At 45.1% G+C, this 56,914-nt stretch carries 58 protein-coding genes, 2 pseudogenes and 1 riboswitch (1 of these 61 cut by a window edge); of the genes and pseudogenes, 31 read left to right on the top strand and 29 right to left on the bottom strand.

The features are described from left to right. A protein-coding gene (locus F8L24_RS04300; RefSeq protein WP_294952229.1) for a helicase-related protein crosses the window boundary here: on the top strand, nt 1-2,140 show its 3' portion. The gene continues 671 nt to the left of window position 1, outside the view; only the last 2,140 of its 2,811 coding nucleotides appear in the window; its start codon lies off the left edge, out of view; it ends in the stop codon at nt 2,138-2,140. Nucleotides 2,141-2,188: 48 nt separating this feature from the next. Next, entirely contained in the window at nt 2,189-3,412 is a 1,224-nt protein-coding gene (locus F8L24_RS04295) for a hypothetical protein (protein WP_294952228.1), read from the top strand. Nucleotides 3,413-3,422: 10 nt separating this feature from the next. Here F8L24_RS04295 and bioV read toward each other — a convergent pair whose 3' ends face one another. The 5 genes from bioV to aroB are packed head-to-tail and all read right to left on the bottom strand — an operon-like array spanning nt 3,423 to nt 9,598. Beyond that, a complete protein-coding gene (gene bioV / locus F8L24_RS04290) occupies nt 3,423-3,956 on the bottom strand; it encodes a pimelyl-ACP methyl ester esterase BioV (protein WP_294952227.1) in 534 nt (177 codons plus the stop codon). Nucleotides 3,957-3,959: 3 nt separating this feature from the next. Beyond that, entirely contained in the window at nt 3,960-5,633 is a 1,674-nt protein-coding gene (locus F8L24_RS04285) for an ATP-dependent metallopeptidase FtsH/Yme1/Tma family protein (RefSeq protein WP_294952225.1), read from the bottom strand. Next, nucleotides 5,608-6,861: a tRNA (N(6)-L-threonylcarbamoyladenosine(37)-C(2))-methylthiotransferase MtaB gene (gene mtaB / locus F8L24_RS04280; RefSeq protein WP_294952224.1), complete on the bottom strand. Its 1,254-nt coding sequence runs from the start codon at nt 6,859-6,861 to the stop codon at nt 5,608-5,610. The genes F8L24_RS04285 and mtaB overlap by 26 nt, the downstream gene beginning before the upstream one ends. Further along, a complete protein-coding gene (locus tag F8L24_RS04275) occupies nt 6,858-8,549 on the bottom strand; it encodes a mechanosensitive ion channel domain-containing protein (RefSeq protein ID WP_294952221.1) in 1,692 nt (563 codons plus the stop codon). Before F8L24_RS04275 ends, mtaB begins: the two co-directional genes overlap by 4 nt. Next, nucleotides 8,546-9,598 carry a 3-dehydroquinate synthase gene (gene aroB / locus F8L24_RS04270; protein ID WP_294952219.1) on the bottom strand — a complete coding sequence of 351 codons (1,053 nt, stop codon included), beginning with the start codon at nt 9,596-9,598 and terminating at the stop codon, nt 8,546-8,548. The genes F8L24_RS04275 and aroB overlap by 4 nt, the downstream gene beginning before the upstream one ends. Before the next feature lie 1,119 nt (nt 9,599-10,717). On the opposite strand from aroB, the gene F8L24_RS04265 reads away from it, so the two are divergent. Then, a complete protein-coding gene (locus F8L24_RS04265) occupies nt 10,718-11,251 on the top strand; it encodes a hypothetical protein (RefSeq protein WP_294952216.1) in 534 nt (177 codons plus the stop codon). A gap of 8 nt (nt 11,252-11,259) precedes the next feature. Here the strand turns inward: F8L24_RS04265 and F8L24_RS04260 are convergent, their stop codons facing one another. Continuing rightward, entirely contained in the window at nt 11,260-12,693 is a 1,434-nt protein-coding gene (locus F8L24_RS04260) for a hypothetical protein (RefSeq protein ID WP_294952214.1), read from the bottom strand. Nucleotides 12,694-12,747: 54 nt separating this feature from the next. On the opposite strand from F8L24_RS04260, the gene tgt reads away from it, so the two are divergent. Beyond that, nucleotides 12,748-13,869: a tRNA guanosine(34) transglycosylase Tgt gene (tgt, locus tag F8L24_RS04255; RefSeq protein ID WP_294952211.1), complete on the top strand. Its 1,122-nt coding sequence runs from the start codon at nt 12,748-12,750 to the stop codon at nt 13,867-13,869. A gap of 49 nt (nt 13,870-13,918) precedes the next feature. On the opposite strand, the gene F8L24_RS04250 is transcribed toward tgt, so the two are convergent. The 3 genes from F8L24_RS04250 to F8L24_RS04240 all read right to left on the bottom strand — a co-directional run bounded on the left by F8L24_RS04250 (nt 13,919) and on the right by F8L24_RS04240 (nt 17,715). After that, nucleotides 13,919-15,838, bottom strand: a complete 1,920-nt coding sequence (locus F8L24_RS04250) for a hypothetical protein (RefSeq protein WP_294952208.1) — start codon at nt 15,836-15,838, stop codon at nt 13,919-13,921. A gap of 182 nt (nt 15,839-16,020) precedes the next feature. Further along, a complete protein-coding gene (locus F8L24_RS04245; RefSeq protein WP_294952206.1) occupies nt 16,021-16,614 on the bottom strand; it encodes a transglycosylase SLT domain-containing protein in 594 nt (197 codons plus the stop codon). 210 nt (nt 16,615-16,824) lie between these two features. Continuing rightward, nucleotides 16,825-17,715: a 5'-nucleotidase gene (locus F8L24_RS04240; RefSeq protein WP_294952204.1), complete on the bottom strand. Its 891-nt coding sequence runs from the start codon at nt 17,713-17,715 to the stop codon at nt 16,825-16,827. A 118-nt stretch (nt 17,716-17,833) separates the two neighbouring features. Between F8L24_RS04240 and F8L24_RS04235 the strand changes: the two genes are divergently transcribed. Beyond that, nucleotides 17,834-18,397, top strand: coding sequence for a LemA family protein (locus F8L24_RS04235; RefSeq protein WP_294952201.1), 564 nt, complete (start codon nt 17,834-17,836; stop codon nt 18,395-18,397). A gap of 11 nt (nt 18,398-18,408) precedes the next feature. Then, a complete protein-coding gene (locus tag F8L24_RS04230) occupies nt 18,409-20,280 on the top strand; it encodes a DUF2207 domain-containing protein (RefSeq protein ID WP_294952199.1) in 1,872 nt (623 codons plus the stop codon). Nucleotides 20,281-20,367: 87 nt separating this feature from the next. Here F8L24_RS04230 and F8L24_RS04225 read toward each other — a convergent pair whose 3' ends face one another. After that, nucleotides 20,368-21,309 (bottom strand): class I SAM-dependent methyltransferase, encoded by a 942-nt coding sequence (locus tag F8L24_RS04225; RefSeq protein WP_294952197.1) that lies wholly within the window; start codon nt 21,307-21,309, stop codon nt 20,368-20,370. 173 nt (nt 21,310-21,482) lie between these two features. Between F8L24_RS04225 and F8L24_RS04220 the strand changes: the two genes are divergently transcribed. Continuing rightward, on the top strand, nt 21,483-22,745 hold the full coding sequence (locus F8L24_RS04220) for an NAD(P)/FAD-dependent oxidoreductase (RefSeq protein ID WP_294952194.1): 1,263 nt from the start codon (nt 21,483-21,485) through the stop codon (nt 22,743-22,745). On the opposite strand, the gene F8L24_RS04215 is transcribed toward F8L24_RS04220, so the two are convergent. Beyond that, a complete protein-coding gene (locus F8L24_RS04215) occupies nt 22,739-23,002 on the bottom strand; it encodes a hypothetical protein (protein ID WP_294952191.1) in 264 nt (87 codons plus the stop codon). The genes F8L24_RS04220 and F8L24_RS04215 overlap by 7 nt on opposite strands. Before the next feature lie 146 nt (nt 23,003-23,148). On the opposite strand from F8L24_RS04215, the gene F8L24_RS04210 reads away from it, so the two are divergent. The 7 genes and pseudogenes from F8L24_RS04210 to F8L24_RS04180 all read left to right on the top strand — a co-directional run bounded on the left by F8L24_RS04210 (nt 23,149) and on the right by F8L24_RS04180 (nt 29,265). Continuing rightward, the gene (locus F8L24_RS04210) at nt 23,149-23,457 is read left to right on the top strand and encodes a metalloregulator ArsR/SmtB family transcription factor (protein ID WP_294952187.1); all 309 of its coding nucleotides are present in this window, start codon (nt 23,149-23,151) and stop codon (nt 23,455-23,457) included. Continuing rightward, nucleotides 23,445-24,446: pseudogene (locus tag F8L24_RS04205) on the top strand (SO_0444 family Cu/Zn efflux transporter); the annotation flags it as partial. The gene F8L24_RS04210 and the pseudogene F8L24_RS04205, both read left to right, overlap by 13 nt. A gap of 171 nt (nt 24,447-24,617) precedes the next feature. Beyond that, nucleotides 24,618-25,001 (top strand): annotated as a pseudogene (locus F8L24_RS04200) (arsenate reductase ArsC); the annotation flags it as partial. Between the two features lie 18 nt (nt 25,002-25,019). Next, a complete protein-coding gene (locus F8L24_RS04195; RefSeq protein ID WP_294952294.1) occupies nt 25,020-25,499 on the top strand; it encodes a (2Fe-2S)-binding protein in 480 nt (159 codons plus the stop codon). Next, nucleotides 25,496-26,758 carry an arsenic transporter gene (locus F8L24_RS04190; RefSeq protein WP_294952184.1) on the top strand — a complete coding sequence of 421 codons (1,263 nt, stop codon included), beginning with the start codon at nt 25,496-25,498 and terminating at the stop codon, nt 26,756-26,758. The genes F8L24_RS04195 and F8L24_RS04190 overlap by 4 nt, the downstream gene beginning before the upstream one ends. A gap of 146 nt (nt 26,759-26,904) precedes the next feature. After that, the gene (locus F8L24_RS04185) at nt 26,905-28,488 is read left to right on the top strand and encodes a SulP family inorganic anion transporter (RefSeq protein ID WP_294952181.1); all 1,584 of its coding nucleotides are present in this window, start codon (nt 26,905-26,907) and stop codon (nt 28,486-28,488) included. A gap of 93 nt (nt 28,489-28,581) precedes the next feature. Further along, on the top strand, nt 28,582-29,265 hold the full coding sequence (locus F8L24_RS04180) for a rhodanese-like domain-containing protein (protein ID WP_294952178.1): 684 nt from the start codon (nt 28,582-28,584) through the stop codon (nt 29,263-29,265). A gap of 19 nt (nt 29,266-29,284) precedes the next feature. On the opposite strand, the gene F8L24_RS04175 is transcribed toward F8L24_RS04180, so the two are convergent. The 5 genes from F8L24_RS04175 to F8L24_RS04155 form a co-directional block, all read right to left on the bottom strand. Beyond that, nucleotides 29,285-30,034, bottom strand: a complete 750-nt coding sequence (locus tag F8L24_RS04175) for a carbonic anhydrase family protein (RefSeq protein ID WP_294952175.1) — start codon at nt 30,032-30,034, stop codon at nt 29,285-29,287. Between the two features lie 147 nt (nt 30,035-30,181). Beyond that, nucleotides 30,182-30,397, bottom strand: coding sequence for a hypothetical protein (locus F8L24_RS04170; protein ID WP_294952172.1), 216 nt, complete (start codon nt 30,395-30,397; stop codon nt 30,182-30,184). Then, nucleotides 30,394-30,603: a hypothetical protein gene (locus tag F8L24_RS04165; protein WP_294952169.1), complete on the bottom strand. Its 210-nt coding sequence runs from the start codon at nt 30,601-30,603 to the stop codon at nt 30,394-30,396. The genes F8L24_RS04170 and F8L24_RS04165 overlap by 4 nt, the downstream gene beginning before the upstream one ends. A gap of 12 nt (nt 30,604-30,615) precedes the next feature. Further along, nucleotides 30,616-31,149, bottom strand: coding sequence for a molybdopterin adenylyltransferase (mog, locus tag F8L24_RS04160; RefSeq protein WP_294952166.1), 534 nt, complete (start codon nt 31,147-31,149; stop codon nt 30,616-30,618). Nucleotides 31,150-31,259: 110 nt separating this feature from the next. Next, entirely contained in the window at nt 31,260-32,075 is an 816-nt protein-coding gene (locus F8L24_RS04155; protein WP_294952163.1) for an SDR family NAD(P)-dependent oxidoreductase, read from the bottom strand. Between the two features lie 119 nt (nt 32,076-32,194). Here F8L24_RS04155 and F8L24_RS04150 point away from each other — a divergent pair, with 119 nt between their 5' ends. The 3 genes from F8L24_RS04150 to F8L24_RS04140 are packed head-to-tail and all read left to right on the top strand — an operon-like array spanning nt 32,195 to nt 34,590. Beyond that, the gene (locus F8L24_RS04150) at nt 32,195-32,977 is read left to right on the top strand and encodes a patatin-like phospholipase family protein (protein ID WP_294952161.1); all 783 of its coding nucleotides are present in this window, start codon (nt 32,195-32,197) and stop codon (nt 32,975-32,977) included. Next, nucleotides 32,974-33,411, top strand: coding sequence for an isoprenylcysteine carboxylmethyltransferase family protein (locus tag F8L24_RS04145; RefSeq protein WP_294952158.1), 438 nt, complete (start codon nt 32,974-32,976; stop codon nt 33,409-33,411). Before F8L24_RS04150 ends, F8L24_RS04145 begins: the two co-directional genes overlap by 4 nt. Before the next feature lie 15 nt (nt 33,412-33,426). Next, nucleotides 33,427-34,590, top strand: a complete 1,164-nt coding sequence (locus tag F8L24_RS04140; protein WP_294952155.1) for a DUF819 family protein — start codon at nt 33,427-33,429, stop codon at nt 34,588-34,590. Between the two features lie 14 nt (nt 34,591-34,604). Here the strand turns inward: F8L24_RS04140 and F8L24_RS04135 are convergent, their stop codons facing one another. Then, on the bottom strand, nt 34,605-34,970 hold the full coding sequence (locus F8L24_RS04135) for an STAS/SEC14 domain-containing protein (protein WP_294952154.1): 366 nt from the start codon (nt 34,968-34,970) through the stop codon (nt 34,605-34,607). A 184-nt stretch (nt 34,971-35,154) separates the two neighbouring features. Here F8L24_RS04135 and F8L24_RS04130 point away from each other — a divergent pair, with 184 nt between their 5' ends. The 7 genes from F8L24_RS04130 (at nt 35,155) to F8L24_RS04100 (ending at nt 41,336) form a co-directional block, all read left to right on the top strand. After that, nucleotides 35,155-35,688, top strand: a complete 534-nt coding sequence (locus F8L24_RS04130) for a hypothetical protein (RefSeq protein WP_294952151.1) — start codon at nt 35,155-35,157, stop codon at nt 35,686-35,688. 98 nt (nt 35,689-35,786) lie between these two features. Next, entirely contained in the window at nt 35,787-36,887 is a 1,101-nt protein-coding gene (locus tag F8L24_RS04125; RefSeq protein WP_294952149.1) for a dipeptide epimerase, read from the top strand. A 70-nt stretch (nt 36,888-36,957) separates the two neighbouring features. Then, entirely contained in the window at nt 36,958-38,028 is a 1,071-nt protein-coding gene (locus F8L24_RS04120) for a GGDEF domain-containing protein (protein WP_294952146.1), read from the top strand. A gap of 108 nt (nt 38,029-38,136) precedes the next feature. Continuing rightward, on the top strand, nt 38,137-39,474 hold the full coding sequence (locus F8L24_RS04115) for an SH3 domain-containing C40 family peptidase (RefSeq protein WP_294952144.1): 1,338 nt from the start codon (nt 38,137-38,139) through the stop codon (nt 39,472-39,474). A 46-nt stretch (nt 39,475-39,520) separates the two neighbouring features. After that, nucleotides 39,521-40,132, top strand: a complete 612-nt coding sequence (rsmD, locus tag F8L24_RS04110) for a 16S rRNA (guanine(966)-N(2))-methyltransferase RsmD (protein WP_294952141.1) — start codon at nt 39,521-39,523, stop codon at nt 40,130-40,132. After that, on the top strand, nt 40,129-40,875 hold the full coding sequence (locus F8L24_RS04105) for an NYN domain-containing protein (protein WP_294952139.1): 747 nt from the start codon (nt 40,129-40,131) through the stop codon (nt 40,873-40,875). Before rsmD ends, F8L24_RS04105 begins: the two co-directional genes overlap by 4 nt. After that, a complete protein-coding gene (locus F8L24_RS04100) occupies nt 40,875-41,336 on the top strand; it encodes a nucleoside deaminase (protein ID WP_294952136.1) in 462 nt (153 codons plus the stop codon). The genes F8L24_RS04105 and F8L24_RS04100 overlap by 1 nt, the downstream gene beginning before the upstream one ends. 33 nt (nt 41,337-41,369) lie before the next feature. Here the strand turns inward: F8L24_RS04100 and F8L24_RS04095 are convergent, their stop codons facing one another. From F8L24_RS04095 to F8L24_RS04080, 4 genes are all read right to left on the bottom strand, one after another. After that, nucleotides 41,370-41,642 (bottom strand): hypothetical protein, encoded by a 273-nt coding sequence (locus tag F8L24_RS04095; RefSeq protein WP_294952134.1) that lies wholly within the window; start codon nt 41,640-41,642, stop codon nt 41,370-41,372. A gap of 80 nt (nt 41,643-41,722) precedes the next feature. After that, the gene (locus tag F8L24_RS04090) at nt 41,723-43,795 is read right to left on the bottom strand and encodes an ATP-dependent helicase (RefSeq protein WP_294952132.1); all 2,073 of its coding nucleotides are present in this window, start codon (nt 43,793-43,795) and stop codon (nt 41,723-41,725) included. Beyond that, a complete protein-coding gene (locus tag F8L24_RS04085) occupies nt 43,796-44,134 on the bottom strand; it encodes a hypothetical protein (RefSeq protein WP_294952129.1) in 339 nt (112 codons plus the stop codon). Between the two features lie 93 nt (nt 44,135-44,227). Continuing rightward, nucleotides 44,228-44,806 (bottom strand): hypothetical protein, encoded by a 579-nt coding sequence (locus tag F8L24_RS04080; RefSeq protein WP_294952127.1) that lies wholly within the window; start codon nt 44,804-44,806, stop codon nt 44,228-44,230. A 24-nt stretch (nt 44,807-44,830) separates the two neighbouring features. After that, a riboswitch (cyclic di-GMP riboswitch) is annotated at nt 44,831-44,910 on the bottom strand. Nucleotides 44,911-45,123: 213 nt separating this feature from the next. Here F8L24_RS04080 and murA point away from each other — a divergent pair. Together murA and F8L24_RS04070 are read left to right on the top strand one after the other, a co-directional pair. Next, on the top strand, nt 45,124-46,392 hold the full coding sequence (gene murA, locus F8L24_RS04075; protein ID WP_294952124.1) for a UDP-N-acetylglucosamine 1-carboxyvinyltransferase: 1,269 nt from the start codon (nt 45,124-45,126) through the stop codon (nt 46,390-46,392). Between the two features lie 7 nt (nt 46,393-46,399). Then, a complete protein-coding gene (locus F8L24_RS04070) occupies nt 46,400-46,870 on the top strand; it encodes a CYTH domain-containing protein (RefSeq protein ID WP_294952121.1) in 471 nt (156 codons plus the stop codon). A 10-nt stretch (nt 46,871-46,880) separates the two neighbouring features. On the opposite strand, the gene F8L24_RS04065 is transcribed toward F8L24_RS04070, so the two are convergent. Genes F8L24_RS04065 through F8L24_RS04045 form a run of 5 tightly spaced genes read right to left on the bottom strand, consistent with a single transcriptional unit; the run spans nt 46,881 to nt 50,532 of the window. Next, on the bottom strand, nt 46,881-47,501 hold the full coding sequence (locus F8L24_RS04065; protein WP_294952118.1) for an HAD family hydrolase: 621 nt from the start codon (nt 47,499-47,501) through the stop codon (nt 46,881-46,883). An 8-nt stretch (nt 47,502-47,509) separates the two neighbouring features. Continuing rightward, nucleotides 47,510-48,418 (bottom strand): PDC sensor domain-containing protein, encoded by a 909-nt coding sequence (locus tag F8L24_RS04060; RefSeq protein WP_294952115.1) that lies wholly within the window; start codon nt 48,416-48,418, stop codon nt 47,510-47,512. An 11-nt stretch (nt 48,419-48,429) separates the two neighbouring features. Beyond that, nucleotides 48,430-49,245: a phosphatidylserine decarboxylase gene (locus F8L24_RS04055; protein ID WP_294952113.1), complete on the bottom strand. Its 816-nt coding sequence runs from the start codon at nt 49,243-49,245 to the stop codon at nt 48,430-48,432. Further along, nucleotides 49,238-50,071 (bottom strand): hypothetical protein, encoded by an 834-nt coding sequence (locus F8L24_RS04050; RefSeq protein WP_294952110.1) that lies wholly within the window; start codon nt 50,069-50,071, stop codon nt 49,238-49,240. Before F8L24_RS04050 ends, F8L24_RS04055 begins: the two co-directional genes overlap by 8 nt. Continuing rightward, complete coding sequence (locus F8L24_RS04045) at nt 50,068-50,532, bottom strand: iron-sulfur cluster assembly scaffold protein (protein ID WP_294952107.1); 465 nt, start codon at nt 50,530-50,532, stop codon at nt 50,068-50,070. Before F8L24_RS04045 ends, F8L24_RS04050 begins: the two co-directional genes overlap by 4 nt. Nucleotides 50,533-50,683: 151 nt before the next feature. On the opposite strand from F8L24_RS04045, the gene F8L24_RS04040 reads away from it, so the two are divergent. Next, a complete protein-coding gene (locus F8L24_RS04040) occupies nt 50,684-51,418 on the top strand; it encodes an exonuclease domain-containing protein (protein ID WP_294952104.1) in 735 nt (244 codons plus the stop codon). Nucleotides 51,419-51,432: 14 nt separating this feature from the next. Here the strand turns inward: F8L24_RS04040 and F8L24_RS04035 are convergent, their stop codons facing one another. Further along, nucleotides 51,433-51,813, bottom strand: a complete 381-nt coding sequence (locus F8L24_RS04035; RefSeq protein WP_294952100.1) for a group III truncated hemoglobin — start codon at nt 51,811-51,813, stop codon at nt 51,433-51,435. A gap of 97 nt (nt 51,814-51,910) precedes the next feature. Between F8L24_RS04035 and F8L24_RS04030 the strand changes: the two genes are divergently transcribed. Genes F8L24_RS04030 through F8L24_RS04015 form a run of 4 tightly spaced genes read left to right on the top strand, consistent with a single transcriptional unit; the run spans nt 51,911 to nt 54,754 of the window. After that, the gene (locus F8L24_RS04030) at nt 51,911-52,762 is read left to right on the top strand and encodes a zinc ABC transporter substrate-binding protein (RefSeq protein WP_294952097.1); all 852 of its coding nucleotides are present in this window, start codon (nt 51,911-51,913) and stop codon (nt 52,760-52,762) included. A gap of 7 nt (nt 52,763-52,769) precedes the next feature. Continuing rightward, entirely contained in the window at nt 52,770-53,567 is a 798-nt protein-coding gene (locus F8L24_RS04025) for an ABC transporter ATP-binding protein (protein WP_294952094.1), read from the top strand. Beyond that, nucleotides 53,564-54,361 (top strand): metal ABC transporter permease, encoded by a 798-nt coding sequence (locus F8L24_RS04020; protein ID WP_294952092.1) that lies wholly within the window; start codon nt 53,564-53,566, stop codon nt 54,359-54,361. Before F8L24_RS04025 ends, F8L24_RS04020 begins: the two co-directional genes overlap by 4 nt. An 18-nt stretch (nt 54,362-54,379) precedes the next feature. Then, a complete protein-coding gene (locus F8L24_RS04015; protein WP_294952089.1) occupies nt 54,380-54,754 on the top strand; it encodes a hypothetical protein in 375 nt (124 codons plus the stop codon). Here the strand turns inward: F8L24_RS04015 and F8L24_RS04010 are convergent. Both F8L24_RS04010 and F8L24_RS04005 read right to left on the bottom strand, forming a co-directional pair. Then, on the bottom strand, nt 54,743-55,747 hold the full coding sequence (locus F8L24_RS04010) for a MoxR family ATPase (protein WP_294952086.1): 1,005 nt from the start codon (nt 55,745-55,747) through the stop codon (nt 54,743-54,745). The two genes, F8L24_RS04015 and F8L24_RS04010, sit on opposite strands and share 12 nt — an antisense overlap. Continuing rightward, nucleotides 55,744-56,914: hypothetical protein (locus F8L24_RS04005; protein ID WP_294952083.1), on the bottom strand; the 1,171-nt coding region annotated here is incomplete at its 5' end. The genes F8L24_RS04010 and F8L24_RS04005, both read right to left, overlap by 4 nt.

Here is a 56,914-nt window from a genome sequence, read left to right as displayed (position 1 = left end):
TCTTAGCTTTCTGCATGAGAAAGAACATCCCTACCTTACCGAACAGCAGATGGCAGAAGCATTGAAGCGCATGCCTCCGGAATCACAGGTATATCATGCTCCACTTCCTCTCGAAACCATAGAAAGCATTCTGCATCGTATCAGTGAAAAATACGAGGTATTCGAAAGTACGGACCATATTATTGTAGAAAAAGAAAAATTTTACGATCTCTTTGGAACTACGCTGTTTTACAATACTTCTGCCTCCTACGAGAAACCGCTTTTCTATTCTTTCGTCTGGAGAGGAATGGATCTTCCGGTCAAAGAAGATATCAACCGTGTCAACGATGACCTTTTGGCACATTTTAAAGTGGCTATCAGCGACTTGCTCGACGAAATGAAAGAACTCAGTGCCAAACTCGATATTGAAGAAGAGACGCTGCATGAATTCATCGTACGTTTTGTAGAACCCCAGATACGTACCTCACATACTTTGAAATTCAAAGAAAAAAGCCGGCGGCGTATTCTTTTTCATTTTGGTGAATACATCAAACCGCTTCTTGAAAAACAGAAACGTGAAGCACTTCTGGCACAAACAATACGTGATTTTAAAAACCTTTTCCCCCTTGCCAGAGAATTGAAGCGAAAAATTATTTTTCATGTTGGACCGACCAACTCCGGAAAAACCTATAGCGCACTCAAAACACTCAAAGAAGCCACTACCGGCTATTATCTTGCTCCTCTCCGTCTTCTTGCCCTTGAGGGCTACGAAAACCTCAGGAAAGAAGGGGTGCATGTTTCTCTCATTACCGGTGAAGAAGAGATCATTGACGAAGAATCCACCCATATTTCTTCAACCATTGAAATGATGAACAGCTCTGTAGATGTCGATGTCTGTGTCATCGATGAAATACAGATGATCTCTGACCGTGACAGAGGATGGGCCTGGGCAAACGCACTGATAGGTGCGCCGGCAAAGACAGTGATCCTTACCGGTTCCATCAATGCACTGCATGCAGTTGAAGTACTGTGTGACTATCTCGGGGAAACACTTGAAGTCATCCATTTTGAGCGTAAAAATGAACTGGGCATGATGAAATATCCTGTTTCAATGCGGAAGATAGAACCGCAGACAGCCCTTGTCGCTTTTTCAAGAAGAGAAGTTCTCTCCCTCAAACAGCAGCTTTCTGAAAAGTATTCTGTTTCCGTGGTTTACGGAAATCTTTCCCCCGAAGTAAGACGTGAAGAAGCGAGACGTTTCAGGGAAGGAGAAAGTCAGATACTTGTTTCCACTGATGCCATTGCTATGGGACTCAACCTTCCCATCAGAACCCTGCTTTTTGCCAAGGACAACAAATTTGACGGACTTCGCCGCCGTGAATTGCTCCCCTCAGAAGTGCAGCAGATCGCCGGCCGCGCCGGAAGATACGGTTTTGAAGAAAAAGGATACGTGGGGGCACTTGACCCGCTTGCTCTCGATACGGTTACCAAAGCTTTCCATGCACCGCTTCCGGACATTCAAATGCCTGTCTCTGTCATGGCAAATCTCGAACACGTCATGCTCATAGGCGATATACTCGAAACAAAGAACATTACTGCTATTCTGGGCTTTTTTGCCGACAATATGGAATTTGACGGCCCCTTTATGGCAGCCAATATTGACTCCATGCTTGAGATCGCAGCCATTGTAGATGAATATGAGCTCGATCTTAAAACACGTTTCTACCTTGCCTGCGCACCGGCAAGTATCTCCTCTCCCTACATCGAATCTGTCTTTCACCGCTACATTAAACAGATCGAAGCAGGTAAAAAGGTACTTTATATACCGCCGCGGGATCTTCCGGCTTTTGCGCAGACCAACGATATGCTTCTCAATGCCGAAGACCGTGTACGGGAAATATCGCTCTATCTCTGGCTGAGTTTCAAGTTTCCGGACATTTTTGAAGATGTCGAAAAAGCGATACAGGCACGTATCCGCCTCAACCACTATATAGAAAATTCACTGCGGCAGGGGCACTTTACCAAAAAATGCCGAAAATGCGGAAAAGTACTTGACTTCTCCTACCGGTTTTCCATCTGCGACAGCTGTCATACCCAAAACAAAAGAGGTTCCGGAGGGGCATCACACCGGGGCGGATACCGAGGCAGACGCAGACGATAGGAAAACGGTGATATAATACACACAAGAAATGCATCAAGGAACCTATTTATGAGAAAAGACTTTCTGCTTTTTTTAACGGCAGCAACGCTGTTGCAGGCGGACTGGAAGTCCGATATGCTCGAACAGGGTACAGAACTGTACAACAATGCTAAAAACAAAACCGTTACACTCTACAAAGAACTCAAACCCGCCGTCCCCGGCAAAAAAGAGAGTGAAGAAGCCCATATGAATGCCCTTTGGGATACATTGCTGCCACAGCTGGAAGAGGGTCTGGACTATACGAACAAGCTGGAAAAAGCACCGGAATCTGCCTGGATCGGTTCGGATAAAAAAGATATCCAGGAAGATATAGACAAGGTTTTCAACAAGATCATCAACACCCTTATCGAAGATGATTTCATGGCATACAAAAAAGAGATAAACAGTCTGGAACAGGATATTTCAGCCAACAAGAACACTGTTGCTTTTTACAGAGAAAAAAAGATCAGCGCACCGCTTCAAAGCAGTATCAAGACAACCAAAGCGGACTATGCGGCAAAAATCGAAGCCTTACAGGGAGAGAACCGGCAATATCAGACACGTATCACACAGGTCAAGGGGAAACTGATCAGACAATTTTCGGACATAGGTGTCACACTCACCCCTGAACAGATCAATGTTCTGCTCAGCCGTGTAGACGGTGATGACATCATACAAATGGCACTGATGATGGATGTACTTAAACATATTACCAGTCAGATCATGGTACTGATGAAAGAAAATCATGAAGATCTCGGCTATGCCAAAAAATACTACGGTCTGCACCTCGTTACCCTGGAGCTGGTCGTTTATATACAGCAAAAGTACATCGACAAAGTCGACCGCCGCTACATTCCAAAAATCGATGCCATTATGTTCGAAGCCCAAAAGATGGCAGGGGAAACACAACGTCTTGCCGACTCTGAAATAAGCGAGCGGCGCAGGCGTATTTACCAAAAAAATATGCAGACACAGAAGCTTACCGCACATGTGGCAGAACTCTACAAACAGGATCTCATTACATCAAAGATCAGTATGATCAATGCCATGAAGATCACAAAAAGAAACCTTATGCTGGCGCGAAATACCTATAAAACCGTTGTCCTCAGTGCAGACCTGTACGAACTGATCTCGGAGAGCCGGAATATGTTCTCGGAAGTCAGCAAGATACAGGTACCCAGCATCGTTCCGTTTGAAAATATGCAGATAGAGAAAAAATACTACGAATTGACAAAACTGATAGAAAAGAAATGATCTCTGCTGTTCAGCAGTTATTTCCCGGTTCCTTTTCCAGGAGCAGATGCCCTGCTCCTTTAATGAAATAAGTGACCCCGAGGGGTTTAAAAAAAGCATAAGCCGCTTCCAGATCGATGATCCTGTCCTGTTCTCCCAGAAACACTTCAATGGTCACACCTCTTTCCAAAAGTTGCATGACCTTTTCCTTTTCCCACCGGTAAGACAAGAGTGATTCAAGTTCCTCTTTGGAGCCGACATGCAGGAGGTCTGTCAGGTCCACAGAAGACGGATAGGAAACATTTTTCAGGAATTGGGAGATATAGGCAGCCTGGTCTGCCTGAAAATAATGCAGCTGTGTACGCAGAAAGTTTTTCTTTTGTGTCTGAAAAAAGGCAGGAGAGAGAAGGATGAGACGATCTATCCTTTTTTGATGCCCTAAAACATATTCAAACGCCTGCTGCGCTCCAAAACTGAAACCGGCTGCACAGAAATCACTTTTCACCAGATATTCGCTGAAAAATCTTTCTTCTCCCCGCAGAGAGAAACCGTTGAAATAATGCATTGTTTAAAAAAGTACCCGCATAATTTCTTGGCATTCTTCATGGCTGATGTTCTCATGCTGAAGCAAATAGTCTGACACTTCGGCAATTGCCTTGTCAAGTGTCTTGACAAGGGCAGTCACTTCCGAAACCGTTTCTCTGAGCAGCGTTTCTTCCTGCAGCGGGGTAACAACAAAATTGTCACTCATGGCATAGGTATAGATCACTTTGTTAAGAAGTTCTTTGGCCTGTCTTATATCGGCACTCGCATTGGTGAACTGCTCATTGTAGTGCTCTTTGGTCGCAATACTTCCCGCAAGATAGACTTTGATACGATTCATAAGCCTGGAGCGTGAAAGGATCTCATGTTCCTGACGGACAAGCTGGGTATTGACGATGCCTATTTTTTCAAACTCCACATCCAGCCAGGTCGCTACCACCGCTTTGGCCCCTTGGTATATGGCCTGTATTTTCCGCTCTTCTTCGGTAAAACTGAGTATTTTCCGTTTGCCGAGCAGTACTTTTTCCTTTACCGCTTCAAAGTCACTGTTCTCGACAATCTTTCGCCCCTCCCGCATCGCATAGATCGCAGCTTCGTTCGTAAGTGTATCCAGTGCAGCCGAACTGAAACCGACTGTCATACGCGCCACGCTCTCTATATCGACACTGTTTGGCTTGTGCGCCAGATAGAGTTCAAGTGTTTTAACCCGTTCTTCAAGATCGGGCAGGGAAATATGGATACGTCTGTCAAAGCGCCCTGCCCTGAGCAGAGCTTCATCGAGAACATCTATCTTGTTCGTTGCCCCGATAACGATCACGCCGGAACTCTCTTCAAACCCGTCCATCTCGGTGAGAAGCTGATTGAGTGTCGCTTCACGTTCATCGTTCCGGAATTCTCCGCGGCTTTTACCTACAGCATCGATTTCATCGATAAAAATGATGCTGGGCGCCATCTGCTTGGCTTTTTTGAAAAGTTCACTGACACGTTTGGCTCCCATTCCTACATAAATATGGACAAAAGATGCACCGCTCTGGTAGAAGAACGGCACACCGGCTTCCCCTGCAACCGCCTTGGAGATGAGCGTTTTCCCTACACCCGGAGGGCCTACAAGCAGCACACCTTTGGGCAGACGGATATCCATCTCACGGTATTTTTGCGGCTCACGGAGAAAATCAATGATTTCTTCAAGTTCCTCTTTGACATCTTTGATACCGGCAACATCTTTGAATGTCACATGAGACTTGAGTGCCTGAATCGGCTCATACATCTCTGCATGCTCTTCTCTTTCACCGCGTATCTGCCGAATCTGCTGAAGACGGTTCATTCTCATCATGTTGAACAGATAAATAATAGAAGCAAGAAGGATCACAAGCAGAAGAATATCGAAGAGGTAGCCTTTGTCTTCTTTGACCTCTACAGGGTATTTGCTGAAGAAGGCCGCCGTATTGATGGCATCTTTATAAATCTTGTAGCGATGTGTTTGGGTGACGAGGTGCACATAGTCACCATCCACGATCACTTTTTTTATCTTGTCTTTGCTGTAGAGGAGGTTTGCCTGCTTGTGGGTAATGAGTGTGTCCGAATCACGCAAAGCGGCATAGGCGAGCAGAAATACGATCAGCGCAAGCAGGGAAAGAATGATCCGGATATTCTTTTTTCCGAACAGTTTGGTTTTAAAGCTGTGCCTTGTTGCTTTCATGTCCCACCTCCACCTGATTGAGCAGTACCCAGTTTGCACTGAGATCTTCATCACTTTTGACTTCTACACGGTTGAAATACTGGTCAAACCCGCTGTAAACACCATTTTTGCCGTGTTCAAGCAACACTTCCAGACCATTGCTGTGTTCCCGCCTGAAGAGGAAATTCTTTGCTTTGATGATTTCTGTCAGTTCACGGTGGCGCTCTTTGGCAATATTGCCGCGTATCTCCGGCTTCATTGCTGCCGAAACAGTATTGTCACGCTTGGAATAGGAAAAGGCATGCACATGGGTCAAAGGCAACTCTTTCACCCTGGAAACAGCCTCTTTCCATGCCTCTTCATCCTCACCGGGATGTCCGACGATATAGTCTGTTCCCAATGCATATCCTCTCTGGGCTATTTTGTGAAAAAGTTCCAGGTCAGTTGCAAACCGGTTACGGCGGTTCATTACTTCAAGCATTTTGTCTGAAGTATGCTGCAGTGCGATATGCAAATGTTTCGCCATCCACGGCTCGTCAAGCAGTTCCATAAACTCATCATCGATCTGAATGGGTTCAAGACTGCCTATGCGTATACGCCGTACCCCGCGGACCATACTCATTTTTTTCAGCAGTTTTGCCATAGAGGTACCATGGTCCCGTCCGTAGCTTCCTACATTGGTACCCGTCAGTATGAATTCTCCAAATCCGTTGGCTGCCAGTCTGTCGATCTGTTCGAGGATCGTTTCTTCTTTGTGCGAACGTGCATTGCCCCGCACTGCAGGGATAATGCAGTAGGAGCATTGAAAGTCGCAGCCTTCCTGTATTTTGATAAAAGCCCTGCTTTTTCCTACAAACTCCTCTACGATCGTTGAATCAATATGTTCAAGGTCGCCGATCTCGTAAAAACGCGTTTCCTTTTTAAGGATCTCATTGATATTTTCTTTTTCGGAATGTCCCATCACGCCAAAGACTTTGTTGTCCCCAAAAAGTGCTTCGCCTTTGGAATGCGAACCGCATCCGGCAAGTATGACCCGGGCATTCGGGTTTTTTCGTTTGACTGATGAAATATAGTTTCGCACCGAAGAGTCCGCCCCGTTGGTCACCGTACAGGAATTGACGACGATAATATCACTCTGGGTGTCATCCTGTGAAAGTTCGAACTCTTTCAGTTTTGACATCATTACCTGTGTATCGAACTGGTTCGTCCGACATCCGAAGGTTTTAAAAAAAACTTTTTTGCTGCTCATGCCAAAGTCTCCTCATCATCCTGGATCTCTTCGGGAGGCAAAGGTTTTCGCACATCTTTATCCAGATAGACAGACTGTGTAGGAAAAGCCAGGAAAATATCTTTTTCTGCCTGAAGCCGTTCGATGATCTCTGATGAAATAGTACTTCTCAGCGTCAGCGTCGCATAGGCATTGGTATGGTACCAGGCGCTCACCTTGATGCCGTAGGGCTCTATGAAACTGTAGACACGCGGTTCGACATTGGTATTTTTCATACTGTACTGGCTTCTGAGTTTATTCAGCTGTTTACGGGTGATGTCCGTATATCCTTTGGAATATTTTTTTACGATCTCCTTGGTGATGGAAGTTGCTTTTGAAACATTGGAATCGAACGTGATCATAAAATCAATACCATCCCATACCGTCTTTAATCCGGCATGGCTGTAATTGGCGATCATATCGGTAAACACAAAGTTGTTGGGAACAAAAATGATCCTTCCGGCCCTTCGGTTATGCATATAGGAAGTCAAAGTCACATCTTCCTGAATGGTCATTCTGAGCAGTGAAATATCTACAACATCCCCTACATACTCGACATTGCCCCGAACGAACTTTACCCTGTCACCCACATGAATGGATCCGCCTATAATAATAACGAACCATCCCATAATGGACATGAACCAGTCTTTCATGGCAATCGCGATACCCGCGGAGGCAAATCCGAGGATCGTTACAAGATAACTGACATTCTCAATATAGGCAAAAAGCAGAATAAAGATCAGCAGTGTCGCAAATGTAATATTCAGAGCTTTGTTAATGGTGTAAAAGCGTTCATTGTCCGACATATAGCGACGGACGAGATATTTGATAATAAAGATCAACAATACAAAGAAAAGGATGATCCCTCCCGTGACAGTAGCCTTTTCCATCTCTTTTTTGATATCTGCACGAAGATTGAGCTTGATTTCATCTATTTTTTTGTCATACACTTCCTGCGTGGTTTTAAAAATTTCAAGTATCGGTATGAACGTATTGATCTTTTCTGTACTGTCTTTGAGTTCCTGCTTGAAGTGTTCGTTTTTTTTGTCGAGGCTTGTCAGTTCCTCAAGTATTCGTTTTCTTTTCATGAATTTCTCCATGATCGTCTGAAGAGAACGGTACCGGTTCGCATACTCTTCCTGGTCACTCTGCAGTTTTTTGATATAGGAGAGTGCGGAGATCACCGCAAATGGATTGCCTACGGTCGGTGTTTCTCCTATTTCCGGCGGTGTGAGGAATTTTTTAAAAGGATTTTTTTCATATTCCCGCAGAAGCTGCAGCTTGCCCTGAAGTATCTCACGCTCATTGATCTTCTGTTCCAGTTCACGCTCTTCTTTGGCTGTACGTATATGCGTACGGTTCAGCACGTTGATCTTGTCATTGAGCTTTTCTTCATTTTTTTTCAATTCCTGATAGACATGGTAATTGCTGTATATCTTCGACCAGATGTTATTGTCGAGCAGTTTTTTCTCCAATACTTTTTTTTCCATTAAAAGCATATTGATGCGGTTTGTCTTCAGTTTCTTCTGTCCGGCTGCCGGCTGTGCCGCGGTTTGGTTCACTTCGTGAAGCGGATGAAGCATGGCCGGAGTCGCATTCTCCTCTGTCGCCGGTGCAGCCCAAAGCAGTAGGCTGCAGAATAAAGAGACAGAAAGAAATCTGTGCATCATACCTGTGCTCCGAATTTTTTCAAAACATTCTTGACTACGGTCTCGTCAATATCCTGAACGATCCTGTGTCCTCCTATACCCTGCGGCAGAATGAATTTAATGCTGTTGTTCGCACTCTTTTTATCGAGAAAGAAATGTTCATAAAAATCATTTACATCCCTGATCACATAGTCGGTAGGAAGAGAAAAGCGCTCCAAAAGTGTTCTAATACGTGCCGCTTCGGCTTCACTCATCAAGCCGAGTTCAACTGCCAGTGCATTGGCCATGACCATCCCTATGGCAACCGCTTCACCGTGCAGATAGGTGGTATAGCCGGTCTCATTTTCCACGACATGACCGAAAGTATGTCCGTAATTCAGTACCGCACGGATACCTGCTTCTTTCTCATCCTGGTTCACGACCCAGGCTTTGAGCTCAACACTTCTGCGTATGGCTTCCTTGAGTACTTCTTCCTCGGAAAGGTCTGCCCCCATAAGAAATTCAAAATAGTCCTGGTCGAACATGACAGCCATTTTAACGATCTCCGCCACACCCGCGGCAAATTCTCTTGCAGGCAGGGTTTTCAGAAACGCAGGATCTATATAGACCGCTTTGGGCTGATAAAATGCACCAATGAGGTTCTTGCCGTATTTGTTGTTCACACCGGTTTTCCCTCCGACACTGGCATCGACCTGGCTTAAAAGAGTGGTAGGGATCTGTATGAAGTCGATCCCCCGCTGATAGAGACTGGCGGTAAAACCCGTCATATCACCAATGACACCGCCGCCAAATGCGATCAGCATGGATTTTCTGTCCAGTTTGTGTTCAAAACATTCATTGAGGATATTCTCTACTGTTTCAAGTGTTTTATACTGTTCCCCGTCCGGAATGGTCACAATATGAAGTTCACTCGCTTCTATATGTTTTAAAAGTGTTTCAAGATGAAACCCCGCCACAGTCGGATTGGTAACAACCACTACTTTGGTCTGGAATGTCAGACAGGGAAGTTTGTCTATGGTGATATCATATTTGACAGGCTGGGAAGGAACAAGTTCAATAGGGACGATCATCGGGAAAACCTTGGTATAATAATTTGCTTTATTTTATCTTATATGCCCTTAAAGCAAGTTCTGCCGATGATTATCTCTCTGCAAACAATTTTGAGATAAGATAGTGCTGCACCAACTAAATACAGGATAGTCCTTATGGATAAAATAATCACATTTTTAGGTTTGAAGGGTGGTAATGACAAGATAAACCATCTTTTTGCCGTATTCCTGCTCTTGAGTATTTTTTTATTTTTTTCCATGGTGTACGATATGCTGCAAATACATATTTATCGGCATGATTCTCTCTACTATATGACTGATGCCGATACTTACTATAGATTCAAAGTTGCCACGGAAGGAAGATGGATCAATTATATATTTTTTAATATATTAACCCGTCTGTCCGGCGAAATGCTATCGATATTTATCGTATGTTCTTTTGGCTATTTTATATTTACCGCACTCTGTCAATGGTCAAAAGACCACTATTATTCCCTTATGGTGTCCCTGTTCTTCATACAGTTTCCGCCGTTATATAATGCAATACTGTGGCCGGCAACGTCAGCACCGGCATTGGCAGTATTGCTCTTAGCTGTTTTTTTACAAAAAAAACTCAATCTATTTTTATACTTCGTTTTATTCGGAATTTTATTTTTTGGAACGATAAGCAATTATTATTATTTATTACCCCTGTTATTTTTACGCTATTTTCTCGATCACAGCAGCCAACAGAATGTTGTATTTTTTGTATACAAACTAATACCGGCATGGGCAGCCGGGTTTGTGTCGGGCTATGTTGTGGCACAAGTGATTGTCTATATGGATTTTGGCCACTTTATTACTATTGCAGGCTGGCGGGCACCCCACTATATTCATTCTTTCCATGATTTAGGGGAAAATATACAACGTTCTGTGCACTTTTTAAAAGAACATATTAAATTGGTTTTCTCCCATCACTGGTTTATCATTCTATTTCTTTTTTCATTCGCAGTATCCATTACAGGCAGAAGAAAGGACATCCTTTTTCTTCCTTTGACCCTATTTTTCTTAATACTTATTGTCCATTATGCTGTCATCGTACCTGTAGGAATCGATATAGCACCCAGAACTGCTATTTCAACCTGGATAGGAATATTCGGTATGTCATTTTTTATTCCGTTTGTCAAAAAATGGCAAATATATGTTCTGGTTCCTGTTATTGTTCTTTTGACATTCACCCTGTATTTGGACAATCATCACAATCTGCAGTGGTACAGAACGATCACAAATACCTATTATGACAGGCTGCTTTCAGAATCTCCAAATTCCCCTGCGCAGTATAAAGGCATAATATTGTATGCCTCTGACACCGATATCAAAAAACGCAATCAGCTTATTGCCAAAATACATCATATCTCTGCGGGAAACACGCTTGAAAACCTGGATGCATTCGGTCGATGGGTGCCTGTTGCCAGAGAAGCAGGATTCAAAACTGTGATGAACTGCAACGGGGAGAAAGGCCGGAATGTACTTTGGCATCCCCGGGAAAATGCAACCTATATCTGTAAAAGAGTATCCCAAATGGTACTTGCTGCAAAAAATATGCCAAACAGTGATCTTTCTTTTTATCATATGATCGGAGAATATGACGGAAAGCTCATTGTTGCTTTCAACAAGCATTGGGATCACAGATAAAGAGCCTGTTATCCTTCGCTCAGTGCATAGGGAACCAGAAGTTTGGGATGTTTCTGTGTGGTAAGAAGGAAATCCTGAACCCGGGTGGAAAGCAGTTTTAGAACCTTAAAACGGTTAAACTCTTTTTCAAACGGTACGATTTGCAGAATATCTGTCATTTTCCCCAGTTCCCTGACAGGATTCGCTACTTTCTGTTCGATCTGTATATCCATTCCGAAAATATGCGTCAGTGTTTCATAGTGTTCTATGATCATCTTTTTACTTTCAAAATCACCTTCCGGATCGAAATCACACAGTGAGAGTTTCAGTTCGAGAGATTCGGAAATATCGAATGCCGTAGAAGAGATTGATTCCATTTTCTCATTCTCTTTTTGCATCAGAACCACTCCTTCTTTGACATTGTAAAGCAAGTCATCACCGAAAAGATAGACCACTTTTTTAAGGGCATAAAGTGTTTCCTGCAGATTTTCAGACTGAAAACGTTCAATACTGTTGAGTATCAGACCGATATCATACTGCTGAATTTCATACTCGATCAGTGTTCTGAGATCCTGGTCCTCATAGCAGGCAGAAATAATGATTTTCTCAGACTCATAGCTTTTCAGCTCTTCCATCATTTTAAAATCATTCGGATAGAGAATACGGACATAGAGTTTTTTCTCTTCAAGTTTTTCCAGAAGATAGATACTCTCTTTGAGATAAAGCAGTGCATTGTCATGGTCGAAACGAAGATCAAGGATCAGAAGCAGGTCACGGCCAAATGGCTCAGGAAAAAGACCTATACGCTTGTTGATCGTTTTGTAGACACCGTTCAGCACAATAGGCTTCCCCAGGATCAGAAGGGTATCGTTGGGGCGTATCATCGTGGCATTGTTAGGAAGGATCAGCTTGTCAGCTCTGTAAATCGCAGCGATCTTCCATTTTCGCTGCAAAATAGAACCTACATGCCGGAACGCATAGGTACTGCCGAAAGGGACATGCACTTCCATGATCTCCCCCTGTCCAAGACCGACATTCTGCGCCACCACGGGAACATTGGGCAAGTGGTCATACAGGTGCGCGGCCATCAGATCAAATGAATGCAGTACCGTCACATTTTCGACCTCTTCTCCTATGGGCTCGCCATCCCACTGGTTTACGAGTACGATCCTGGCCTTGTCATCAATGAGACGGAGGTTGGCCAATGTATATTTCGCATCTTCAATATCCTGCATCACTACGAAAACAAGTGAATATTTATGTTCTTCCATGATTTTGTCAAGTTTGGAGTAACTGGTAGGATCCGCTTCCATCAATGTAATATTTTTTCCCAGTTTCTCAGGAATTACATCTTCATGATAGTAGGCCACAAAATAGCGGTTGTCCGCTACCCTTTTCTTGTCGAGCCATTCGAGAAAATGTTTGGCGATACTACCGTCAGCGAGTATGAGTATATTCTTCATTTATGACCTATTTGGGTATAATCCCACCATTAATTTGGGAGATATTATAACACAATGCAATTTCAGATAGATAAAACCGACGGCAAAGCCAGAGCCTGTACGATCCAGACGGCCCACTCGACCATTCAAACCCCTGTTTTCATGCCTGTAGGAACGGTAGGTGCCGTCAAATCCCTTGATGCAACAGACCTTGCTACTTTCATCCGGCCGGAGATCATTCTTGCCAACACTTACCATATGTATATCCGTCCCGGTGACGAGGTTGTAGCCCAAATGGGCAAACTGCACGGTTTCACCCAATATCCCAAAAGTTTTCTGACCGATTCAGGCGGTTTTCAAGCCTTTTCCCTCTCAGACAATGTCAAGATCGATGAAGGCGGCATTACGTTCCGCAGCCATCTTGACGGAAGCAAACACTATTTTACACCCAAAAAGGTTATTGACATACAGCATAACCTCGGTTCCGATATTATGATGATCCTCGATGACCTTGTGGCCCTGCCAGCAACACAGGAGCGTATTAAGGCAAGCATAGAAAGGACGACACGCTGGGCCGAGGAGAGCATAGACTACTTTAGAACCAGACAGGCAGAGGGTGTAGGCGTGAAGCAAAATATTTTCGCCATCATCCAGGGCGGCACAGACAAAGCTTTCAGGGAGAAATCTGCCAAAGAACTTTGCAGGCTTGACTATGACGGCTTTGCTATCGGCGGGTTGAGTGTCGGAGAAGCCAATCAGGATATGTACGATACGGTAGCATGGACCACACAGTTCATGCCTGAAAACAAACCACGCTATCTCATGGGAGTAGGCACACCGGAAGACCTTGTGGAAAATGTCTCAAGGGGTGTCGATATGTTCGACTGTGTCATGCCGACAAGAAATGCAAGAAATGGTACACTCTTCACTTCTTTTGGGAAAGTGAACATCAAAAAAGCCGAATTCACGACCGATGCAGCCCCCATCGACCCCGAATGTAGCTGTATGGTCTGCCAGACCTATTCCCGCGCCTACCTGCGACATCTTTTCAGGTCCAGGGAGATTACCTACTTCAGACTTGCGACCATTCACAACCTGTATTACTATTTGAATTTGATGAAAGAGATGAGAGAAGCAATCCTCTCAAGGAAATTTGATACTTTCAAAGCAGAATTCTACAGAAAAAGAGGCAAATAGCGGTCTCGCTGCCGGCATTCACACTTTTTCTCTACAGACCGTTAACTGACTATTGTGAAAACTCTGTATACACATGAAACACTGTATTGAGATTGGTCATAGCAAAATAATCATCATTACAGCATTGCTCTGAATACATATTAAAATAAATATAATAATCATGCCCTGTTTCAGGTGTAAATGTCAATGCTCCAGAGCTATCATACGGATTTAAGGTTTCATGCGGATGATCCGTATCGGCATGTAAAGTTTTAGACTTCTCGTGAACTACAAATTTACTGCTGCTCTCATCCCATATACCGATCTTGACTCCGCTCCAGGCATCTCCTCCCCCTTCTCCACTAATGAAAGGGGCATAAGCTTCCATGTAAAAACCTGCATGATACTTGACACTCATCTTTATGGGGGCATCAGGGTTCTGCTTTCCTGTAAATTTGAAGTGCCCTTGCAGTTCCATACGGGCTTTACTCTCCGTATCTACAGATTTTTCATCTTGACTATGAATTGCTTTTACCACAATTGGCCAGTTATTGGCACCCCCTTTAGTATAGGAGTTGTAATTATCCTTTTTCGGCTTATATGTTGTCCACTTATCCGAAGACTGCTTATAGCGGTTATCAATACGATCTGTAAGCAGAGCAAAACCATAACTGATATCTCCGCTTTTATTGAGATCATAGTTAGTATCATATTGTTCAACTTTAACTGTTCCTATACTTGGTGCATCTAACTTTTCCGAAACAAAAATATCATAATTTCCATTCGGCACGGTTCCACAATCATACTCTACCACATTATATTCACTTGACGGTTTGACATTTCCATCTTTCCAGTAGTCATACGTCCGGCCTGTTACAGTATGGGTAGATGATTTACAGGCATAATCCCCAGTTTTGTTCATTGCTACATAAAGTATATCAGGTGCTTTTTTCATATCCATCGTACTGATATGGAACAGATGCAATCCGAATTTGCTATGATCTGTATTCGCTGAAATTAGACGATAGAACTCGGCCTGTTTGAGGATTGATACTGCTGAGTCAGAAAGAAACTGACCATAAAGCGGAGCATTTTCCAGGACAAGATTAACAGCATTGTATATAAAACTGTAACTGTTATCAAGGTTTGCAACTTCATCATACAATTCTGCCTCGACTCCATCTCCATTGTCATTGCTTTTTACAAAATCATTAAAATATATTTTTGCACTGCTGTTATTGTCCTGTGCTTTATAGGCTTCTATCACCAGGTTTACCCCTGCAAGCTGAGCATTCAACAAGGTAGAGGTAAAGTGTTCAAGACTTTTATATGCAACTTTTAGGTTTGGATCATTATAGGAAAGTTTCGTAAGCATGAGTTTTACATGATTTGACAAAATACCTACATTATTACCTTTGATTGCAAGAAAGATTCCATCAACATCCGGTCTGATCCCATTCGTTGGATCAAGAATTGTGTTTGCAAAATTTTTGATTTCTGTACGATTACCATCACCCGGCTTTTTATTTTCTGCCTTTTGCATTAAATCTCTCGATACACTGAAAATATCTGTTATAGGCTGTCTTGGCCAGTTCACAGATTCTTTTATATTATAATCTGTAAAATTAATCTGTTTCATCAAAGCAGTTATACCTTTTTCCAAAGAATGTATTTCAGACTGTATACCTCCAATCTTTTTTTCAATACTATCCAGTGTTTTCTGCTGCTGGATATTCCCGGAATCTCCCCAGCCAAGCAGGACAAGAAGGTTTCCCATTACATTTCCACCTACTGTTTTCAGCATACCGGCTGCCAGGTTTTCCAAAACAAAACTCACTGCAGAACCGGTAAAAGCAGCAGGTTCTGTTAGAGGTGGTTTTGAATTATTATTGTCAGGATTAATATTTGTATGAGATAAATTGCATCCATTCATTACTATAACCGATACAACAGCGGAAATTCCATATATCACAAATCTGTTCTTCTTCATTTTTCCTCCTTTAAAAGTACTTCTGTACAGGGTACTTTTTTAAGTATAATCATTTTCGTCTTCTACGAGCCTGATAATGAGGGGAGTTTTTCCAGGGAAAGAGATACATCATTTTTAAAGAGAGGAGGAATAAGACAGCAGCCAAAATAGCTGCTTTTAAGAAAACAGGAGCGATAATATTGTTATGCGAATTTTCTTTTCCAGTAGTTTACCCACGCCAGCTTTAGTCTGCTTCTGGGTACTCTGCTTAATCTTTTAGGCAGATTGTGTCTGAGGTTTCTTTCGAGGTTTTTACTCAACTTTTTCTTTTTCATGATAGCATTAAAACCACCTGCGCCCTGCTGGTGTGTACCGTAAATGGAAAAAGCGTTTACCTTAAGCCCGTTTCGTTTGAGACTGCGTATATTGTCTGCCATGATCGCTTCAAATATCCTGTCCTGATTTCTGGGCCGTTTCCATTTGCTGTAGGGAATATGAAGTTTTTTGGCATACGCCCTGGCTGTTTTCGGCATGATCTGGTAACGTCCGTAGGCGCCGCTTTTACGGTTTCTGGCATGGTAACTTCCGGTAGTTGATTCTATTTTGACAACTTTTTTAACGATCTTTTTCAGTGTAGCAGGACTCATGCCGGCAGTTTTGGCCAAATGCGCATTGGCCTGTGAAGCGGCTGTCGTTAGCAGGAAGACAGCTATAATAACATAAAGTCTATGTGTAAAGCGTATGGCCGAAAGTTTTGAAAGAAATGTGTTGTTATGGTCGTGCTCAGTGTTATACATTGGTACTCCGATGATAAGATCCTTTTTTTAATGTTAATATTATATTTTTTAATTGGGTTGTGAAAAACAATAGAGATAAAAAATATCAGAAAAAGGTGTTGAATGACACCCGACATTTTTTATTAGGAGAAATGATACACAAGATAAGTTAATCGCTGAATAACAGAATCTTAATAAAATTTTATAAAAACATTAGAAACAGCTTAAAAGCTATCTAACATAAGGTACTTTTGCAGAAGGTGTTTCTTTTGAGGTGTCTTTAAGATGGGTTTCCTGGTCATCAAAGAAAATATCTGCACCGAATGCCTTGACAACTTCATATTTTTGTACACCGCCCTGAAAAAAAGCTTCATCTACACGTACACCCCAGCCTTCGAGTGTACCAAGGACTCTTTCATGGGTAGAGAAATTCCTTGCGGTTATCAGAGCCGTACGGAGGGGAGAAGCTTCCATCGGAAAACGGTCCTGAATTTCTGAAATCATTTTGAGAAATTTGAAAAAGGGCCCTTTGCTCAAAGGATTTTTGGCATGGGAACGCTCATATGCTATAAAAGCTTCCAATCCCTTTTCCTGATATACCCGCTCACTCTCATCACCGAAGATCACAGCATCACCGTCAAAAGCGATCTTGACCATGTCTGATTCTTCTGTAGTAACGGGTGTATGCGGGATGATCGTTGCGGCAGCCACCCCTGACCGAATCGCTTCCTCCACGTCTGGAGTATGCACAGAAAGAAAAAGATCTACCTTGAATGCTTCAAGGTAACGTGCCACCGGAGTACCTGCGGTCCATCCTGTGCGTTCGATATCAAGGTCATAATGTTCAATGGAGCGCCCTATCCTCAAACCTGTTGCCGCATTGTTCCTCGAAAGGATGATCACTTCGATGAGTTTATTGTCAAATTTTTTATTGATCGCCAGAAGGTTTTGCACAAAACGGAAAGCGGAGCCTTTATCCAGAGGATCATTCAGATGGGAAAGCTGGTACTCGTAATAGGCTTCAAGGCCCTCTTTGTCAAAAATGGCATTCTCCTCTTCCAGGGAGAAAAGTGCCCGTGACGAAATAGCGATCACCAGTTTGTTCTGCAGATCATATGCCATACACTACTCTTTTTTGAAAGAAGTATAGCACAAACCCTGATGGTAAAAATAGTTTTGACACATATTTGACACAAATATTTGCTATAATATATAACAATTAATTTAAAAGGATGAGAAAATGAGTGTTGGAAATATTATTCTGCTTATTATTGTGGGGATCGGTGCATATCTTGTCACTATCTATAACAAACTGGTGTCACTCAGAGCCGGCATAGATGCCGCATGGTCAGACATCGATGTACAGCTTAAACGCCGCTACGACCTTATACCGGCGCTGGTAGATACGGTAAAAGGCTATAAAGAATATGAAGCCGATACACTGGAAAAAATCATCAAAGCACGGCAGGTCGGGCTGACAGCAGACTCGATGGATGAAAAAGCAGCCGCTGCCAATATGCTGTCCGGTGCGCTCGGAAAACTTTTTGCCCTCGCGGAAGCATATCCGGACCTTAAAGCCAATACCAATTTTCTTAAACTGCAGGATGAATTGAGCCAGTTGGAAAATGCCATTCAAAATGCAAGGCGTTACTACAATGCCATCGTCCGTGACTACAATGCAAAAATAGAATCATTCCCGGATCTGTTCATTGCACAAAAGTTCAATTTCACAAAACGTGATTATTTTGAACTCGAAGAGAGTGAAGCTGAAGCAGTGAAAAAAATGCCCAAAATAAACCTGTAAAAGCCATAGCCATGAAAAAAGTGCTCTTTGTACTATTTTTTGCAGGTTTTGCTACCCTGCTTTTTGCAGAGAAAATAGACCGTTACGATATCAATATTACCGTGGAACAAAGCGGTGAACTTTCCATTGTCGAAGCTATAATATATAACTTTGAAGGTGCTTCGAGACACGGTATTTTCAGAGATATCCCTTTTACCGTTAAAGTCAAAGGATACATCAAAGACCTTGGCATGAACCGTTTTTCGGTACAGATGGACGGCCGGCCGGTCAACTGGGAACAATCTGTCATCCATTCTGCACAGGCCGGCAGGCTCATACACCTTAAAATCGGTTCTGCCGCTGCATATGTCACAGGAAAACACCGTTACACCATCCGGTACCATGTCAGCAAAGGGGTACTGCCCGCTGCACAGGATGAAACTTCCGATGCGGTCCGGTGGAATATCATCGGTACCGGGTGGAACATCCCCCTAAAGAATATCACAGCAAATTTCTTTCTGCCTCCTTCCCTCAATCGTACCATGACAGCTGTTTCCACCTATACAGGATATTACGGCAGTCTTACGTCATCCCATGTCACCACACAATGGCTTTCCCCGCAGCACCTTCAAGTATATATCCCTGCATTGGGGCCGCATGAAGGGGCAACAGTCGAACTCGCCTACCCTGCCGATACCCTGGGCCAGAACGGACAGGAAAATGTGCAGGTAACACTGTGGGAACGGCTCCGGGACAACTGGTACTGGGGAGTCCTGATAGGCTTTTTGTTCTATTTTCAGAATGTACTCAAACGCTATAGCGGTTTTGAGGACAAGCGTTCCATCGCGGTACAGTATGAACCGCCCAAAGGGCTTAGTCTTTTACAGTCAGGGCTTCTGCTGGACAAATTTGCGGACAATGAAGATTTTGCTGCTGCGGTACTTGAACTGGGATATCTCGGATATCTTGAGATCGAACAGACAGGCAAACATACAGAACCTCTTCTCATTCGTACGGACAAACCCGCCAAAGGTTTGACACTGGACCAGCAGTACCTTCTGGAAAATATACTTTTTAAAGGCAAAAAAGCCTTTACCTTGAACAAAAGCTCCCAAAGCAGAGCCGAAGCACTGCAAAGCGGATTTGCAAAGATCAATACCGATCTGTATACATGGTCGGTTGCCAACGGCTATATGAGGGAAAACCCTGAACGTACCCGGAAAAACTTTATTGTGCGATCTATGCTCTTTCTTCTTCCTGTCATAGGTTTGATACTGTACTCGCTATGGCAAAAACTGGGGACAGATGCGATCTTTATGCTTATTTTCCCGATAGCCTTTGGTTCGGCCGGCTTCAGTATGATCTTGGCCAATAAGAATATTTTCAAAAAGCTCTATGGCCTTGTTTTTATCGCTGCAGGATTGCTCCCCGTATTGATGATGCAGGACAAAGGGGTCGATTTCAAAAGTCTTCTCTTCGGCCCGGTGGGGGTACTTCTCGTCATTGCCGGCGGTATGTTCTATGTGTACAGAAAGATCGGGAAATTTACCCAGAAAGGTGCCTATGCGCATACCCACCTGCTTGGTCTTAAAGAGTTTGTCATACGGGTCAAGGAAGATGAGATCAGAAGACGCCTCAAAGCGGATCCTCTTTACCTTGAAAAGATGCTGCCGTATGCCGTGCTTTTCAAAGCAGCAGACCACTGGCTTACATTCTATGACCTGCTTCAGGTCACTACGCCATACTGGTACCACGGGAACATCCATAACATAAACAGTTTCGGCAGCTATATGGATGAAGCGATCACCCCTCCGTCCACAAGCAGCAGCGGCGGTGGCGGTTTCTCAGGCGGAGGCGGCTTTTCAGGCGGCGGCGGCGGTGGCGGAGGAGGAGGTTCATGGTAGCCTTTGGACGGCTTGCATGTTATCTATGATTCCATCAATACGCCGCTCGGAATCTTCGCGTTTGGCAACCATGCCCACACCAATGTACTATCCTCTGTTTCTCCCTATTTTTGTCGCTGTAAGAAAAATATAGTATTTGCCCGTAAGGGTCACTCTATACTTTTTTTGCTGCAAATACTTCTTGCAGAACATCACATCATTGAAGAGCAGACTCATTTCACTCATCGCATAATTGGGGGCTTTGGCACCATAGAGCATTTCGCCTCCTGCCCACCGTGAGTTGGGAAAACCGAGTATCAGTGCAGAGTCTTCTTTATCCAAATATTCCTGAACCAGTTTCATAAAAAAAGGTTTGAAATTGATCTCCGGGCTTTGCAGGGTACCTATGCTGATAAGCAGATCAAAGTGTCCCAGCTGCAAATCGTCAAGTTTTGTGATATCTGCCGTAAAGAATGTTACATTCTCTTCAGGAAAACATTCCTTTGCATACGCTGTAGCCGTTGCACTGTGGTCTATCCCCGTAAAAGACTTGTTTTCATATTCATCAATATTTAACATTTTTCGTACCACACCAAACTCATCTCCGCGGTTCACACCCAGATCCAATATGCGCTGGCGTCCGCCTATGCCGGCATTCGTAAGCGCCTGAATATAATAGTAGAGAAAAGCCGGCTCTTCCATTTTCTGTAGGGCAAAAAAGTTTGATGCAACACCATACTTCTCTTCCCTGTCTCTGTCGGTATCATCATGGAAAGAATTGTGTGTTTCAAGCTTTCTAAAGGTCAAAGCCACAAGCGGATATTCCGCTTTTTCAGGCAGCATGATCCTGCATTTCAGCAGTTCCGCAAGATCTACCCAGGCTTTCAGTCCCCGGTAGATATATACAGTGCCTTCTATTTCCGCTGTTTGCCCTGCATATCCGTTTCCCAGATCAGGATCAAAAATATAAAAGGTCACGGTATCCGTTTCTTCAAGGCTTGTTTCCAGCCGGGGAATGATCTCCTGCATCGTCTCTGTCGTAAATATCATAAAAAGATTATAGCATGAATAGCTGCCGTTTATGAAAAGTACTATTTTCTGTCGAGAGGTTCGGAGAAGACTGTAGGGGACTTCTAATAATAGGTGATACCCTGTAGTTGCTGCGGTAATTTATTTACGGTATCATTCCACATCTACCAATATTACCGCACCAAAGGCAAGCAGTGAAAGAGAAATATGACCTTATCGTAATCGGTTCCGGTGCGGCAGGGATGATGGCTGCCATTACCGCAGCAAGAAACGGCAAAACAGTGCTTTTACTCGAAAAACTCTCCAAGATCGGGACCAAACTCAAAGCCACTGGCGGCGGCCGATGCAACCTGACCAACACCCTGGATAATGAAACTTTCATGGCGCGCTTCGGGCGTGACGGAAAATTCATGATGCCTGCACTCGAAGCATTCGACCATAAAGCACTCATAGCTTTTTTCAGAGAGATCGGCGTGGAGAGCCATGCACCTGACGGTTACAGGGTCTTTCCGGTGACACACAGCTCCTCAACCGTTATCAGTGCTATGGAAACAGAGATGCAGCGTTTGGGCATAGAAATACGCTGCTCACAAAAAGTGACAGAGCTTAGTTATACCGATTCACAGATCACCGGAGCAGAAACTTTGACAGATACGTTCAAGGCGGAACATGTTGTCGTCGCTACAGGAGGCAAAGGCTATCCGGTTCTGGGTGCAGAGGGTGACGGCTATGGTCTGGCTGAATCTGTCGGACACAAAGTCACGGAAGTGTTCCCTGCCATGATGCCGCTGAAGACTAAAGAGAAGTGGGTAGCGAACTGTACAGCTGACACCATTGCAAAGGTTGCCATCACAGTTAATATGAAAAAATATAAAAGACTGAAAGCCCAGGGAGATCTCATTTTTACCCGAAGCGGTATCAGGGGACCTGTAGTACTGGACTTTTCCAGGGAGATCACCCCGCTTTTAGGAAAATATGAGGAAGTGCCTGTCCTGATGAATCTGACCAAAGGGATGAATGAAGAACAGATACGCAGCCATATAAAAAAAGAATGGGCCAAAAACCCGCACAGGAATACTCTGGAAGTGGTCAGTACCCTGCTTCCGGAGTCGGTCAGCCGTGAACTCTGCCGTCTTGCAGAGGCTGACCCGGCTGTCAGTTTCGGAAAACTCGAAGGCCGGACAAGAGACAGGCTGATCAGCCTTCTTGCAGCCACTCCCCTGACCATCAACGGACACGACGGCTTCAAAATGGCGATGATCACACGGGGAGGCGTCAGTCTGAAAGAGATCGACCCCTATACCATGCAAAGCAGAAAAATAAAAGGACTTTACTTTTGCGGAGAGCTCATGAACCTTGACGGTCCCTGCGGAGGCTATAACCTGCAATGGTCCTTTGCCAGCGGATATACGGCAGGCTTATTGCTGGCCGAGGGGAAAATTTCATCCCCTCAATGACTTTCATTCAGTATTTTCGCCTCCTGCCACTTTGCATCGGCAAGAAGACGGCAGGTTTTAAGGGTTTCTGGATCAGCTTCTTCTGCTGTCCTGTAGCCGCTTTTGTGCAGGCAGTCCCGCATGGTGTCGGCTTTCAGCTTCTGCCCGATGTGGCTCAGCTCTTCTTTTCTGAATTTATCTTTTTCTACAGACAGAAACCAGACGGTACCCAGTACAATAATGGTGATCAATACTAAAAACTTCAACTTTTTATCCATAAAAAACCCTCTTCCTTGGTGATAGTTAAGAGAAACTATATCAAAAAGTTTTAGAAACAACAAGATGATTATATCAATATATCTTGATATATTAAGCTTATTTTACTATACTTCGTACAATACAACAAAAAATTCAAAGGTAAAAGATGGAAAATTTTCTCAATACTGTCGGTGCCGTCAACGATGCAACACGCGTGAAACTGCTGCACTTTATTGACATTAACAAGAAAGTATGTGTCTGTGATGTGGAAAACTCATTCAATATGATACAGTCAAGGGTTTCACGCCATTTGAAGATACTCAAAGATGCAGGCTTCCTGCGGGTTGAGCGTGAAGGAAGATGGGCTTACTACAGTATCAGAACCCCACTGGACAGTTTCAGGCAGACCATACTTGCAGAGATCGCCTGTCTTGGTCTTAACATCCCTGCACTTGAACACAAATGCAAAGGATGACCATGGAACTCATCCAAGCATTTTTAACCAATTTCTGGATCTTGACCAATGATATGGCAATTTACATACTCATAGGGGTACTTTTTGCCGGTGTTCTCAAGCAGTTGATCCCCGAAAACTTTGTCTCAAAGCATCTGGGCAAAGACAATTTCGGCTCTGTCGTGAAGTCATCACTCTTTGGTATTCCGCTGCCTCTGTGTTCCTGCAGCGTCATCCCTTTTGCAACCGGTCTTAAAAAAGAAGGGGCAAGCAGCGGATCAGTGTTGAGTTTTCTCATCTCTACACCCATTACAGGTGCAGACTCCATCTTGGCAACATACGGTTTCTTCGGATGGATCTTTACAATCTACCGTGTTGTCACTTCTTTGGTCATCGCAATGGTCGCCGGTATCTTGCAAAACTTTTGGGGACAGGTACCCGATACAGGGGAGGAGGAGACCTGTACTTCATGCGGCTGTACAGACACCTGCGGTACAGATACAGAGACCCAAAGCGGAGGATTCAGTGCGGTGAAGGCATTGAACTATGCACTCTTCGACATTTTCAGGGATTTTGCCAAACCGTTGTTCTGGGGACTGGTACTCGGGGCGCTCATCACGACCTTTATGCCAAAGGACATTATGCAGTATCTCGGTGACAATCTGCTGCTCACCTACCTGCTGATACTGTTCTTTTCCATGCCGCTCTATATTTGCGCGACAGCATCCCTGCCCATTGCTGCTTCACTCATTGCCAGCGGTCTCAGCGGCGGTGCAGCATTCATACTGCTTAGTGCCGGGCCGGCGACCAACAGCGTGACCATGGGTGTGGTCTATAAGGTACTGGGTAAAAAAGCACTCATCATTTACCTTGGTGTCATCGGTCTTTTCAGTCTGCTTTTCGGCTACATGTTCGATCTCTTCTTCCCAAATATTTTGAGTGCACAGCTGACAGAGCATCTTGAAGAGTTCGGCTTCATTGCACAGCTCTCTGCCGTGACCATGCTTGGACTGATGCTCTACTTTCTGCTTGAACCGCTCTTCAATAAAAAAACACATACAAAGGAAAATACTATGGCTACAACAACATTCACCCCCAACACAACGGCCCAAGAGAGCTGTTGTTCAGGGAACGACACAACACCAAGCTGCGACACTGCTCCGGCAGAGAAGGAAGCCAACAGCAAAAAGGTACTCGTACTCTGTACGGGAAACAGCTGCCGCTCTATCATTGCGGAAGCGATCATCAACAAGGAACTAGAAGGCATCGAGGCGTACAGTTCCGGTGTCGCACCCAGCGGAAGGGTCAACCCCTATGCCAAGAAAGTACTCGAAGCCCACGATGCCTGGGATGATGCCTATCATTCCAAAACACTTGATGAAGTGATGGAACATGACTTCAACCTCGTTGTAACGGTCTGCGACCATGCCAAAGAGACTTGCCCGATGTTCCCGAAACCTGTACCCAAGATCCATGCGGGATTTGAAGATCCGGACGGCAAAGGATATGACGCGTTTGAAAAGACGTACGAAGAGATACACACAACACTGCTTCCCCGCGTCAAAGCGATACTCAACGGCGAGGTGGAAAATCTGTCCGATGATGAGCGTATCTGCTACTGTATCGGCATAACCAAAGGAGAGATCGTCGCAGCGGTCAGGGCCGGTGCATCTACACTCGATGAAGTCAAAAAAGCAACAAAAGCATGCACGGGAAGCGACTGCAAACATACCAATCCGCTGAAACGCTGCTGTTCCAAAGAGATCAAAAAACTCATAGCACTGGAAAGTCCTGGAGCATCCATGAAAAAGAATGTATTTAAAACGCAGGAAGGCGTAAACATCGCTTTTACCGGCGCAGTCGCCAAACAGCAGATCGACATGATGGTCCAGAACTGCTCGACGGGGAAATGTGAATGTATGAGCGATGAGACCAAAGAGAAGATCAGCCATATCGAAGTGGAAGGCAAAGACGGGAATGTAGAGATGAAACTGACCGGAGATATTGATACAGCAGAGATAGAGGAAGCACTTGCAAAATCAAAAGTGTTGAACAAAAAATGATCCTGGCAGCAACACTCTTTCTGGTAACACTTCTTTTCATTATCTGGCAGCCAAAAGGACTTCAGATCGGTACAACCGCAGTCATCGGTGCCGCAGCGGCACTGCTTCTGGGTGTCGTAAGTCTGAATGACGTCTGGATCGTCACAGAGATCGTCTGGGATGCGACACTGGCATTCATCGGTATCATCCTGCTTTCGATGGTGCTTGACGAAATAGGCTTTTTTGAGTGGTGCGCCATCAAAATGGCATATCTTTCCAAAGGCAGCGGACATTTGATGTTCGTTTATGCTCTGCTCCTCGGAGCTTTTGTTTCGGCACTGTTTGCCAATGACGGCGCCGCACTTATTTTAACCCCTATTCTGCTTGCCAAAATGCGTATTTTAAAACTCAATACCAAGACGATCCTTGCTTTTCTGCTTGCCGGCGGGTTCATCAGTGACAGTGCGTCCCTGCCGTTTGTCTTCTCGAACCTGACCAACATCGTTACGGCAGACTATTTTCATATCGGATTCTGGGCTTATTTGAAACATATGTTCCTGCCGTTTATTGTGAGTGTTACAGCTTCCATCGCTATTTTGTGGCTGATATTGAGAAAAGATATTCCACAACAGATCGATATTTCCCTGCTGAAAGATCCTGACGAAGTACTCAAAAGCAAAACCCTTTTCATTTTCTCATGGTTCTTTCTGGCCCTCCTCCTTATCGGTTACTTTATCGGTGACCTTTACCATCTTCCGGTAAGCCTCTTTGCACTTGGCGGCGGCCTCATATTTCTCGGTATTGCTTCCTATACCAGACACGCCAAAGCCTGGCTCACCATCAAAACAGCTCCCTGGCAGGTCGTATGGTTCAGTATCGGGCTCTATATTGTCGTATACGGACTGAAGAATGCAGGCCTGACAGATTACATCGCACATGTACTGCAGAACCTCAGCCACAGAGGTGATGCTGTCGCCATTGTGGGTACCGGATTCCTCTCTGCATTCCTCTCTGCCATTATGAACAATATGCCGACCATCATGGTCATGGACATTGCTATTGACAAAATAGGATATGCCGGGAACGAAGTACTGGCCTATGCCAATATCATCGGCTGTAACCTGGGACCGAAAATGACACCGTTCGGTTCGCTCGCCACCCTGCTCTGGCTCCATGTCCTCAGCAAAAAGGGGGTCAAGATCGGTTTTTGGGAGTACAGCAAGTTCGGGCTCCTCGTCACACCGCCTGTACTTTTGATCGTATTGCTCTCCCTGGTCTGACAGATACGGGGACCGGTTTATTCCGGCCCCTCAGATATCGGCACACCGGCCGGGGAAGGAACATACAAACCAAATTCCGAACTGTCATCTTGCACAAAAACTATTATGGTAGAATTCCAACACTTTTTTACCTAAGGAATTCCATCTTGTTCGATATTCAGAAATATTCCAAACAGAACATTAAGAACGACATCCTTTCAGGTGCACTGGTTGCCGTAGCACTGGTACCTGAAGCAATCGCTTTTTCATTCATCGCCGGGGTTTCACCGATCGTCGGTCTTTATGCCGCATTCATCATCGGGGTCATCACGTCCCTTCTCGGCGGTAAACCCGGGATGATCTCCGGTGCAACAGGCTCCGTGGCAGTAGTCTTTGTTTCTCTCGGTGTATGGGTCAAACAGCACTACCCCGGTCTCGATACCGAAGCCCTCTCCATGACAGTACTGCACTACATTCTCATCACGTCGATCATTGCAGGGTTTATACAGGTTGCCATAGGGGTACTGAAGATGGGTAAATTCATCCGTCTCGTGCCGCAGCCCGCACTCTTTGGTTTCGTGAACGGTCTCGCCATTGTCATCGCACTGGCACAGCTTCCCTTCCTTGCACCGGCACATATAGCGCAGTACGCTTCCTGGTGGGAGATCGTCAAAGCGAGTTTTGCAGAGAATTACATTATGTACATCATTGTGGCCGTGACCATGCTGACGATGCAGTATCTTCCCCGGCTCAGCAAAGCAGTTCCTGCCGGACTGGTTGCCATTGTTGTCATCACACTGGTAGTTTATTTCGGCGGTATCGATACAAAAACGGTAGGTAGTATGGCAGACCTGTCCCATGTCTCTTTTCCCCATTTCACCTTGCCCGATCTCTCCATACTTTTCAACTGGGAATCACTCAAAGTGATCCTGCCTACGGCTGTCATTGTCGCACTTGTCGGACTCATAGAATCGCTGCTGACACTCTCCGTGCTTGACGAAATGGGCGGAAAAAGAGGCTCAGGGAACAAAGAGTGTGTTGCATTGGGCATCGGGAATGCCACATCAGGTCTCTTTGGAGGCATGGCAGGCTGCGCGATGATCGGACAGTCGATCATCAACTTCACATCCGGCGGCCTTGGGCGGCTTTCTTCTTTTACGGCTGCGACACTGCTCATTGTGCTTGTGGTCAGTTTTTCTGCCGTCATTTCAGCGATCCCTATTGCCGTACTGGTCGGTATCATGTTCATGGTGAGTATCGGAACATTTGAATTCTCTTCGATTAAGCGTATCAGACATATGCCAAAATCCGATGCTTTTGTACTGGTTGTAGTGACCGTTATTACCATTTTCTTCGATCTTGCCGTAGCGGTCATTGCAGGTATCATTATCTCTGCACTTGTCTTTGCATGGGAGCACGCCAAGATCTTCTCTCATACCAGGATGGAGGGCAACAAGAAGATTTATGAACTTGACGGTCCCCTCTTTTTTGCCTCGGTCACCTCGTTCAATGAACAGTTCGATGTAGAAAACGACCCCACTGAAGTGGTCATCGACTTTAAAAAAGCAAGGGTGATGGACAGCTCCGGTGCCGAAGCCATCGACGCACTGACAGAAAAGTACAAAAAAGCAGGAAAAAAACTGACGCTCAGACACCTTTCGGAAGACTGTAAAAAAACACTGAAAGCCGCAGGGCCTTTCTGTACCTATGAAGAGGATGACCCGACCTACAAGGTCGCACACGACGTATAAACTATACCTTTTTAGCGTATTCACTTTTCATTTATTATGTATTTCATTTTTATGTTACTATATAAAAAACAATTATGTTTATAGGAGCTAAAAATGAAAAATCTCTATATCCTTCTTCCCTTTTTGGCAAGCTCTTTGCTGATGGGCAGCAAAAGCATTGAAAGCACCGGTGTCATGGTCACCATGACCACATCTGACAAAAAGCAGGTCCACTATGTGGTAGAACGCAATATACCTGCTGTATGCAAAAAGATCCCCATCAACAATGAAATGCTCTGGACAGGGAATTTTGCCAATCCCAAAGTACCCGAAGCCTGTAAATCCACGTATGTACACACCAAAGGAAAACTGCAGCCCATGCACCTTGATGCAGACCTTGAAACCTATGGTGAACTTGAAGTACTCGTATTCCTGAAAGAGATGCAGAGAAATAAAGATCTGCTGCTCATAGACAGCCGTAAAGCATCATGGTACAAGTACATGACCATACCCGGTGCAATCAACATGCCTTTTGTCTATTTTAAATACCATGACGATTACGAATTTCATTTTGAGTATGCACTGAAGTTTCTTGGTGTGACCAAAGACAGTGACGGAGAATATGATTTTGAGCAAGCAAAGACGCTGCTGCTTTTCTGTAACGGCCCCTGGTGCAGCCAGTCCCCTTCCATGATAAGCGCACTGCTTGAAATCGGCTATCCTGCCGAAAAGCTGAAATGGTATCGCGGGGGCATGCAGGACTGGCTCGGTGCGGGAATGACCTCTACACGAAAGTAGAGGCCATACGGAAGCATATTTATTCTTCTACGATCACTCTTGCATCAAGCGGCTGAACAGGTCTGTTGTTCGGGTGGTGCATCACATGCTGGAACTGCTCGACCTGTTCTTTTGAAACGGTCAAAGGCTTTTCAAGGACAAACCATCTTACACCCTCGGTGCACGGCGGTGTTGTCAGTGAGCCGTTGAATCTGTAGTAATGCTGCTTGTCCGGGATAAGATCTGCTGCAATATCTTTTACTTTGAGTGCATGCTTTTCTCCTGCTTTTTTCGGCATCACTTTCCATATTTTGGCAAGATCCCTATTCGCTGCACCTTCCTTGAACATAACAGCGACAACCGCAATATTTCCGTCTTTGTCAAGATGGACAAAATGGGCTTCAAGCGGAAATGATTTGCCGTTGATGTGATTTTCACTCGGCGAATGGAAGTGAAACTGTTTGAGTTCGAATGTTTTGCCATCAACCACAAGTGTGTCTCCGGGATTGACATTGACCTGGATAGTATGGCCGTTATTTACCACCTCATTGGAGCCCTGCCTGTACGCAAGATTGAGCGGAGCATGTTTCGGGTCTGTGACGGAATGTGTAATATTGATGGGAGACTGGTTCAGCCCGTCACTGCATGCATGGTATTTTTCGGAGAGATGCCCCCATGTTTCGGGGGTATTGTGCCCTGTGTATCCCCAGTGGGATCCACCGGATTCATTTGCCTGTACCGCCGAACACATCAGTGCTGCCGCGGCAAAGAGGGAAAGTGTTTTTTTCATGCTTTGTCCTTTATGTTGGGTATACTGACAGTATAGAAGACGATGACTTTAAAAGTACCGAAAAGGACGGGGAAAGTGCTAAAAAAATGCATATCATTTGAAATAGCAGCAACATCATCAAAACAATTGCAGCCAATGATACATCATCTAAATGAAAAACATCACCGCAAGAAGAAGCACAAAAGGAAGCAGTGCCCAGGCATACTGTATCTTCTGTGTTTTTACCGCTTTGTAAATGCCCCAGAAGAAAAGTCCAATGATCAGCAGCAGTCCGCCCAGTGCGACCGGCGGAGAGATAAGCAGTTTCTCTCCGGCACAGGCATACAGTGTACCGAGCAGCATAAGGGAAAAAAGCCTGATCATTTTTTCAGGTCCTCCTGATTGAGCCTGTCCACCATTTTGATACTGTCAAGCGCATTGAGCAAAATCTGTTTGGCAGAAGCCAAAGGTTTCATACGCAAATTGGTATTTTGCTTGTCGATGGTCTCATCCGTCACAAGAACCATGACTTCTTTCTCAAGTTCTGTGATGATCTCATTGATCTTCTGTTCTATCAATTCAATATTCATACTGACTCTCTTCTATTTGGTTTTGGGTCTGAAGATACGGATCACTGCTTCGTCGGCTTCCATATAGTGCCCTCCGATCAGATCGATGCAGTAGGGAACCGCGGGGAAGACAGCATCGAGACATTCACGGATGGACTTCGGTTTTCCCGGAAGATTGATGATCAGGGAATTGTTGCAGATACCCGCCGTCTGACGCGAGAGAATGGCCGTAGGCACATACTGAAGGCTCACTGCCCGCATTTGTTCGCCAAAGCCCGGAAGCAGTTTCTGGCAGACATTTTCAGTTGCTTCCGTGGTGACATCCCGCGGTGCCGGCCCCGTACCGCCGGTGGTAACAATGAGGTCGCACTGCCTGTCACGCGAGAGTTCTATGAGTGTCGTTTCGATGAGACTCTGTTCGTCAGGGATACAACGGTATTCATACTCACAGTCATTCAGCAGATATTCGTTTACCGTGTCCATAATGGCTACTCCCGAAATATCTTCATAGATTCCCTGGGAAGCTCTGTCACTCGTAGTTACTACGCCGATTTTTATCTTGTCCATGTGTCATTGGTCCTGTCGTAAAATTTTGGGATACTATAGCTTAAAAATCATTAATATTACCGGGTTTACTACATTATCCTGAGTAAAATACGGAATACATGTACAGAGATTTATCCTATTTTCGCAAGCACTTTATCTAAAACAGACGTACTCACTGCCCGCTTCAGATACCCAAGCAGATAGGTTGCTTTGGTAATGTAGTAACGCGGTTTCGGTCTCTCGGCCAGTATGATCCTGTGTACAACCCTCGCAACAGAAACAGCCTCTTCATTAAAAGGTACCGCCTTTTGCCTGCCTTCCATATGCTGTCTGTACATTTCGGAAAATACAGAGTGCCCGATATCTACATTTTCCCGAAGTTTCTTCACAGCCGTTTGCCGAAAATGGCTGCTGACAGGACCTGTATTGAGCAGTACAGGGTAAATACCGGTATGCTTCAGTTCCAGACGCAAAGTATCTGTCAAGCCTTCTATGGCATATTTGCTGGCATTATAGGCACCGCGCCCGGAAAGAGAAACAAGCCCAAGCACAGAAGAATGCTGTATGATCTTTCCATACCCCTGTGCACGCATGACAGGGATGATCTGCCGTGTACATTCATGCAGTCCAAAAAGATTGGTTTCGAACTGTGCACGCAGTACATCGGTACGAATGTCCTCAACAGCACCGGGCTGTCCGTAACCGGCATTGTTGAACCAGACATCGATCTTTCCTTCTTTTTCAACGGCTGCCGCGATCACCGCCGCGATCTGCTCCGGCCTGGTCACATCAAGCTGCATGGCATGCTCAAACCCCAGGGCATGCAGCATTGCAACATCTCTGGGGTCTCTTGCTGTAGGGTAGACGGTAACAAATCTGTCTTTCAGGTATTTCGCTGTTTCAAGCCCTATACCTGTACTGCATCCGGTAATAACAATGTTTGGCATGTTTGCTTCCTTGGTTTTCTGCTACTATTTTAGCTTAGCTTTTCTGACACTTCTGTTTCGGGATTCGGGAGAGGAGGATTTCAGCGTAACGATTCAAGCTTTTATGTTACAATACTTCCATGATTGAAACTTTACGGAACAATGACTTTTCTCTGGTACTCTCCGGCGGCGGTGCACTTGGTATTTCACATCTCGGTGTACTGCATGACCTTGAAAAAGAAACCCTCATTCCCGGCGAGATCATAGGTACAAGTATGGGAGGCATTGTGGGTGCCTGCGTGGCCATTGGCATGAAAGAAGCCGAGATTTATGACAATATCAAAAAATTCAGCAATCTGTTCAACTGGATGAAATTTTCTCTCTCAGGAAATGCCATGATCGACAATCAAAAGATCGCACGGATCTTTGAAACACTGTTTGGCACAAGAAAAATGCATGAGACAGATATCCCGCTCAAACTCATAGCCACCAACCTGCGTAACGGACACAAACGTGTTTTCAGCGCAAAAGACAACATACCGATAAAAGATGCCATTCTCTGTACGATGGCCATTCCCGGCATTTTTGAAGAACATGTGGTAGAGGGAGAAACCTATGGTGACGGCTTTTTATGTGAAAACCTCGGCGTAAACGAAAGCGACCTGGACCTGATCCTCGCCGTGGATGTGCTGGGCGAGCGTTCCTTTGACAAAGAAATGCCGGACAACTTCTTTAAAACAGCCAACATGATGGAAATGTTCGAGAAGTCTGTCCGTCTGCTTATTTACAACCAGAGCAAATCCCATATAGCCTGTTCCCAAAAAGATATTTTGCTTTTGGAACCTGAAACAGTAGGCTACAAAACGTTTTATTTCCACAAGTACGAAGCCATACGCAAACTGGGTCTGGGGCTGCTGCAATGAAAAACTATTATTCCAAATTTCTTGTTGCCTTGCAGTTCGGTACGATCGGCATAATGCTGCTGCTTGCACACTACCGTTTTACATTTGCGGCCGCAACGGTCTTTTTTGCCGGTGTTATTACGGGGATCTGGGCACTGACACATAACAAGCTGGGCAATTTCAACATTGAACCGGAGCTGAAAGAGAACTGCCGGCTCGTCACCACCGGCATCTACCGGTGGATACGCCATCCCATGTATGCTTCGGTAACACTGATGATGCTGGCCATTGTACTGACAGATCCCGGTGCCTTTATCCTCTGGTATTTATGGCTTTTTCTGATCGTTGTACTGCTGCTTAAGGCTAAAAGAGAAGAATCGCTGTGGCTTTCCCACGATCCGTGTTATCTGGACTACCGCCAGAACACCAAATATTTCATTCCATATATTTTATAATATTAAAGAGAACCCATGATTACAGACGGCTTCAGCTACCTTGCAGTATTGAGCGGAATTTCCTCCGCTATCGTCTTTGCAGAGCAGAAAAGCAAAGCAAAATTTTTCTCCTATCTGCCTGCCATAGTCATTATTTATTTTGTTGTAATGCTTTTTTCTACCCTGGGGCTCTGGGAAAAGAGTGCCTCTGTCACGGCAACCTACAAAAGCCTCAAAAGCAACCTGCTCCCGGCCATGATCTTTCTGATGCTGCTCAATGCGGACATGAGGGAGATCGTAAAACTGGGCAGTAAAATGCTTTTGACTTTTCTGCTCGCTTCGACAAGTATCGCACTGGGGTTCATCGGGATGTTCGCTTTTTTCCATTCTGCATTTGCGCCGGATGCCTGGAAAGCTTTTGCCGCACTGACAGGTTCCTGGATGGGAGGTACAGGCAACATGGTTGCCATTCAGGGTGCATTGAACCTGCCGGACGGTGCACTGGGATACACCCTCCTCATAGACTCCATCGACTATGCCGTCTGGGTCATGATACTGCTTGCACTGGTGCCTTTTGCCAAACGTTTCAATACCTGGAGCAAAGCCGATACTTCAGTCATAGATAAAGTGGGAGAACGTCTGGCCCTGAAAATGGCTGCTCGAAAACCGATGAATTTTTCAACACTTTTTCTCATGCTAGGTGCAGCACTGCTTGTTTCGGCATGTTCACAGTATTTTGCCCAAATGCTGCCTGCCACTGCTTTTCTGACAACAACGACATGGGTGGTCATTATTGCCACACTCGCAGGTATGTTTTTTGCCATGACACCCTTCGCAAAGCTCTCCGGTGCCTCGGAACTGGCCAATATCATGCTTTATCTGATCGTGGCGCTCATTGCTTCGCGCGCCGATTTTTCTGAACTGGCACAGGCACCGCTTTACATTGCGGCAGGATTTGTCATCCTCTTCATACATGCAGGTATCATGGTCTTTTGCGCCAAACTTTTCAGGCTTGACCTCTTCTCTCTCGGTGTAGCTTCTCTGGCAAACATCGGCGGTGTGGCTTCAGCCCCTATCTTGGCATCAGCCTATTCAAAGGCATTGATACCCATAGGGGTACTTATGGCAATGCTCGGCTATATTTTGGGAACATTCGGAGGGTTGATGGTAGGAAAGGTACTCGAAATGATCTCGGGGTAAACCCGCGAGAAGGGTCACCCTTCCCTAACCCACTTTTTGGCGGCATCAAGCTGTTCATAGTCGAACACTTTGAGTTCTGCTTTGATGAAAGGCGCCGCAATAGCCTTGGTATATTCGATGACAGAGGTATCGGTCACGAAAGCGAGACGTTTGATCTTTTCATGGTGGTTTTTTATGAAAGTAAAGTGTCGGCTCAATGCTGCAAAATCTTTCCATCCCGGAAATGACTTGGTATAAATGATGATACCGTTGAGATTGCCTTCTGCCTCGATGAACGGATCAATGACTTTGACTGCATGGTCGAAATCTTCTTTGCCCAGCGCACCGTCCGGCTCAAGAATGGCAATGGCATTTTCTTTATCTAATGTTACATGAAGCATATTTTTTCCTTTGTAGATGAAGTTGCATTATTCCCAAATCCCGAAATAGAAATCCGAGATTCAGACTATTATAACACAGTCTCACTATGCTATCATTATAAATTCCGACTCCCTGTTTTTTAAACAGTGTTGCACCACGATTAATTCACGATTATAGTATACTATGAAATAAAAAGGATGGAAAATGATAAGCAGACAACTGAAACATTTAGGGGCTATAGGCGTACTTTCTTCTGCCTTGCTGTTCTCCGGTTGTACCCCCGAAGAGCAGGCCATGGCAACGGGAGCCGCACTGGGTGTGGCAACAGGCGTAGCACTTTCTTCCTACAGCTATCCTCATTATTACGGGCATCCGTACTACTATTACGGAGGCCGATATTACTATGGCGGACATTACAGGAACGGCTATTACTACTACGGCGGACACCGTTACTATGGCGGACACTACTATAACCACGGATATCGGTATTATAACGGCAGACGCTACAGGGCACAGCCGGGACGCTACGGATATTACCGTCATGCAAATGACTATAGACGATACGGAAACAGAAGCTACAGCAGGAACAGAAGCCATAACAGAACGTACAGCAAGGCCGGCAGCAGCTATAGAAACTATAGCAACCACAGAAACAGAAACTATGCACACACACGCAGCAGCACATATCACAGCAGAGCGGCCGGCAGACCAAGGTCAGGCAATTACCGCAGATATTAAGAGAGGATAGCAATGCATCATCCAGAACTTTTGGCACTTGAAACCCAAAAAAAAGAATATTTCATTCTAAATGACATGCATACGCAGGAAAGTCTTGCGTGAAAATAACGAATATCAGAACCGCCGTACTCAAAGCACCGCTTAAAAAGCCTTTTATTACTTCTCTTCGCCGGGTAGAGGCACTGGAAGACCTTGTTGTTATCATCGAGTGCAATGACGGCTCTGTCGGCTATGGCGAAGGAGCTCCCACCCCTGTGATCACCGGTGAGACCATCGGCTCCATGACAGCAGCCATTGAACTGATCAAGCCCTTTCTGATCGGTCGTGAAATAGACGATTTTGAAACGCTGCTTCATCATGTGCATGCCCATATCATCAAAAATACCACTGCCAAATCTGCCCTTGAAATAGCCCTGTATGACTTGAAAGCGAAATCTATCGCTTTACCGCTTTACCGGATGCTGGGCGGAGAAAAAAAAGTGTTTGAAACAGATATCACCATCAGCATGAATGAAACAGACAGGATGATCTCCGATGCGTTGGATGCGGTATCACGGGGATATACCACACTCAAAATAAAGATCGGCGATGATCCCCAAAAAGATATCGAACGGATCGCAGCGATATCGGGTGCACTGGATGCGTGCATCAAACTACGGCTCGATGCCAACCAGGGCTGGACGGCCCAGCAGAGTGTGGCACTCCTTCAAGGCATTGAAAAACAGGGGATCATTGCCGAATTTATCGAACAGCCTGTAGCGGCGGACGATACAGAAGGGCTCAAATACATCAAAGAGCGTGTACAGACACCCCTGCTCGCCGATGAATCCGTCTTTTCTCTCAAAGATGCCCGCAGGCTGCTCGAACTTGAAGCTGTAGACTATATCAATATCAAACTGGCAAAAACAGGCGGTATATCCCAGGCATTGTCCCTGGCCGACCTCTCTGCCAATTTTGGTGTCAAATGCATGATAGGCTGCATGCTTGAAGGTCCCGTCTCTGTCACGGCAGGGGTACATGTCGCCTCTGCCAAAGCCGACATCATTACGATGCTTGACCTGGATGCAGTCAGCCTGCTTGCCTCGCATCCTGTCGAAACTTCTGTCTGCTATGATGAAAATAAAATTCTACTTTCTGATGAAACAGGTTTAGGAATTCAACGGCTTAATACCCCTGAAATCCAAACAGGTAAAGCTTGAAAACAAAGGATATATTCAGTATGCGAGTGATAAAGTATCAATACGTAACGAGCGTGATTGTGGAGCAAATATGCAAGCTTATTATTTAAGCTACCTTGATGAAGTAAAATACAGCAAACAAAGACTGTTTATTTTGTTCCTTATTACCTTTGTCACTATTTTATTGTGGAAACAAGCAATAAATATAGACAACATATCCGAAAAAATTTTTTATGCAGATGTTTTACTGATTATACTTAGCATTATTTCACTTATTCACTATTTTTTTTTACTGCACTATCCTTATACCTTCAGGATATTTAGAAAAACTTTCTTGCTGCTTTTGGATATAACGACATTGACATTTGTTATTGCATTATTTCAATATTACGGATTATTCTTATTCCCCTTATATATTATTATCAATATGCAGACTGGTTTATACTTTGGTATGCAGTATTTTTATATCAGTATGATCGCAACCACTTTTTCATGGATTGCTCTGTTTCTTTACTCAACCTACTGGTCTGAACATTATGATATTATCGCTACTTTTGCCGTCACCACTTTTTTGATATCATTGTTGTACCTTAATTATATTATTAAAGCCTATGAAGAAAAAAATGCACTTTCTGAAGAATTGTCAAATATTACTGAGCATGCGAACTATGATAATCTGACGGGCATAGCAAACCGAAGAACCTATACCGAAGAAATAAAAAAAATGTTTAAGGAAAAAGAGAGTTTTGTACTCATGTTTATAGATTTGAACAAGTTCAAAATGATCAACGACAACTATGGACATCACATTGGGGATGAAGTATTAAAAGAAGTTGCAAAAAGACTTTATTCACAATTGGATGAAGATGATTTTCTGGCAAGAGTGGGTGGTGATGAATTTGTTATTATTTCCAAAAAGAAAAAAGTATTTTTACCGAAATTTATACAGAAAATTGAAGACAATGTTATTGGATATCATGAAATAGAAGGAAAAAAAATACATATTGAACTCAGTATCGGTATCAGTATGTATCCCGATGATGCAAAATCAGCCCAATTATTGTGCAAATGTGCAGATATGGCAATGTATACTGCAAAAAAACATCATCAAAACAATCATATTTTCTATAAAGATATCATAGAAAACAAAATGGTTGAATAATCATGTAATGCACTGTATAGTTTCTTTTTGTACTATCACTAACCATATATACACGCTTTATTAACCTATCTGTATTAAAATACAGAAAACCAAAACAAAGCATATCGGATGTATAGAAAGCTCAGCTTCATTATCGTTAGTATTTTTTCCTTTTCGACACTTTTATCTGCCCAGTACATGCTTAAAGAGAGTCACCGGAAACCAAGCAAAATAGACCATATGCCAAAGAACAAAGTCGCAGATATGCGAAAAATCCCGCAGGACCCCGCCTTTTATGCGAAACAGATCAAACCCTGGCCAAAAGCCAGACAAAAACGTTCAGATGAAGCTTTCAACCGCAAATATTTCAAACCGTGGAAACTCAAAAAACTGGATATTCCTCTCAAAGATTTCGGCTGGGAAGTACGTTTTGTAAGCAAAAACAAAATTTATACAGAAAACCGAAAGCAGATACCGGCATCTGTCTACAGGAAGTGGATACAAAATGCCAACTATACCCAAAAAGATACCAAACGATACAAAGCCATTACAACAGAACGTACCAATGTAAAAGCATTGCCGACTTCTGCGGCTTTTTATCTTGACCCGCACCGTATCGGCGAAGGTTTTCCCTTCAACTACAACCAAAACTCTGCATTGCACATGAATGTGCCTTTATATGTTTCCCATTTTTCAAAAGACAGAAAATGGGCTTTTGTCCGTGCCTCCTATGCCTTTGGCTGGGTCAAAACACATGACATAGCTTTGGTAGATGACAAATTCATACATGCCTTTAAAAACGGGAAATATGCCATAACCGTCAAAGACAATCTTCGGCTCTACGATGAGAAAGGCAAAGCTGTCAGCTTTGTCAAGCTCGGCACACTTTTTCCCCTTTCCAAAGACGGCATACATTATCTCGCGGCAAAACGCGGCAGTGATGCCAAGGCACACATAGAAAAAGTATCGGTCAGCCATCCGGGGATCATTGCCAGAAAACCGCTTCCTTTTACGCCGAAAAATGTTGCGATGGTCGCCAAAGAATTCTACGGTGAACCTTACGGATGGGGCGGAGGGTACGGATGCCGGGACTGTTCTGCCACCACACGGGATTTTCTCGGTGTCTTCGGTATTTTTCTGAGGCGCAATTCAAGCAAGCAGGCAAAAGACGGACAGTCTGTATACATCAAAGGCATCCCGCCTCAGGCAAAAAAGAAGAAGATCATCCGGGAAGCAGACCCTTTCCGTTCACTGCTCTATGTTCCCGGACACATCGTCCTCTACCTCGGAGAATACAAAGGCGAACCTGTCATCATGCATACCTATTGGGGCATACGCAAAAAAGACGGAAGCAAGCTGATCACGGGACGTACCATCATCACTTCCACTGAGCCGGGGAAAGAGCGCAGTGATACCAAAGAGAGCAGCAGGCTTATCAATACGCTCAAAACCATAGTGAAATTTTAAAGGGGTCCTCTAAAGAAAATCAATAAAACAAGGTAAAATACGCTCTATGAAAAGAAAAGAAAAGATCAAATTGTTCACGACCGCCATCATCGCCGGAGAATTCAAAGGCAGGCATATCGAAATACCCGATATCGCGACGACACGAAGTTCCAAATCTATTTTGAAGGAATCCTTCTTCAATACTGTCCAGTTCGACATCATTGACAGGAATTTTGTTGAAGTCTTTGCAGGAAGCGGTTCTGTAGGTCTCGAAGCACTCAGCCGCGGTGCGGCACAGTGCTATTTTATGGAGTACAACGGAGTGGCATTCCGTTGCCTCGAACATAACATCAAACAAACCGATCCAAGCCGCTGCCATGCATTTTACGGAGACAGTTTTGAAAACTTCAAAACCGTTTACGGACTGGTGAAACGCCACGGAGGAAAAACCTACTTCTATTTTGATCCGCCTTTTTCTACCCGCGACGGCATGGACGAAATCTATGACAAGACCATAGCACTCATTGAACAGATAGAGCCTGAAGTATGTGAAATGGTGGCTGTAGAGCATATGACCAACCTGACCATGCCCGATGAGATCGGTGCACTGAAAAAGGTTAAAAAGAAAAAGTTCGGGCGCAGTACCCTGAGCTATTACCGTACGAAAGGTGACGCATGACAAAAAAAGAAGACCACATTGCCCTTTTTATCGACAGTGACAATATTTCCCACAGATCGATCGAAGGGATCATCAACGAACTGAGCAAATACGGCGTCGTGAACATCCGGCAGGCATACGGCAACTGGACAAAGGACAATCTCAAGAACTGGGAGGACAAACTCCTGGAATTCGCCATCAAACCCATACAGCAGTTCGATTATTCCAAGAATAAAAATGCCACAGATATCCTGATGACCATCGATGCCATAGACCTGCTGCATACCAAAGACATAGACGCCTTTGCCTTCGCCACCAGCGATTCGGATTTCACTCCGGTTGTGATGCGTGTACAGGCCGAAGGCATCAAAGTATTCGGTTTTGGCGAGAAAAAAACACCCAAACCGTTCATGGCAGCCTGTTCCCAGTTCATTTTCACAGAAAAACTGATGGCAACTGCGGTAAAAAATGAAACGGACCAGACAGAGACAGAGACACCTGTACGCAAAACAAACAAAGAGATGAGACAGGACACCTGGCTGGTCAACGTTCTGCGAAATGCTGTGGACCACACCATGGACGAGTACGGCTGGGCCAGCCTCGCAGAAGTGGGACAGTATATCAACAATTCCACCTCTTTCTCACCCATCAACTACGGATACAAAAAACTGAGCAATCTCATTAAAGAGATCGACCTTTTTGACATCGCCTATGACGAAGGGAACAAGCAGTTGAGTATTCGCGACAAACGCTGGAAGAATTGATGGCTCATTTTATGCATGCCGCAATGGAAGAGGCAAAAAAAGGCATAGAAGCCAGGGACGGCGGTCCCTTCGGTGCCGTCATTGTCAAAGAAGGAAAGATCATCGCTGCCGCCCATAATGAAGTGATCAAGTCCAATGATCCCACAGCCCATGCCGAAATAATGGCCATCCGAAAAGCTTCTTCAAAGCTCCGTCATTTCAGCCTTGAGGGGTGTACGCTTTACGTAACAGGAGAACCCTGCCCCATGTGTTTCTCTGCGATCCACTGGGCACACATAGACAAAGTCTACTACTGCAATACCAAAGCAGATGCTGCAAAGATCGGTTTCGACGACAGCCTGATCACCCAAATTATTCTGGGGAAGCAAAAAGACCCGGTCTCCTTCATCCATACCCCAAACCAACAGTGCCAGGCACTTTTTACACAATGGTATGAAGCCCCCGATAAAGTACCGTATTAAGTATTCTTTCACACTTCGAAAAGAGAAAAGTGCTCAGTTATTGTCGCAGGCACCCCAGGCATTGGTATAGTTATAATCGGGTTTTATCATTTTAATATCTTTCAGCGCATCTGGGTCGATCTCTTTGGCTTTAAAATCATACTCGTCCGCATTGTAAAATCTCTGCTCTTTTGCATATTTCTTTTCATTTTCCATCTCTTTTTGAACCGCTTTTTGAAGACGTGTCTCTTTTGTACTGCTGTTATGGTCTGAAGCTGCAAATATTGAGACGCTCAGCGCCGCCGATACCAAGACTTTTACCAACATACTTATCCTTTCTTTTTGATCTTTTGACATAGCGTACCAATGCACTATTATAGCAAATGAAAAAACATTTTATCTTCTGTCTATACTGTCTCTTCTGTTTTTTTCGCTTTTTTCTTTTTGGGTTCCGGTTCCACGAATTCCCCTTTGATCAGCCCGGCTTCATGCAGGAACTGCGATGGCTTGTAGTCTATTTTTTTGACTTTGTCGTACTGGGCCAGGGAAAGGTAGAGTTTGTCTTTGGCCCGTGTGACCGCGACATAAAAAAGCCTTCGTTCTTCTTCAATGCTGCTCATCATTTTTCTGTTCGGGAAGCGGCCGTCCACCAAGTCTACCACGTAAACTTCGGGAAACTCCAGACCTTTGCTGGCATGTACCGTAAGAAGGTTGACTCCCTCCCCTTCACTGAGTTCTCCTCCGCCCAGTACCATAGCGTTGACAAAACGCCCCAGTTCCCTGTATTGTCTCGAAAGATCGAGCAGAAGGTTTGCCTTGCGCAAAATACGCTCTCTTGCAACCTTCTTTTTTTCTTCATCCAGCTCACCGTTTTTAAGCCGTCCTCTCTGTGTAGAAAGCATTTCGACGATACCGCCGTAGAGTTTGGATGCTATGGCTGTTCTGAGAACCTTGGCAGGATTTTGCTCGGACTTGATCTCATGCATCAGTGTATAGAAATCATTGAAGAACTTTACCCCGTCCTGAATGATCTTCGGGTGCTTGAGCAGAGGATGCCCATAAATTTTTGGAGGCAGTTCAAGATGTTTAAAACGTGCAGCCGAACCGATCTCATGGTCATCGTCAAAGAGTCCGAGCTGGACATTTTTTTTGGGATTTAGCTGCGGCAGTTCCGCGTTGACAGGATACAGCACGCCCTGCATAAAATTACCGTTGCCAAAATGCAGAAAGCACTGGAAGAACTCTTTGGAAAGTGCAGATCCGACACCCGAAGCATACTCAAAGATATGTATAAAAGCCATCATGTCTTTCGGGTTGACCAGCAGAGAAAGAAGGTCAAGCAGAAACTTGATCTCTTTGGCATCGAAAAAACTCGTCCCCCCTTTTCGTTTGCAGGGAATACCCACTTCACGGAGACTCGCTTCTATACCGTCAGCGGAAGAATTGTTCCTGAAAATGACGGCAATGCTGTCATTTGGCACGTGGGTATGTTTGATACTGTGCGCAATAGCCTGATACTGTTCGAAGAGGTCTGTATACATCAGCAGACGCGGCGGATGGGTTTTCCCGTGCCGCCCTACTTCAAGTTTTTTGGGGTAAATACGCTCGTTACGCTCTATCACCCGGTTGGCAAGAGAGAGGATCGGGGCAGTAGAACGGTAGTTCGTTTTAAGGGTAAAAACCACGGCTTCGGGATAACGCTTTGAAAAAGTCGCGATATTTTCGATATTTGCACCGTTAAAGGCATAAATACTTTGATCATAGTCACCCACACAGAAAAGCGAACGCGGTTTGAGCGAATCGATAAGCGCACCCTGAAGCGTATTGGTATCCTGATATTCGTCCACGAGTACCTCGTCAAAATGGATGGTATGTTCCTCCAAATGTGTTTTGATACGCAGCAGAAGGTCGTTGAACGAGGCAAATCCGTAATCTATCTTCTCACGCTCAAACTCCTCTACAATATCCATATAGGCATCCATGATCGTTTCATGTTCGGGGTACTTTTCCAAAAACCAGTCATCAAATCCTTCCAGAGAGGCATTTTGGTACAGAGAATACATTTCATAAAGATACGTGGCTGAAAAAGGTGCCAGAGGCAGGTTCATACGCTCAAAGCTGCGTTTTTCGTAAATACTTCTGAAGAGTGTTTTGAGTTCGGAAGGCTGTTTGAGCGCAAGATTGGGATGCAGCTCTTTGAGCCAGCGGTATGAGACGGCATGAAACGTGCCCGATTCTATCTGCGAAACAACTTTCTTGGGGAAATACCGTTCCAGCCGGGCGATCATCTCTCCCGCAGCTTTGTTTGTAAAGGTAAGCAGCAGTATCTTGGAGGGTTCCATACCGCTTTGAAGCAAATGGGCAATACGTCCTACGATGGTAGACGTTTTTCCCGTTCCGGCACTGGCAATAATGAGGTTTTGTCCCAGAGGTGCTGTAGCAGCACTCAGCTGCTCGGCATTGAGCGTACTAAGCGGCAATTATTGAAGACCGATAAGATAGTATGTGTTTTTATTGTCGACTTTTTTCAATTCCAGTTTGTATTTGTCAGCCCAGCGCTTAACCAGTTCGTTAAAAGCGGTCAAATTGTCCGCAGAGCTGTCTTCATCACATTTGATCTTCAGATAGTTTTCGGAGTTGGACATTGCAATATATCCTTTTTCCACCGCCAGGGCATCATTGAAAGAGGGAATATGCGGGGAAAACTTTTCAAAACCTTCTGTATTCGAAATGATATCTTTGATCTGTTTGAGTGTCTGTGCATTGTGGCTGTAGCCAAGTTGTGTCAAAAGTGCTTCGGGGGTAAGATCGAGATGCATGTATATCCTATGTTATGTGAAATTCAGAAATCAGATTGTAACAAAAAAGAGGTTAGGAAAGAGAAGAAAAAGAGAATGAATTAAAATCGTTTTTTAAAACAGTGTCTCTTTGGGGGTATCGATCCTGGCGATCAGATCTTTATAGTGTTCCACGTTTTGGAAAGCTTTTTCATAGCGCCAGCGCAGTACAAACTCAATAATCTCATTCTTAAGCGTTCCATCCAGTGTCTCCGCTTTTCCGAAATATCCCAGTGAGACATTTTTGGCTTTTTTCTTGCCATTCTTGTCCGGTTCATAAGTAATGGCAATGATTTGGATATATTTCCCTTCACGCACTTCCGCAAAATCCTCTTCCTTCAAACCGATCCCTGAAAGATTCATCGCCTTGTAAATGAAAATATCATTAAAATTCGGCGACTTTTCAAAGATTTTCAGTTTTTCATAAAGTACGCTTACCCTGTCGATATTTTCTTTGCGTACTTCATTTAAAGCATCTTTTTTCGTATCGGTCTTTTGTGCTGCCGGGACAGAGGGTACTACAGATTTTTCTTCTGCCGCAGGTATGGCGGCAGCCTGTTCTTTCGTACTGTGCTCCTGTACTGTCTCTTTTTTCGCCAACTGCTCTTCAAGGCGGCTGGTAAGTGCTTTAAGTTTGTCTAAACTACTGGACATAAAGCTTCCCTTTTGAGTTGAAAATCCTGCAGCCTGGCGATCTCACCGCTATGAGACCCATGGCTTTCCGTCCTTGCTTCACAGCAAGTTTGGCGTATACACTATGAATTGAATTATCCATATATTAGATAATATAGTTTAAAAGATTAACTAATATTAACTTAAATTATAGTGAATAATATCAATTTTTCTATTTTTTAATGTTAGATTTCGGATAAAAATTAAAATTATTTAATATCAAGCTTCCTTTCCTACTCTTAACCAATCTTTGGATAAAATCCTTTCTATTAACTATAACTATATAAAGCGGGGAAAAGGTGCAGTATTTAGAAATAAGAGGCGGGAAAAAACTAAGCGGAAGTGTCACGATCAGCGGAGCGAAGAATGCTGCATTGCCGGTGATAGCAGCAACGATACTGAGTGACAAACCGGTCACGCTGACCAACCTTCCGGATGTGGTAGATATCCGTACCCTTCTCACACTCCTGACAATGCTTGGAGGAACGGTAGAACATAAGGGGTCCGTTGCACATATTGACAACAGCTCCATCAACTCCCACAAAGCAGTCTATGAGATCGTTTCGCAAATGCGAGCCTCTATTCTGGTCCTCGGTCCCCTGCTTACACGTTTTGGCGAATGTGAAGTCTCACTGCCTGGAGGATGTGCCATTGGCCAGCGGCCTATCGACCTTCATCTTAAAGCACTGGAAGCCATGGGGGCGGAAATTGCGATCGAGAGCGGTTATGTACACGCCAAAGCTCCCAACGGCCTGCACGGTGCAAAAATTATTTTTGACAAAATCACAGTGGGCGGAACAGAAAATATCGTAATGGCAGCCGCCATGGCAAAAGGGACGACCACCATTATCAATGCAGCCAAAGAACCGGAGATCGTACAGCTTTGCGAAATGATCGCCGATGCCGGCGTCAGCATAAAAGGTATCGGAACCAATGAACTTGTCATAGAGGGTACGGACGGCATACCGCTCCAGTTCAAAAATGTTGAAATCATTCCCGACCGCATCGAAGCAGGCACTTACCTCTGTGCCGGTGCGATCACCCAGTCTGAGATCCGTCTTGAAAAAGTCAAGGCAGAACACATACGTGCATCCATCGACAAACTGGAAAGTATGGGGTTTTCTTTTGATATCTCTGGAGATACGATCACGATTCATCCCGCAGAACATATTAAACCTGTCAGTCTCATTACCATAGAGTATCCGGGTTTTCCTACCGATATGCAGGCACAGTTTATGGCTGTTGCCGCGCTGGCGGAAGGGGAAAGCCTCATTGAAGAACGTCTTTTTGAAAACCGTTTTATGCATGTCAGCGAACTCAACCGTCTCGGTGCGGATATCTGGCTCAAAGGCAGTACTGCTGCGGTCAAAGGTGTCGGGACACTTCACGGTGCCGATGTCATGGCGACAGACCTGCGTGCCTCTTCAGCCCTGGTACTTGCCGGACTGGTTGCCGAAGGTACGACAAAGGTACGACGTATCTATCATCTTGACCGAGGATATGACAACCTTGAAGGCAAACTGACCGCACTGGGTGCCGATATCATCAGAAAAAAAGACACGAAGTGACCTTCCCGTGGCAAAAGAAATAGAACGAAAATTTCTGGTAGATCCAAAGAAGCTCCCTCCTCTGCATCATCCTCTCAGGATCAGACAAGGCTATCTTCCCGGATGCCAGACGGGTACCGTTCGTGTACGTATCAGTAATGAAGAAGCCTTTTTGACACTCAAAGGCAGAACCACAGGCATTACACGCTCAGAATTTGAATACCCGGTACCGCTTTCAGATGCAGAACAGATGCTCACAGAGCTTTGCAGCTCACACTTCATCGAAAAAGAACGCTATCTTGTCCCCTATGAAGGCCATTTGTGGGAGATAGATATTTTCAGCGGAAAGAACAGCGGTCTGATCGTCGCGGAGATAGAATTCTCAGAAGAGAACGAAGCTTTTGCCACACCGGAATGGGTCACCGCAGAAGTCTCGTCTGACCCGAAATACCGCAATGTAAACCTTCTCGCATACCCCTATTGCGACTGGGAAATATAATACCCGGGTATCAGGCGTTCAGCAGGGTCTTCAGCGCTTCGACAGAACGTACTGCATCGGTATGTTCCGTAAATCCCCAGTCAACCATAACATAGTCAACATCCGCCGCTTTTGCAGCCATTTCATCGCGCGGACCGTCTCCGATGAACAGTGTCTCTTTCTCACTCACATCCAATTCATCCAGCAGTTTATAGATCATATCAGGACGGGGCTTTCCCTCCAGAACATCATCATAGCAGGCAATACCGTCAAAAAGTGAGTAGATCCCCAGCCAGGTCAGTGATTCGACCGTAGAGTTTCTGTAGGCATTCGTTGCCACAGCCAGCAGTTTTCCCTGCGCTTTCAATGACTGAAGCAGTTCTCTGATACCGTCGTAGAGCACCAGTTCTTTTTCATGGTGTTTGGTATAATATTCGGAAAACCATCTTTCATGGTCAGGATCGAATTTTTTGCTGTGGTAGAAAAACTGTGCCGGATTAATAGTATGGTCATTGACATGTTTGAGAATGAAAGCAGGATCCATCGCATCAAAACCGAGATTTTTGCGTACATAGTTAATGGCGTTGGCAATGGTGAGAGAAGAGTTCACCAAGGTACCGTCCATATCGAAAATAATCAGTTTGCGGTTCATCTCTACTCTTATTTACTTTTCTGGTTGACTTTCAGATACACAGAAAGTGACAGGATCAACACACCGATACCGCCAAGCAGGGCAACAGCGTAGAGCAGTTTTCCCGGGTCCGTCAAAGCGAACTTGAAGACCAGCATCAGTGCTTCGATGGACAGTGCGATAATGATGGAACCGAGGAAACGCACCATGGTCTGATGGCTGTCTTCGGAACTGTCACGCTTTTTCACTCTTCCGAGCACTTCTTCTTCAAAGATCGCTTTGACCAGATCGACGATCGCCAGTGAAAGGGTCAGCAGGATCGTCGATTTGAATATCTTGTTGATATTGATATCACTGAAATTCACACCGAAGTGCATAAAATCTGCGATACCTTTAAGAAAAAGCAGCAGGGCAACGGCAAACAGTGCCAGGGAGAATGCAGTATAGATCCATTTGCTCACTGTGCCGAAATTCGAGTCGATCGAGCTTGGGTGCACCATCTTCAAAATGTTTTTCAGCGTAATATCGACACAAATGATCGCCAGCAGATTATTCTCTTTGTCATACAGCGGGAAAGTTGCCGTTACCACCAGCTCGTTGCTGATGAGAGAAGGATACGGGTCGGTAAGCATGCAGCGGTGTTCCTGCAGTGTTTTGTAGTAGTAGGCACGGTCACTCCGGTCCTCTCCTTTTCCAAAACCTCTGAGCCTCGATTTTTTGGAGATATTGTTCACCATTTGAATACCGTTGCCGTCAATGGCATATATCACTTCACTCTGGGGCAATGCTTCCTGGAGGTCTTCGATCTTTTTAATCACATTTTCGAGTGTACTGTTTTCCATATTTTGGGAAATATTGCGACTCATAATGTAGCAGAGGTACGCTCTTGCTTTTGTTCGTATCTGGGCGTATTCCTGTATTTCTTTGACCATTAGCATAGGGACTCCTCTTATTTTATCTTTGCGATGACATCGGTGAATTTCACCTTTTGGTTCACGGCTATTTCAGGTACGATACTTCCTTTTTTGGAAAAGATCAAGAGAGTCGATCCCATCTCGAACCAGCCGAAAAGTTCTCCTCTTTCCAGCCACAGGTCATCATAGGTATAGTGTTGCGGTTCGCGTATGTCAGAATTTGTCCGAATGTTTTTTTCAAAAAGCAAAACCATTTTACCAACATTGAGTGCACCGACAAGTACCAGTACATGGGTACGTTTTTTACGGTCAAGACACTCTATGACCACCCTTTCATTTTCGATGAAAAGATCTTTTTTGTTTCGCAAAAGCGGAAAATTGACCGGATAGAGTTTTCCGGGGATATGGGTAGCGGAAAGTACCTTCAGGTCCATGGGAATATGATAACGGTGATAATCTTTGGGAGAGAGATAGAAGTTCATGAACGTCCCTCCTTCCACTTTTTCCACCGCTTCCCGATGGTACGTGCCAAAAAGTTCCTCCAGTCCGTACTCCATGCCTTTGATCTGGTAGGCCTTCCCGCCGGTGACCGTTCCGCAGTCTGTCACACGTGCATCCACACTGCTGATCATTTTCGATTTTCCTTCAGGGATCTTCCTCGGCTTTTCCAGTGCCCGTGTAAAGAGTTTGTTGAGTGTTGCATACCGGGCAGGTTCTCTGAATTCGCTCATATCAAGTCCCATCAGCTTTACATAGCCCGCATTGACGGTATGCTGTATGATAGAGGGAAATTCCGTATGGGCGAACTTTCCGAACAGGTTTGAAATGACTGAAGTATAGTGTTTAGACATTAGTTTTCTTTAAAAAATGCTTCAGTGCATCTTCCATAAGCGCAATATGATAATTTTCCTGATTGTTGATAAAATCAAAGAATTTTTCGAGTTCGGGGCTGTCTTTGGCCACGGCTTCGGAGAGTTTTCTACACTCTTCCTTGGCGGCAAACTCTTCATCAATACCGTCTCTGAGGAACTGTGTCACATCTTCTATCTGATAAAGCTCTTTCATGACCACGCGCGGTACCGCCAGTATGCCCATTTTGGCACTCATATCACAGAAACTTTTCAAATGAAAGAAACTTTCGTCAATGAGTATTTGAAAGATCCTGTTCAGGTAGGCATCTTCACTGTGTGCCTTGAGATAGTTGTAGATCATAATGAGTTCATACTCTTTGTACGTCTCTTCAAAGAGAAAAAGGGTCAGCGCATCTGTGGCTTCCTGGGTCAAAGTAATATCCGGAAATTTGCGCTGCATACTGAAGGCGGTAACGGTTTCATCTTTCATATGATGAAGCACACCTGTCATATAGCGAATATCGCTTGAAATTCTTTCCGTAAGCGCCTTGTCCTCCGTACTTAAAAGCTGCAGATCGATCTCGTTCAGACGGACGGTAATATTTTTAAGGATATCCCCGAGTCTTGTCACTTTGACGGGAATGGCATCTCTGTCATAATTGTATGTTTCATTCCGGCAGATGAACTCATGTTCTATCCAGGTAAAATGCCTGAAAAGTATATCGGAAAAATCAAGCAGTGTCTGCCTGTTTTCTGTCCGGCTCATCGAACCTGCCATCAGCATTTCAAGCCAAGCCTCATGGGTTTTTATCATCAATGTTCTCATAATGTTGTTTCCTTCTCCTGATTTTCTTCTTTCTCTACACAGCTGTTTTCCACCTGATAAGTCATAGCGGGATAGTCAGGATCATCCTGACGCCTGACATAGGTATCTGCCGCAGCCTTGATCGCCAGGGCGACCATTTCGGAACAGGCTGCATCTTCCGGCGGAAGTTTTTCCAGCAGTTTCAGTGTGGCATCTACCAGATTGTATACACCGTTAAGGTTCAGGCCTTTCGCCTCTTCGGTCAGCATGGAACCGGCCACCACGGTAGTGGTACACCCTATCGCCTGAAACGCAATGTCGCCGACGTAGGGCTGGTCTTCATCTTCCATCACTCTGAGGTAGACAGCTACCTTCTCTCCATTTTCCGGATTCTTACCGATACCTTCCGTGTTTGAACCGGCCAGGGTACCATAATTTTTCGGGTTCATCATATGTTCGATGAGATGTGCATCCATAGTCATAAATCACTCCTGTCGTTATGGGAATTATTATACCATGTATAATTGAACCCTGTGTTTCCAGATCCAAAATTTGCACATATTTAAATCGTGGGGTAGCATAGTGTTATCTGAAATACGATATGATTTCCCATCTATCCAGAAGGAAGCAGCCATGGCACAATACGTACTCTTCGATACAGAGACTACCGGCAATCGTGACGAAGACCGCATTATACAGGTCGGAGCGATGATCGTACATTCAAAAGAGGACATAGAAGTTTTTGACGAACTCTGCTCCACGAAAGTCCCCATCAGCATTGAAGCGATGGAAGTACACAATATCACCCCCGATATTATTGAGGGCAAACCCCCGTACGCCGAAACAAAATTCGCTCACAAAGTCGAAGAGCTCAACCGGGCCGAAAACTATCTCATCGCCCACAATATCGCATTTGACCTGGGAATGCTTGAAAAAGAGGGCTTTGTCAACCACTATACACTCATAGACACCGTACGCTGTGCCAAACATTTGCTGCCCGACAGCCCCTACCACAGACTCCAGTACCTGCGCTATGCACTCGGACTCTACAGAACAGAAGCCGCAGAAGCTGCCAAACTGGGCATTACCATCAAGGCACACGATGCCATAGGCGATGTACTTGTCATGAAACTGCTGCTCTCCAAACTGGTGGCACTGACCCAGGAACAGTTTCCCGGGGTCAACCCTATGCAGAAAATGGCAGAACTTACGCAGACACCCGTTCTGATGAAAACATTTAAATTCGGAAAATACAAAGATAGAGAGATCGAAGAGATCGCCAGAGAAGACATGGGTTACCTCCGGTGGATGCGCAGCAATCTCGACCTCGATGAAGATATGAAGTTCACTCTGGATCAGTACCTGTAAGGAACGGTTCGGATTTAGCGGATCCCCAGGTTACGCATAAAGTTCCCTGCAATGATGCTGCTTCTTTCCTTGAACTGGTCTGCAATGCGGGGAATAAAGACTTCATCCAGTGTAGCGTAGAAAAGCTTGAGCCATTGTTCGAATGTTTCTCTTTTCAATTCCCCCAGATACATATGCGGGGCAAAAGGATTTCCCCTGTAGGCAGCATCGCCCAAAGCGATGGAAGCCCAGAAATCCGCCAAAAGTTTCAGGTGCACCCTCCACGCTTCATTGTCCATATTCCTGCCAAGCTTTGCTATAAAGAACGGTCCCACCGTATCGTCCTGAAGCACTTTCTGGTAAAAGCGCATGACCATGATCTCAATATTCTCTTTGTTAACGGTGTTTGCCTGCATTTTCATTCCTAAATTTTATGTTGTGGAGTTATAGCCAAATAAGCTTAAGAGAGAAGCTTAATTCCCGCTATAGCACTATTTGGATATAATCATCCTCATGAAAAAGATCATCATACTTTTACTGCTGACAAGCAGTTACATATTTTCAAATATCAATGTTGTTGTGAGTATCCTGCCGGAAAAAACATTTGTGAAAGCTGTCGGCGGTGACAAGGTCCATGTTGCGCTGATGGTACTTCCGGGAAATTCCCCGCACACCTATGAACCCAAGCCGTCACAAATGAAAGAGATTGCCAAGGCCGATCTCTATTTTGCCATCGGTGTCGAGTTTGAAAAGGTCTGGCTGCCGAAATTTTCAAGTCTCAACCCCCGTATGCACATTGTCGACCTGACACAGGGCATTGCAAAACGGGCCATGCAGTCACATGAAGAGCACGGTTCAGAAGTACATAGCCATACAGAAGGACTCGACCCGCATGTCTGGACATCACCTGCCAATGTCAGGATCATAGCAAAAAACATTTATACGGCACTCAGTAAAGCCGATCCTGAGAACCGTGATTTCTACCGTAAAAACTTTGAAGCGTTCACAGGCAGAATCGATGCTACGGACCAGAAGATCCGAAACATACTGAGCCATACACCCAAAGGGGCCAAATTCATGGTCTTTCATCCGTCCTGGGGCTACTTTGCCCATGCCTACGGTCTGGTACAGCTTCCCATTGAGATAGAAGGCAAAAGTCCCAAACCGCGGGAACTGGTCGAGCTGCTCAACAAAGCGAAAAAAGAAAAGATCAAAGCGATCTTCACACAGCCGGAATTTTCCGACGCAATGGCAAAGGTCATGGCAAAAGAACTGCATATCAAAGTCATTAAAATCTCTCCGCTGAATGAACACTGGTCTGCAAACCTTCTCAAGATCGCACATGCCATCGCGGGAAACGAGTAGCTTTACCATGTCTGTTGTCCAGATCAGGGATCTCACCTTTGCCTATGAGAAAGAGATCGTCCTCGAACATATTGATCTTGAGGTTGAAGAGAAGGATTTCCTGGCGATCATCGGTCCCAACGGCGGAGGAAAATCGACGCTGCTCAAGCTGATACTCGGCGTCAACAAGATACAGGACGGAAGCATCAAAGTTTTCGGAGAATCCCCCCAAAAGGCACTTTCCCGCATAGGCTATGTCCCGCAGAACACCAACATAAATACTGACTTTCCCATTAAGGTCATTGAAGTCGTACTGATGGGGCACGTAGGCGAGAAACGGCCTCTGTTCGGCTACGGAAAAGAAGAGCTCGCCTGTGCCAGCGGTGCCCTTGCACAGGTAGGAATGCAAGCCTATGCCCAAAGCAAAATAGGCTCACTTTCCGGCGGCCAGAGACAGCGAGTCATGATCGCGAGGGCCCTTTGTGCCCACCCCCGGATACTCATACTCGACGAACCCACTTCCAGCATAGACAGTACCGGGCAGAAAGAGATATATGAACTGCTCAAGATGCTCAACAAGGACATTACGGTTATCGTAGTCAGCCATGACATCTCTGTCATTCTCGAGTATGCCAATAAAGCCGCCTATGTCAACCGGCAGCTTTCCTACCATGACATCAGCGACAAAAGACAGGTTCTCCCCGCCCACGGCAGCCAGGAACATTTCTGTGAAATAGAACTGCTCCAGATGCTCAGCGGCAGCACGCAGAACGGTCATGCCCAAGAACAGAAAAAACCAACACCGCACTGGAGTGAAACCAAATGATCGAAGCCCTCTCCTACGGATTTGTCCAGCACGCTATCCTTGCCGGTATCCTTGTCAGTCTGGCAGCAGGCATCATCGGTTCGCTGATCGTAGTGAACCGTATGGTATTTCTTGCCGGAGGTATCGCACACACCTCTTACGGCGGTATCGGCCTGGCGATCTATTTCGGCCTTCCTATTTTTCTCGGTGCTTCTCTCTTTGCCGTAGGGGCCGCCCTGCTCATTGCAGTACTGACCGTCAAGAACCGTCACCGTATCGATACCTTCATCGGTTTGATCTGGGCGGTCGGTATGGCTATCGGTGTTATTTTCGTCGATCTGACACCCGGATATAACGTCGATCTGATGGGATACCTTTTCGGTTCCATCCTTGCGGTCAATACACAGGACCTTTATTTTATGGGTGGCCTGCTTGCCGTCATACTTTTTGTCATTACCTTCAGGTACCGCCATATTCTTGCTGTTTCCTATGACAGCGAATATGCTGCTTTACGCGGTGTGAATGTCAAATTCTACTATACACTCACGCTCATTCTCTCTGCGCTGACCGTCGTGATTGCCATCAAGGTCGTCGGCCTTATTCTCGTCATCGCCATGCTTACCATTCCGGTCTATATTGCAGAAAAACTCTCAAACAGCCTTTTTTCCATGATGTTCGTTTCAGGAGCCATTGCCACACTGTTCACCCTTGTGGGACTCTGGTTCTCCTATACGTACAACCTGACATCCGGTGCCTCTATCATTCTTGTATCGGCTGCGTCTCTGGGGCTGTTCCTGCTTTTTTACAGAAAATAACCACAAAGGAAAAAAATCATGAAGAAACTTATAGCTGCTACGGTCATCTTCTTTATTGCCGTCTATTTTATCATTGTGCATTCTTTTAAAGATACACAGATCAACAAATATCCCGATGTTGCTGCGGTAAAAAAAGATACAGCCATACAAAAAGGCCGGGTACCCGCCATTCTCCCGCATTCGGCATACAATATAGAAGAGACACACGACAAAGACACCAATGATACCTTCGGCCGTTTTTACTACAAGAAACAAGACGAAGAGGCGCTCATGAAAAACCTCCGTACCGTTCCCGACATGAACCAGACATATACCTGGGGCAGTTTTCTGTTTAAAGTCAACAAAGACAGGCATGAGGTCAAATACAGGAATAAACCCGATTCAGGCCAGTAGGTAGGCGAACTTTCTCACCCATTCGCTCCAGTTTTCGGCACCTTCCACATCGATGCCGCTTTGCTGCATATCTTTGACCATCATGATGGCAAACTCTCCCGGAAGCTGCAGGGAGAATTCCAGTACGTTTTCCACTGCTTTCTCACGCTGATCCTCTTTTATGGCATTGACCAGTCCGATGGCCAGTGCCATCATGATTTTGGGGTCATCTTCTTCGAGTTCCTTCAGCGTACCGTCAAGCACGGCTGAAAGATCCGGCAGTTCATTCATCACCTTCCTGAAACTCAAATAGCCCACGGCTGCTTCACGCCCTACCGCACCGCTGATACTGTCGAGTATCAACTCTTTCTCTATGCCGGATTTAATGATATTGTCTACATATTCCCAGGACCTCGGTGTGGCAAAGCTCTTTTCATTGGAAAGCGGATCGAACGTAAAAAGCATCGACTTGTCATACGCCAGAAAAGCGATGAGAGAAGCATCTATACCGTTTCGGTATGCCCAGCTTTTCCAGTCTTCAAAGTCCACTTCCATTTCAAAGTGGACAAAACGGTTGGCCAGCGGCGGCGGCATCTTGTATACTACGCCCCGGTCATTCTCACGGTTGCCCGCGGCAACGATACTCCAGCCTTTGGGCAGTTCATACTCCCCCACCCGCCTGTCAAGAATCAGCTGATAGGCTGATGCCTGTACCGCCGGCGGCGCCGTATTGATCTCATCCAGGAAAAGAATACCTCTGGAATCACTCTCACTCGGCAGAAAACTTGGTTTGGCCCAGACTCCCTCCTGCGTATCGGCATTGAAAAAAGGGATGCCCTTAAGATCTGTCGGATCAAGCAGAGAAAGGCGAAGGTCAAGAAAAACCATCTCTTTTTCCTCTGCGATCTGCCTGACAATGGAAGATTTACCGATACCCGGCGCCCCCCAGATAAAAACGGGGAGCTGTCTGTCGATCAGTTTGTCAATGACCTTTGTAATATTCGATGCTTTCATATTTTCTTTTTCCTTCTTGCTTTCGCGCTGGGCATAACTTTATTCTGATTCAAGACTTGTTCATACGATTGCACCAGGTTCTCATTCTGTGCCAGTTCATTCTGCAGACGGGTGTCAACTTTGAGAATATCAAGCAGCTCCATCGGCAGGGAAGCATTGGCAGCCAGTCCCCTGTTGATCTCCAGGTTTTCTCTGGCAAAAAGTTCACGAAGGATCTTTTCCGGTACCGCCGGATTGTATGCAAGGGCAGCAAGAATTTCCGGACAGTCCGTATTTTCTTCATAAAGTGCCCGAAGTATCCACCCTGGTGTAGAGAAGTTTCGGGCCAGAGAGGCAAAGGTCATCTCCTCGTCTTTTTGGTAAATATGCTCCAGCGTTTCCGGTGAGAGTGTTTTGTTTCCGCTTAACGCTTCGAGAAGTTCCCTGTTTTCTTTTTCAAGAAGCTTTACAACCACGTCATTTGCAAGAGATTCATTAACCCCCATCAGTGCAAAAAGCTGCTCGTCCATACCGGCCTTCTCGACCAGGGCAAGACGTATAGCGTCTATGGGCTGATGTATCAGCAGCAATGCAGCAACCTCTTTCCCTTTTTCCGGCAAAACCCCGAATATCTCATTGTCGATACCGGGATTTGCTGCCAGCGCTTTATGTATCTGTGCATCGTTCCGGGCAAGCAGATTCTTCAGGACTTCGACACTGACACAGGCATTGCCGGCCAGTGCACTGTTGACCTTTGCATCTCTCAAAGAGAGCAGTTTGCGTATGATCTCATCATCCAGCGCAGGGTTTCTTGCAATGGTTTCGTGCAAAGTCACTTTTTCTTTTCCCCGTATCAAAAACGTAAAATTTGGAAACCCTGTCAGTGCCATAAGCAGGTTCGGGTCCTCTGCTTCCGTGGCCAGCCGCCTGAGTGTCAGATAGGAGTAGAGCAGATCTTCTTCATTGGGCCTGATATCGATATAGCGGCGCAGTGTGTACATGATGACATCACGGTCCTGCCGGTTGTCTTCCTCTTCTTCGTCAAAGCGGTAAAGTTTCAGCAGTCTGACAAAAAGCGCATCGGTGAGATGCTCGTTGCCAAGCAGCCGGACAAGCCGTTCCTGGTCATTCCCCAGTTTGATCGCCATCAGCAGGGCATCATCATCGATCTCTTCCGAGAGAAGCTGC

Source organism: Sulfurovum sp. (assembly GCF_015493435.1).
Taxonomy (GTDB): domain Bacteria; phylum Campylobacterota; class Campylobacteria; order Campylobacterales; family Sulfurovaceae; genus Sulfurovum.
Note: the sequence above shows the minus strand (reverse complement) of the source record. Positions and strands in the feature narration are given on the sequence as shown.

Excerpts from the sequence above, each read along its gene's own strand:
- F8L24_RS04260 (WP_294952214.1), bottom strand. The coding sequence starts at position 12,693 with ATGAAGAATATACTCATACTCGCTGACGGTAGTATCGCCAAACATTTT.
- F8L24_RS04215 (WP_294952191.1), bottom strand. The coding sequence starts at position 23,002 with ATGGATAAAAAGTTGAAGTTTTTAGTATTGATCACCATTATTGTACTG.
- F8L24_RS04010 (WP_294952086.1), bottom strand. The coding sequence starts at position 55,747 with ATGAAAGCATCGAATATTACAAAGGTCATTGACAAACTGATCGACAGA.
- F8L24_RS04055 (WP_294952113.1), bottom strand. The coding sequence starts at position 49,245 with ATGTCTAAACACTATACTTCAGTCATTTCAAACCTGTTCGGAAAGTTC.
- F8L24_RS04295 (WP_294952228.1), top strand. The coding sequence starts at position 2,189 with ATGAGAAAAGACTTTCTGCTTTTTTTAACGGCAGCAACGCTGTTGCAG.
- F8L24_RS04095 (WP_294952134.1), bottom strand. The coding sequence starts at position 41,642 with ATGTTGGTAAAAGTCTTGGTATCGGCGGCGCTGAGCGTCTCAATATTT.
- F8L24_RS04105 (WP_294952139.1), top strand. The coding sequence starts at position 40,129 with ATGACAAAAAAAGAAGACCACATTGCCCTTTTTATCGACAGTGACAAT.
- mog (WP_294952166.1), bottom strand. The coding sequence starts at position 31,149 with ATGGACAAGATAAAAATCGGCGTAGTAACTACGAGTGACAGAGCTTCC.
- F8L24_RS04135 (WP_294952154.1), bottom strand. The coding sequence starts at position 34,970 with ATGCTTCATGTAACATTAGATAAAGAAAATGCCATTGCCATTCTTGAG.
- tgt (WP_294952211.1), top strand. The coding sequence starts at position 12,748 with ATGCAATTTCAGATAGATAAAACCGACGGCAAAGCCAGAGCCTGTACG.
- aroB (WP_294952219.1), bottom strand. The coding sequence starts at position 9,598 with ATGATCGTCCCTATTGAACTTGTTCCTTCCCAGCCTGTCAAATATGAT.
- F8L24_RS04150 (WP_294952161.1), top strand. The coding sequence starts at position 32,195 with ATGATTGAAACTTTACGGAACAATGACTTTTCTCTGGTACTCTCCGGC.
- F8L24_RS04080 (WP_294952127.1), bottom strand. The coding sequence starts at position 44,806 with ATGTCCAGTAGTTTAGACAAACTTAAAGCACTTACCAGCCGCCTTGAA.
- F8L24_RS04030 (WP_294952097.1), top strand. The coding sequence starts at position 51,911 with ATGAAAAAGATCATCATACTTTTACTGCTGACAAGCAGTTACATATTT.
- rsmD (WP_294952141.1), top strand. The coding sequence starts at position 39,521 with ATGAAAAGAAAAGAAAAGATCAAATTGTTCACGACCGCCATCATCGCC.
- F8L24_RS04190 (WP_294952184.1), top strand. The coding sequence starts at position 25,496 with ATGATCCTGGCAGCAACACTCTTTCTGGTAACACTTCTTTTCATTATC.
- F8L24_RS04060 (WP_294952115.1), bottom strand. The coding sequence starts at position 48,418 with ATGCTAATGGTCAAAGAAATACAGGAATACGCCCAGATACGAACAAAA.
- F8L24_RS04210 (WP_294952187.1), top strand. The coding sequence starts at position 23,149 with ATGGAAAATTTTCTCAATACTGTCGGTGCCGTCAACGATGCAACACGC.
- F8L24_RS04235 (WP_294952201.1), top strand. The coding sequence starts at position 17,834 with ATGAGTGTTGGAAATATTATTCTGCTTATTATTGTGGGGATCGGTGCA.
- F8L24_RS04085 (WP_294952129.1), bottom strand. The coding sequence starts at position 44,134 with ATGCATCTCGATCTTACCCCCGAAGCACTTTTGACACAACTTGGCTAC.
- F8L24_RS04275 (WP_294952221.1), bottom strand. The coding sequence starts at position 8,549 with ATGATGCACAGATTTCTTTCTGTCTCTTTATTCTGCAGCCTACTGCTT.
- F8L24_RS04100 (WP_294952136.1), top strand. The coding sequence starts at position 40,875 with ATGGCTCATTTTATGCATGCCGCAATGGAAGAGGCAAAAAAAGGCATA.
- bioV (WP_294952227.1), bottom strand. The coding sequence starts at position 3,956 with ATGCATTATTTCAACGGTTTCTCTCTGCGGGGAGAAGAAAGATTTTTC.
- F8L24_RS04040 (WP_294952104.1), top strand. The coding sequence starts at position 50,684 with ATGGCACAATACGTACTCTTCGATACAGAGACTACCGGCAATCGTGAC.
- F8L24_RS04115 (WP_294952144.1), top strand. The coding sequence starts at position 38,137 with ATGTATAGAAAGCTCAGCTTCATTATCGTTAGTATTTTTTCCTTTTCG.
- F8L24_RS04225 (WP_294952197.1), bottom strand. The coding sequence starts at position 21,309 with ATGATATTTACGACAGAGACGATGCAGGAGATCATTCCCCGGCTGGAA.
- F8L24_RS04035 (WP_294952100.1), bottom strand. The coding sequence starts at position 51,813 with ATGCAGGCAAACACCGTTAACAAAGAGAATATTGAGATCATGGTCATG.
- F8L24_RS04250 (WP_294952208.1), bottom strand. The coding sequence starts at position 15,838 with ATGAAGAAGAACAGATTTGTGATATATGGAATTTCCGCTGTTGTATCG.
- F8L24_RS04140 (WP_294952155.1), top strand. The coding sequence starts at position 33,427 with ATGATTACAGACGGCTTCAGCTACCTTGCAGTATTGAGCGGAATTTCC.
- F8L24_RS04230 (WP_294952199.1), top strand. The coding sequence starts at position 18,409 with ATGAAAAAAGTGCTCTTTGTACTATTTTTTGCAGGTTTTGCTACCCTG.
- F8L24_RS04285 (WP_294952225.1), bottom strand. The coding sequence starts at position 5,633 with ATGAAAGCAACAAGGCACAGCTTTAAAACCAAACTGTTCGGAAAAAAG.
- F8L24_RS04245 (WP_294952206.1), bottom strand. The coding sequence starts at position 16,614 with ATGTATAACACTGAGCACGACCATAACAACACATTTCTTTCAAAACTT.
- F8L24_RS04050 (WP_294952110.1), bottom strand. The coding sequence starts at position 50,071 with ATGAGAACATTGATGATAAAAACCCATGAGGCTTGGCTTGAAATGCTG.
- F8L24_RS04065 (WP_294952118.1), bottom strand. The coding sequence starts at position 47,501 with ATGAACCGCAAACTGATTATTTTCGATATGGACGGTACCTTGGTGAAC.
- F8L24_RS04175 (WP_294952175.1), bottom strand. The coding sequence starts at position 30,034 with ATGAAAAAAACACTTTCCCTCTTTGCCGCGGCAGCACTGATGTGTTCG.
- F8L24_RS04015 (WP_294952089.1), top strand. The coding sequence starts at position 54,380 with ATGAAGAAACTTATAGCTGCTACGGTCATCTTCTTTATTGCCGTCTAT.
- F8L24_RS04155 (WP_294952163.1), bottom strand. The coding sequence starts at position 32,075 with ATGCCAAACATTGTTATTACCGGATGCAGTACAGGTATAGGGCTTGAA.
- F8L24_RS04165 (WP_294952169.1), bottom strand. The coding sequence starts at position 30,603 with ATGAATATTGAATTGATAGAACAGAAGATCAATGAGATCATCACAGAA.
- F8L24_RS04265 (WP_294952216.1), top strand. The coding sequence starts at position 10,718 with ATGTCATTTTTTATTCCGTTTGTCAAAAAATGGCAAATATATGTTCTG.
- mtaB (WP_294952224.1), bottom strand. The coding sequence starts at position 6,861 with ATGAGCAGCAAAAAAGTTTTTTTTAAAACCTTCGGATGTCGGACGAAC.
- F8L24_RS04120 (WP_294952146.1), top strand. The coding sequence starts at position 36,958 with ATGCAAGCTTATTATTTAAGCTACCTTGATGAAGTAAAATACAGCAAA.
- F8L24_RS04020 (WP_294952092.1), top strand. The coding sequence starts at position 53,564 with ATGATCGAAGCCCTCTCCTACGGATTTGTCCAGCACGCTATCCTTGCC.
- F8L24_RS04130 (WP_294952151.1), top strand. The coding sequence starts at position 35,155 with ATGATAAGCAGACAACTGAAACATTTAGGGGCTATAGGCGTACTTTCT.
- F8L24_RS04025 (WP_294952094.1), top strand. The coding sequence starts at position 52,770 with ATGTCTGTTGTCCAGATCAGGGATCTCACCTTTGCCTATGAGAAAGAG.
- F8L24_RS04145 (WP_294952158.1), top strand. The coding sequence starts at position 32,974 with ATGAAAAACTATTATTCCAAATTTCTTGTTGCCTTGCAGTTCGGTACG.
- F8L24_RS04240 (WP_294952204.1), bottom strand. The coding sequence starts at position 17,715 with ATGGCATATGATCTGCAGAACAAACTGGTGATCGCTATTTCGTCACGG.
- F8L24_RS04045 (WP_294952107.1), bottom strand. The coding sequence starts at position 50,532 with ATGACTATGGATGCACATCTCATCGAACATATGATGAACCCGAAAAAT.
- F8L24_RS04170 (WP_294952172.1), bottom strand. The coding sequence starts at position 30,397 with ATGATCAGGCTTTTTTCCCTTATGCTGCTCGGTACACTGTATGCCTGT.
- F8L24_RS04180 (WP_294952178.1), top strand. The coding sequence starts at position 28,582 with ATGAAAAATCTCTATATCCTTCTTCCCTTTTTGGCAAGCTCTTTGCTG.